48 protein-coding genes and 3 pseudogenes (2 of these 51 cut by a window edge) are annotated in these 57671 nt (G+C 50.6%); 26 read left to right on the top strand and 25 right to left on the bottom strand.

Features of this window, described 5'->3' with window-relative positions:
* Positions 1-861 (bottom strand): annotated as a pseudogene (gene purL, locus IPK30_10175) (phosphoribosylformylglycinamidine synthase); it reaches 3043 nt to the left of the window's first position.
* Positions 812-1498, bottom strand: a complete 687-nt coding sequence (locus tag IPK30_10170) for a hypothetical protein (protein ID MBK8103614.1) — start codon at positions 1496-1498, stop codon at positions 812-814. Before IPK30_10170 ends, purL begins: the two are co-directional and overlap by 50 nt.
* 130 nt (positions 1499-1628) lie before the next feature.
* Between IPK30_10170 and IPK30_10165 the strand changes: the two genes are divergently transcribed.
* The gene (locus IPK30_10165) at positions 1629-3155 is read left to right on the top strand and encodes a HAMP domain-containing protein (protein ID MBK8103613.1); all 1527 of its coding nucleotides are present in this window, start codon (positions 1629-1631) and stop codon (positions 3153-3155) included.
* A gap of 31 nt (positions 3156-3186) precedes the next feature.
* Here IPK30_10165 and IPK30_10160 read toward each other — a convergent pair whose 3' ends face one another.
* The 3 genes from IPK30_10160 to IPK30_10150 form a co-directional block, all read right to left on the bottom strand.
* The gene (locus tag IPK30_10160; GenBank protein MBK8103612.1) at positions 3187-3636 is read right to left on the bottom strand and encodes a regulatory protein RecX; all 450 of its coding nucleotides are present in this window, start codon (positions 3634-3636) and stop codon (positions 3187-3189) included.
* Positions 3637-3723: 87 nt separating this feature from the next.
* On the bottom strand, positions 3724-4770 hold the full coding sequence (recA, locus tag IPK30_10155; GenBank protein ID MBK8103611.1) for a recombinase RecA: 1047 nt from the start codon (positions 4768-4770) through the stop codon (positions 3724-3726).
* Between the two features lie 158 nt (positions 4771-4928).
* Entirely contained in the window at positions 4929-6086 is a 1158-nt protein-coding gene (locus IPK30_10150) for a CoA transferase (protein MBK8103610.1), read from the bottom strand.
* A gap of 96 nt (positions 6087-6182) precedes the next feature.
* On the opposite strand from IPK30_10150, the gene IPK30_10145 reads away from it, so the two are divergent.
* Genes IPK30_10145 through IPK30_10125 form a run of 5 tightly spaced genes read left to right on the top strand, consistent with a single transcriptional unit; the run spans position 6183 to position 8066 of the window.
* Entirely contained in the window at positions 6183-6905 is a 723-nt protein-coding gene (locus IPK30_10145) for a WYL domain-containing protein (GenBank protein MBK8103609.1), read from the top strand.
* Between the two features lie 27 nt (positions 6906-6932).
* Positions 6933-7190 (top strand): WYL domain-containing protein, encoded by a 258-nt coding sequence (locus tag IPK30_10140; GenBank protein ID MBK8103608.1) that lies wholly within the window; start codon positions 6933-6935, stop codon positions 7188-7190.
* 59 nt (positions 7191-7249) lie between these two features.
* A complete protein-coding gene (locus IPK30_10135; protein ID MBK8103607.1) occupies positions 7250-7408 on the top strand; it encodes a hypothetical protein in 159 nt (52 codons plus the stop codon).
* Positions 7405-7875, top strand: coding sequence for a hypothetical protein (locus IPK30_10130; protein ID MBK8103606.1), 471 nt, complete (start codon positions 7405-7407; stop codon positions 7873-7875). Before IPK30_10135 ends, IPK30_10130 begins: the two co-directional genes overlap by 4 nt.
* Positions 7875-8066, top strand: a complete 192-nt coding sequence (locus tag IPK30_10125) for a hypothetical protein (GenBank protein ID MBK8103605.1) — start codon at positions 7875-7877, stop codon at positions 8064-8066. The genes IPK30_10130 and IPK30_10125 overlap by 1 nt, the downstream gene beginning before the upstream one ends.
* Positions 8067-8070: 4 nt before the next feature.
* Here IPK30_10125 and IPK30_10120 read toward each other — a convergent pair whose 3' ends face one another.
* The 5 genes from IPK30_10120 to IPK30_10100 are packed head-to-tail and all read right to left on the bottom strand — an operon-like array spanning position 8071 to position 16996.
* Positions 8071-8892 carry a hypothetical protein gene (locus IPK30_10120; protein MBK8103604.1) on the bottom strand — a complete coding sequence of 274 codons (822 nt, stop codon included), beginning with the start codon at positions 8890-8892 and terminating at the stop codon, positions 8071-8073.
* Between the two features lie 11 nt (positions 8893-8903).
* A complete protein-coding gene (locus IPK30_10115; protein MBK8103603.1) occupies positions 8904-11540 on the bottom strand; it encodes a type III restriction endonuclease subunit R in 2637 nt (878 codons plus the stop codon).
* Positions 11537-13537, bottom strand: a complete 2001-nt coding sequence (locus IPK30_10110; GenBank protein MBK8103602.1) for a hypothetical protein — start codon at positions 13535-13537, stop codon at positions 11537-11539. Before IPK30_10110 ends, IPK30_10115 begins: the two co-directional genes overlap by 4 nt.
* Positions 13534-14829 (bottom strand): hypothetical protein, encoded by a 1296-nt coding sequence (locus IPK30_10105; protein MBK8103601.1) that lies wholly within the window; start codon positions 14827-14829, stop codon positions 13534-13536. Before IPK30_10105 ends, IPK30_10110 begins: the two co-directional genes overlap by 4 nt.
* Positions 14830-14878: 49 nt before the next feature.
* The gene (locus IPK30_10100; GenBank protein ID MBK8103600.1) at positions 14879-16996 is read right to left on the bottom strand and encodes an ATP-binding protein; all 2118 of its coding nucleotides are present in this window, start codon (positions 16994-16996) and stop codon (positions 14879-14881) included.
* A 187-nt stretch (positions 16997-17183) separates the two neighbouring features.
* Between IPK30_10100 and IPK30_10095 the strand changes: the two genes are divergently transcribed.
* Genes IPK30_10095 through IPK30_10070 form a run of 6 tightly spaced genes read left to right on the top strand, consistent with a single transcriptional unit; the run spans position 17184 to position 21782 of the window.
* Positions 17184-18308, top strand: coding sequence for a peptide ABC transporter substrate-binding protein (locus IPK30_10095; protein ID MBK8103599.1), 1125 nt, complete (start codon positions 17184-17186; stop codon positions 18306-18308).
* Positions 18281-18787, top strand: coding sequence for a hypothetical protein (locus tag IPK30_10090; GenBank protein ID MBK8103598.1), 507 nt, complete (start codon positions 18281-18283; stop codon positions 18785-18787). The genes IPK30_10095 and IPK30_10090 overlap by 28 nt, the downstream gene beginning before the upstream one ends.
* Positions 18787-19728: an ABC transporter permease gene (locus IPK30_10085; protein ID MBK8103597.1), complete on the top strand. Its 942-nt coding sequence runs from the start codon at positions 18787-18789 to the stop codon at positions 19726-19728. Before IPK30_10090 ends, IPK30_10085 begins: the two co-directional genes overlap by 1 nt.
* Positions 19725-20888, top strand: a complete 1164-nt coding sequence (locus tag IPK30_10080) for an ABC transporter permease (GenBank protein MBK8103596.1) — start codon at positions 19725-19727, stop codon at positions 20886-20888. Before IPK30_10085 ends, IPK30_10080 begins: the two co-directional genes overlap by 4 nt.
* On the top strand, positions 20878-21030 hold the full coding sequence (locus tag IPK30_10075; protein MBK8103595.1) for a hypothetical protein: 153 nt from the start codon (positions 20878-20880) through the stop codon (positions 21028-21030). The genes IPK30_10080 and IPK30_10075 overlap by 11 nt, the downstream gene beginning before the upstream one ends.
* On the top strand, positions 21027-21782 hold the full coding sequence (locus IPK30_10070) for an ABC transporter ATP-binding protein (protein ID MBK8103594.1): 756 nt from the start codon (positions 21027-21029) through the stop codon (positions 21780-21782). The genes IPK30_10075 and IPK30_10070 overlap by 4 nt, the downstream gene beginning before the upstream one ends.
* Before the next feature lie 9 nt (positions 21783-21791).
* Here the strand turns inward: IPK30_10070 and IPK30_10065 are convergent, their stop codons facing one another.
* Both IPK30_10065 and IPK30_10060 read right to left on the bottom strand, forming a co-directional pair.
* Entirely contained in the window at positions 21792-22187 is a 396-nt protein-coding gene (locus IPK30_10065; GenBank protein ID MBK8103593.1) for a type II toxin-antitoxin system VapC family toxin, read from the bottom strand.
* Positions 22184-22414: a CopG family transcriptional regulator gene (locus IPK30_10060; GenBank protein MBK8103592.1), complete on the bottom strand. Its 231-nt coding sequence runs from the start codon at positions 22412-22414 to the stop codon at positions 22184-22186. Before IPK30_10060 ends, IPK30_10065 begins: the two co-directional genes overlap by 4 nt.
* A 70-nt stretch (positions 22415-22484) precedes the next feature.
* On the opposite strand from IPK30_10060, the gene IPK30_10055 reads away from it, so the two are divergent.
* On the top strand, positions 22485-23264 hold the full coding sequence (locus IPK30_10055; GenBank protein MBK8103591.1) for an ABC transporter ATP-binding protein: 780 nt from the start codon (positions 22485-22487) through the stop codon (positions 23262-23264).
* A 192-nt stretch (positions 23265-23456) separates the two neighbouring features.
* Here the strand turns inward: IPK30_10055 and IPK30_10050 are convergent, their stop codons facing one another.
* Positions 23457-24440 (bottom strand): malate dehydrogenase, encoded by a 984-nt coding sequence (locus IPK30_10050; GenBank protein ID MBK8103590.1) that lies wholly within the window; start codon positions 24438-24440, stop codon positions 23457-23459.
* A gap of 125 nt (positions 24441-24565) precedes the next feature.
* Here IPK30_10050 and IPK30_10045 point away from each other — a divergent pair, with 125 nt between their 5' ends.
* Positions 24566-26113: a hypothetical protein gene (locus tag IPK30_10045; GenBank protein ID MBK8103589.1), complete on the top strand. Its 1548-nt coding sequence runs from the start codon at positions 24566-24568 to the stop codon at positions 26111-26113.
* A gap of 120 nt (positions 26114-26233) precedes the next feature.
* On the opposite strand, the gene IPK30_10040 is transcribed toward IPK30_10045, so the two are convergent.
* The 4 genes from IPK30_10040 to IPK30_10025 are packed head-to-tail and all read right to left on the bottom strand — an operon-like array spanning position 26234 to position 32904.
* Entirely contained in the window at positions 26234-26854 is a 621-nt protein-coding gene (locus tag IPK30_10040; GenBank protein ID MBK8103588.1) for a response regulator transcription factor, read from the bottom strand.
* A 21-nt stretch (positions 26855-26875) separates the two neighbouring features.
* On the bottom strand, positions 26876-28591 hold the full coding sequence (locus IPK30_10035; GenBank protein MBK8103587.1) for a PAS domain S-box protein: 1716 nt from the start codon (positions 28589-28591) through the stop codon (positions 26876-26878).
* A gap of 44 nt (positions 28592-28635) precedes the next feature.
* Positions 28636-31755, bottom strand: coding sequence for an efflux RND transporter permease subunit (locus IPK30_10030; protein MBK8103586.1), 3120 nt, complete (start codon positions 31753-31755; stop codon positions 28636-28638).
* Between the two features lie 27 nt (positions 31756-31782).
* Positions 31783-32904, bottom strand: coding sequence for an efflux RND transporter periplasmic adaptor subunit (locus IPK30_10025; protein MBK8103585.1), 1122 nt, complete (start codon positions 32902-32904; stop codon positions 31783-31785).
* 218 nt (positions 32905-33122) lie between these two features.
* Between IPK30_10025 and IPK30_10020 the strand changes: the two genes are divergently transcribed.
* Entirely contained in the window at positions 33123-33794 is a 672-nt protein-coding gene (locus tag IPK30_10020) for a cyclic nucleotide-binding domain-containing protein (GenBank protein ID MBK8103584.1), read from the top strand.
* Positions 33795-33864: 70 nt separating this feature from the next.
* Here the strand turns inward: IPK30_10020 and IPK30_10015 are convergent, their stop codons facing one another.
* Positions 33865-34794 (bottom strand): electron transfer flavoprotein subunit alpha/FixB family protein, encoded by a 930-nt coding sequence (locus IPK30_10015; protein MBK8103583.1) that lies wholly within the window; start codon positions 34792-34794, stop codon positions 33865-33867.
* A gap of 1 nt (position 34795) precedes the next feature.
* Positions 34796-35538, bottom strand: a pseudogene (locus IPK30_10010) (electron transfer flavoprotein subunit beta/FixA family protein).
* 292 nt (positions 35539-35830) lie between these two features.
* Here IPK30_10010 and cspD point away from each other — a divergent pair.
* Positions 35831-36064: a cold shock domain-containing protein CspD gene (gene cspD, locus IPK30_10005; GenBank protein ID MBK8103582.1), complete on the top strand. Its 234-nt coding sequence runs from the start codon at positions 35831-35833 to the stop codon at positions 36062-36064.
* Positions 36065-36119: 55 nt separating this feature from the next.
* Here the strand turns inward: cspD and icd are convergent, their stop codons facing one another.
* Positions 36120-37373: an NADP-dependent isocitrate dehydrogenase gene (gene icd, locus IPK30_10000; protein ID MBK8103581.1), complete on the bottom strand. Its 1254-nt coding sequence runs from the start codon at positions 37371-37373 to the stop codon at positions 36120-36122.
* Positions 37374-37535: 162 nt separating this feature from the next.
* Here icd and IPK30_09995 point away from each other — a divergent pair, with 162 nt between their 5' ends.
* Positions 37536-38084, top strand: a complete 549-nt coding sequence (locus tag IPK30_09995) for a pseudouridine synthase (GenBank protein ID MBK8103580.1) — start codon at positions 37536-37538, stop codon at positions 38082-38084.
* A gap of 65 nt (positions 38085-38149) precedes the next feature.
* Here the strand turns inward: IPK30_09995 and IPK30_09990 are convergent, their stop codons facing one another.
* Genes IPK30_09990 through IPK30_09970 form a run of 5 tightly spaced genes read right to left on the bottom strand, consistent with a single transcriptional unit; the run spans position 38150 to position 47690 of the window.
* Positions 38150-43237 carry a thrombospondin type 3 repeat-containing protein gene (locus tag IPK30_09990; GenBank protein MBK8103579.1) on the bottom strand — a complete coding sequence of 1696 codons (5088 nt, stop codon included), beginning with the start codon at positions 43235-43237 and terminating at the stop codon, positions 38150-38152.
* Positions 43238-43245: 8 nt separating this feature from the next.
* Positions 43246-44271, bottom strand: coding sequence for a hypothetical protein (locus IPK30_09985; GenBank protein ID MBK8103578.1), 1026 nt, complete (start codon positions 44269-44271; stop codon positions 43246-43248).
* Complete coding sequence (locus IPK30_09980; protein MBK8103577.1) at positions 44249-44953, bottom strand: hypothetical protein; 705 nt, start codon at positions 44951-44953, stop codon at positions 44249-44251. The genes IPK30_09985 and IPK30_09980 overlap by 23 nt, the downstream gene beginning before the upstream one ends.
* Positions 44896-45720: a hypothetical protein gene (locus IPK30_09975; protein MBK8103576.1), complete on the bottom strand. Its 825-nt coding sequence runs from the start codon at positions 45718-45720 to the stop codon at positions 44896-44898. The genes IPK30_09980 and IPK30_09975 overlap by 58 nt, the downstream gene beginning before the upstream one ends.
* Positions 45717-47690, bottom strand: a complete 1974-nt coding sequence (locus IPK30_09970) for a thrombospondin type 3 repeat-containing protein (GenBank protein ID MBK8103575.1) — start codon at positions 47688-47690, stop codon at positions 45717-45719. The genes IPK30_09975 and IPK30_09970 overlap by 4 nt, the downstream gene beginning before the upstream one ends.
* 182 nt (positions 47691-47872) lie before the next feature.
* Between IPK30_09970 and IPK30_09965 the strand changes: the two are divergent.
* From IPK30_09965 to IPK30_09925, 9 genes and pseudogenes are all read left to right on the top strand, one after another.
* Positions 47873-48846: pseudogene (locus IPK30_09965) on the top strand (MoxR family ATPase).
* A 5-nt stretch (positions 48847-48851) separates the two neighbouring features.
* Complete coding sequence (locus IPK30_09960) at positions 48852-49850, top strand: DUF58 domain-containing protein (GenBank protein ID MBK8103574.1); 999 nt, start codon at positions 48852-48854, stop codon at positions 49848-49850.
* Positions 49840-50346, top strand: a complete 507-nt coding sequence (locus IPK30_09955; GenBank protein MBK8103573.1) for a DUF4381 domain-containing protein — start codon at positions 49840-49842, stop codon at positions 50344-50346. The genes IPK30_09960 and IPK30_09955 overlap by 11 nt, the downstream gene beginning before the upstream one ends.
* A 1-nt stretch (position 50347) precedes the next feature.
* Complete coding sequence (locus tag IPK30_09950) at positions 50348-51400, top strand: VWA domain-containing protein (GenBank protein MBK8103572.1); 1053 nt, start codon at positions 50348-50350, stop codon at positions 51398-51400.
* Positions 51384-52193 (top strand): VWA domain-containing protein, encoded by an 810-nt coding sequence (locus IPK30_09945; GenBank protein ID MBK8103571.1) that lies wholly within the window; start codon positions 51384-51386, stop codon positions 52191-52193. Before IPK30_09950 ends, IPK30_09945 begins: the two co-directional genes overlap by 17 nt.
* A 29-nt stretch (positions 52194-52222) precedes the next feature.
* On the top strand, positions 52223-53431 hold the full coding sequence (locus tag IPK30_09940) for a tetratricopeptide repeat protein (protein MBK8103570.1): 1209 nt from the start codon (positions 52223-52225) through the stop codon (positions 53429-53431).
* Positions 53428-55113: a BatD family protein gene (locus tag IPK30_09935; protein ID MBK8103569.1), complete on the top strand. Its 1686-nt coding sequence runs from the start codon at positions 53428-53430 to the stop codon at positions 55111-55113. The genes IPK30_09940 and IPK30_09935 overlap by 4 nt, the downstream gene beginning before the upstream one ends.
* 31 nt (positions 55114-55144) lie before the next feature.
* Complete coding sequence (locus tag IPK30_09930; GenBank protein MBK8103568.1) at positions 55145-57148, top strand: hypothetical protein; 2004 nt, start codon at positions 55145-55147, stop codon at positions 57146-57148.
* Positions 57145-57671: the 5' portion of a hypothetical protein gene (locus IPK30_09925; protein ID MBK8103567.1), read on the top strand. The gene runs 472 nt beyond the window's last position; 527 of the gene's 999 nt are visible here — the first part of the coding sequence; its start codon is at positions 57145-57147; the stop codon falls past the right edge of the window. Before IPK30_09930 ends, IPK30_09925 begins: the two co-directional genes overlap by 4 nt.

Genomic DNA, 57671 nt, shown 5'->3' with positions numbered 1-57671 from the left:
AAATGCACAGCTTCTTGCTGCGCAATGTATTCGCCGGTTTGCGGGTCGGGAAAAAAACCGCCCTGCTATTTGCCCGCGCACCACAGCAGCGTTATCGGAATACGCCGACAACACATTGTCGCCCGCACACTCATTGGTGTTGCGAATCATTTTGAACAGTGATTTTTCTTGCGCTACACCGTCGATCAACCAATCGGCATTAAAAATTTTGTGGCGACAATGTTCGGAGTTGGCTTGCGCAAACATCATCAATTCCACATCGACGGGATTGCGATTCAGCGCGGTAAAACTTTCCAGCAAATAATCAATTTCATCATCAGCCAATGCCAAGCCCAGCTCGCTGTTGGCACGCACTAAAGCAGCGCGACCACCGCCGAGAATATCTACCGTTGTTGATGGTGCGGGCTGTTCTTGCACAAACAAAATCGAAGCGGCGTCGAGAGTATCCAACACTGTTTCAGTCATGCGATCGTGCAGTGCCGCAGAAATAGCAGAGGTTTGTTCCGGTGTGAAATCGCCATCCACGCGAAAGGCGATGCCGCGCTCCAAACGGCGCACTGCCGTTAAACCACAGTTGCGCGCAATGTCTGTCGCCTTACTCGACCACGGTGAAATCGTGCCTGCACGCGGCACAACCAAAAACAATTGCCCGTGCGGTTCAAACAGCGTTTCCTGACGCGGACCGTATTGCAGCAGTTGTTCCAATACCGCTGTTTCTTGTGCGGTCAGCGGCTGCGACACATCGGCAAAATGCACAAACTCGGCGTGCAACTCGCGCACAGCGGCAATCTCGCGTAAACGCGTGAGCCATTTATTGAGACGAAACGAAGAAAAAGCAGGCGCACCGCGCAAAACCAGCATCACAACCTCGACAGAGAGCCGCAACGCCGGCTCGAAACATAGGATTACTGTGGGTGCGTATTGTAGCGATGACTGCGCGTATATTCCTGCCAAAACAGGTTATTCGGCGCTGGTATAATGCGCTGATAGGAGGGACTCCGGCGCGAAAAAATAACATCATTGCTACTTGTCGCAGGTCTTCCTCTTGGCAAAGCGCGGATCCTTGTCCAAATCCGCCCTGCCGCGGAAAAAGGCGCGCATCATCTACTAGCAACACATCTCCACTCCGCCCTTGCAAACAGGCCAATTCTCCCAATAGAGGACATTGATCATCCTGTCCTGCCGTTTCGCCGCCAAACCAGTGACTATCCAGCCAGAAAATTGCTTTTTCCTCACCTATTTCTTTGAGAATGCTCGGTAAAAGCTGCCGAGAATCACCACAGAGGGCTGACACATTATGCAGATCAGCTAAACCTCCACTGTATTCATCGAACAGGCTTTTAGACCGCTCTATGGTGATAACTTTATCGAAGTGATTTGCCGCCGTATCGCCCTGATATGTTCCCGTTTCTATAAAAACAGTGGCTCCACTGAGATCTCTTAGTTCTAAGGTAATTCTCTCTGGTATGCCAAACCTTACCATCCCCATTGACTGCACAACTCTCACTCATTCCAGCCGGACAACATAACAGGAAACAACCGCGCAGCAAACGCGGCTAGGCAGCGACTAACGCAACGATGCTTGTGGTAGATTGCGACACTATTGACCGTGCAAGGAGAACCGTGCAGTGAAGTTCAAAGACTTTTCCCTGATCCGCAAAATTTTGGCTCTGCAAGTTATTTTCAGCGTTGTCGCCATGACTGCCGTGGGCAGTATCACCGTTGAAGTGGGGATGCGACACATTCAGCAAACCGTGGAAGCCAAAGTCGCGGCGCTGCGAGACATCAAGAAACAGGAGATTAATGAGTGGCAGGAAGCCAACCGTTTTAATAGCGGCATGCTGGCTGGCTTGATCGAAGGCTGGACCGCGCAAGAAGACAAAGGGCGTGCGCTGTCACCTATTTTGAAAGACTTTTACGAAGAGATGGCATGGCACCAGCAGTGGCAAAAAGTGGGATTGGGCGAAAACGGCGAAACCTATTTGGTCAACATCAAGGGCGACAACGCCAGCCCGCTGCGTCTCCAAACTGAACCCGCTCACAACAGCCGCTTCATGGATGTGACCGAGGAAGGTGCTGGGCACTACATCAACTATCGCGGCAAAAAAGTGATCGGCGCTTGGACGCCAGTGGTCATTGACGGCAACACTTGGCTGCTGGTCAGCGAAATTGACAGCCACGAAGCCCTGAGCGCAGCACTCTTAAACTTGCGCCTTTCGGTCAGTGCCGTGGGCATTAGCTTTGGCCTGCTGGTGTGCTGGCTGACCTTTATCATCATGCGCAATGCCATCACTCGTCCCATCAACAATATGCTGGAGGCTCTGAAAGATTTGCAGGATGGTGACGGCGATTTAACGCATCGACTGAAAAAAACCAGCAACGACGAACTGGGCAGCATTGTCGATATGTTCAATGCCTTTTTGGAAAAACTGCACAGCGTCATCAGCCAGCTAGTTGCCACTACCAACGCACTCTCCGTGGCTTCAGCCAGTATTCACGATAGCGCGGTGCGCGTGAGTGTCAGCGCCGAAGAGCAAGCCGCCAGTGCCGAAGAAACCTCGGCCGCTCTGGAAGAAATGAGCGTTACCATCAGCCAGAATGCCGACAATGCGCGCGCCACCGAGCAAATTGCCACTGCCGCTGCCGATAGCGTGCGTCAAGGCAGCGTGGTGATGAAAGACGCCGTTTCTGAAATGCAAAAAATCACGCAGCGCATTGGCGTTATTAATGAAATTGCGCAACGCACCAATTTGCTGGCGCTCAACGCCGAAATTGAAGCAGCACGCGCAGGTGAGCACGGTCGAGGCTTTGCCGTGGTCGCGGGCGAAGTGCGCAAGCTGGCGGAGCAGAGCCGCACAGCCGCCTCTGAAATTGCTGCCTTGGTGGCCAATAGTTCCGGTGTGAGCAACGAAGTCATCACCCTGCTCGATCAAATTGTGTCGCAAGTGGTGCAAACCGCTGATTTGGTGCAAGAAATCAGCCACGCTTCGGATGAGCAACAAGGTGGCGTGGAGCAAATTCATCGCGCGGTAACGCAGATCGAAAGCTCTACTCAATTGAGCGCCCACTCTTCGACCGAACTCTCTGATTCTGCCAGCACGATTCATGAGCAAGTCAAAGATTTGGAAGCTGCCATTCGATTCTTCAAAATCTAAACAACCTACAACACGGAGACTGCACGGCTACTCAGCCGCGCAGCGCTCCGTCAATTTGCAGAGGCAAAAAGCCACGATATTGTAGGAAGCGTGCAACCTTTGCCTTTTCTTGGAAGGCTGTTATCAAGCCGACACCAAACTTCTTGCGCTTAGCTTCACTCGCCAAAGACAACCAGCCTGTATCACTGCGCCGCACGGATTCCACCACCAGCGTGGTTTCCAAACCACGGCGGCGCAACTCCTGTTCAATAAAGATGGGGCCGTAGCCACGCGCTTTTCTGCTGCGCACGAACACCTCAGCAAAACGCTCGTCGCTCTGGTAACCATCTTCCGCCAAGCGCGCCAAGCACTGCTGTAATTCAATGGCATCCACCGGTAGGTTGAACTTGTCAGCCAACTTGCTCAGCAATTCACGGCGTGAGTGCTCGCGCTGCCCCAAAAAGACAAACGCCGCCCCACGGATTTGGGTAGTCAAATCCATACATCACCTAAATAGTGTTTAAAAACAAATAACTACAGAGAGTTTCTAATGTGAATTAGAGATGTAACTCTCTGTAGTTCATGTTGTTTAGAGGTCTACTTCTTCAGCGGCGACTACAACAGCCGTCTGCTTGCGACTCTCCACCGGTCCCTGCAAATATGCGCCGCGTATCTTCGCTTCCAGCTCGCTAGCTACTTGAGGATTATCCTGCAAGTATTTGATTGCATTGGCTTTTCCTTGACCAATTTTGTCGCCTTGATAGCTGTACCACGCGCCGGACTTCTCGACATAGCCATCGTTGACACTGATGTCGATAATTTCGCCCATACGGTTGATACCTTGGCCGTACATGATCTGGAACTCGACCTGTTTGAACGGCGGCGCCACCTTGTTTTTCACCACTTTCACGCGCGTCTCGCTGCCCACTACTTCGTCGCCCTCTTTTACTGAGCCGATACGACGGATATCCAAGCGCACTGAGGAGTAGAACTTCAGGGCGTTGCCGCCGGTGGTAGTTTCTGGGCTGCCGAACATCACGCCGATCTTCATGCGAATTTGGTTGATGAAGATAACGAGGCAATTGGCGTTTTTGATGTTGCCGGTCAGCTTGCGCAGCGCTTGTGACATCAAGCGCGCCTGCAGACCGACATGGGTATCACCCATCTCACCTTCAATCTCTGCTTTTGGTACCAAGGCGGCCACCGAGTCGATTACCAGCACATCCACCGCGTTAGAACGCACCAACATATCGGCCACTTCCAAACCCTGCTCGCCAGTATCTGGCTGGGAGACAATCAAATCTTCAACATTGACGCCCAATTTGCCCGCATAAATAGGGTCGAGTGCGTGTTCGGCGTCGATAAAAGCGGCTGTACCGCCCGCTTTTTGGCACTCCGCAATCACTTGCAGGGTCAGCGTGGTTTTACCAGAAGACTCAGGGCCGTAGATCTCAACAATGCGACCGCGCGGCAAGCCACCGATACCCAAGGCAATATCCAAACCTAACGAGCCGGTGGAGATAGCGGGAATATCCTCATGCGCCTTTTCACCCATGCGCATAACCGTGCCTTTACCAAATTGGCGCTCGATCTGCCCCAGTGCGGCGGCCAGCGCCTTTTCCTTGTTTGCATCCATTGTCTTGCCCTCTTATCTATATAGCCGCTTGCGGCCTGACTGTTAATTGGGAGAGCCTCAACGCCCACCCCTCTCGACTTGCAGGGCAAGCATACACCGCTTTTTTGATACTGTATAGATCAACAGTGATTTTTTATACAGTATTCCTACAGGGCTGGTTAGCCCGCCACCACCCCCGCCTCGCGCAGTGCCGCCACCGCTTCTGCGTTGTAGCCAAAATCACTCAGCACGGCATTGGTATCTTCACCCGCTACGCGCGGCGCAATAGGCGTTGCTGGCTCACTGCGCGAGAAGCGCGGCGCAGGCGCGTGTTGCAGCAGGCCATCCACTTCAATAAAGGCTTTGCGTTCGACGTTGTGCGGATACTGCGCCGCTTCCTGAATATCCAACACCGGCGCAAAACAGGCGTTGCTGCCTTCAAAAACTTTCACCCATTCGTCGCGCGTTTTGGTTTTGAACACTGCAATAACTTTCGCTTCCAGCGCGGGAACTTTGCTGATGTCTTGCTCAGGCGAACCCAACCACTGCTGTTCAAACTCGGCTTTGTCTACGCCGAGGCGCTCAATAAAGTCGAGATAAAAATGCGCTTCCAACGCGCCGACAGACACAAACTTGCCATCGGCACATTCAAAAGTGTTGTAAAAATGATTGCTGCCGCCAAACAAATGCGAACCGCGATTTTTGTACGGCATGAAAAACGGATTTTTTTCGTAGGCGTACAAATACGCCATTAATGTTGCCGCGCCATCCACAATCGCCGCGTCCACCACCTGCCCTTTGCCAGATTTTTGCGCTTCCAGCAGCGCGCACACCACACCGTACGCCATGAACAAACCACCGCCGCCAAAATCACCCACCAAATTCAACGGTGGCACCGGCCGGCCGGCGTCGCGCCCCATTTTTTCCAGCGCGCCGGTGATAGCGATGTAATTGATGTCATGCCCCACGGTTTGCGCCAGCGGCCCCGTTTGCCCCCAACCCGTCATGCGCGCGTACACCAATTTAGGATTGCGCGCCTGCACGGCTTCCGGCCCCAGTCCCAAGCGTTCGGCTACGCCAGGGCGATAACCTTCGATCAACGCATCGGCGCTCTCACACAATTTCAGCACCAGCTCGACACCTTCCGGCTTCTTCAAATTCACCACGATGGAGCGACGATTGCGCAGCGTGGCATCTTGCGGGCGCAAGCCAGGGATGCCTGCCGCGCGTTCAATGGTGATGACCTCCGCCCCCATGTCCGCGAGCATCATCGCGCCAAACGGCGTTGGGCCAATGCCAGCCAATTCAATTACGCGCAAACCGTTTAATGGCCCCATGTATCACCTCAACAAAAAGAGAAAGTTAAAAAATTGTGGCATGAATGATACCGTAGCACCGTTATGCTGACTGACAAAAATAAGGAAAGCCGCGTGATGGCCATTGATAAAGAAGCACAAGCCCGCGACACCGCCATGCGTTACATCGCCATGTTGTCGCACATTCCGCTAGCACCAAGACATATCAGTGCCGCCGAACTGCAACACAAATTGGATGACGAAGGTTACGCCGTTGATGTGCGCACCATTCAGCGCGATTTAAGCCGCTTGAGCACACATTTTCGCTTAGACAGCACGCAAGGGCGCGGCCGCGAATTGCGCTGGTATTTTGATAAAGGCACCGCTAATCAATGGCCGGCAATGAATACCGACACTGCGCTTACTTTATTGATGGCCGAACAAAACTTGCGTCCGCTGATTCCCAAACAAGCATCCGACAGCCTTGCTGCACTCGTCAACCAAGCGCGCGAAACACTCAAAACGCAAGACAAAAGTGGACGCAAAAAAACCTGGGCAGATTCTGTACGCTTAGTACCGCGCGGCTTTGCTCTGCAACCGGCAGAGATTGCCCCCGAAGTGATGAGCAATATTTTTGATGCACTCGGCTGTAATCGCCAACTGTGCATCACCAATCGCAGCGGCAAAGAATCCACTGTTAACCCGCTCGGCTTGGTGATGCGCGGCACCATGCTGTATCTGGTTTCTACTTATTACAGCTACAGTGATATTCGCATCACCGCCCTGCACCGTTTGCGCAGCGCTACCGTGGCCATGACAGATCGCATCGTCCCGAAAACTTTAATTTGGATGACGCATTAAATAGTGGATTGATGAGTTGGCAACTGGATCCGGGCAACCCAAAAATTCGAAATCGAAGTAACCCAAGAGATTGCCGATTATCTCGACGAAAACCGCATCAGTCATACACAAAAAATTACAGCACTGGATGACGGCAACAGAATGATTAACTTCAGCGCCGAAGACACACTGGAGCTGCGCCAGTGGCTGCTAGGCTTCGGCGCAGAAGTTGTTGTGCATAAACCTGCTTCCGTTAAGAAATGGATACAGAAAATGGCGCAGGGGTTGGTGGATGTGTACGCATAACTGTATTTAAATAGCATTCATAGATCTAGCTATCCACCGTGTAACGCACAGGAATGAAAATGCCCCGCAAGAAAAAACCTGAAGCCCCCGCCAAACGCAACCCTGTGGCGCGCACCGCTGGGCAATTCAACAAAGCAGCCGTGCATACCGACAAGAAAAAAGAGCAGAAGAAAACCGGCAAGACAGAAGAAAAACAGAAAGGCAGTGACTCACCATGACAACCACAACACTCCAAGAAAAACTGCGCAACCGGCGCGAAAACATGCCGGAAGCACACGCTGTGCGCTTACACCGTGCGATCAGTTGGCTGAACTGCGCAGAAACACAAAAAAACAATCCAGACTTGCAATTTATTTCCCTGTGGATTGCCTTCAATGCCTGCTACAGCATTGATGAAGAAAAACACCAATCCATTGGTGAGCGCGATACTTTCCAGCGTTTTATGCACAAACTGGTGAAACACGATACAGCAGGAACCCTTCATCAAACTTTGATGCAAACCTACAGCGGCTCCATTCGCACACTCATCAGCAACCAATATGTATTTGCGCCATTTTGGGAAGCTCAGCGGATGCTGGCTAATAATCAAAAAGACACTACTGACTGGAAAAGCCGTTTTGATAAAGCCTCCAAAACCGCCATGATGTTTTTGATGGAGAAAAAGTCCCTGAGCTACTCGGCGTAGTGCTGGATAGACTTTATGTACTACGCAACCAATTAATGCACGGCGGCGCAACATGGAACAGCAAAATCAATCGCCAGCAAGTGAAAGACGCTTGTAGCATTATGCTAACGCTGATGCCCCTGATTATTGCGACCATGATGGAAGCCAACGATGAAAATTGGGGAGAGATTTTTTATCCCGTAGTCAAGTAAAACACTATGGCGACTGCAACTGCTCCACCACCCAGTCATATTCGCCTAGTGGAGAGTCGTATTTCCCCTTTTCTATCAGCAAACTTACTATCGCCCTACGATCAATAACAGATAAACCCAAGCGCTCGTGCAAATACCACAACAACAATGGCCGCGTATGGCGATGAATTAATTCCTCTATTGCCTCTATACCAAACCTGCGCCACAACGCGCAAATAGCCAAGCGTTGCAGCCACAAATCCACACTGAAAAACTCCGGCACACCACAACACAAACAGCCAGATGCCAGCCTGAACAGTAACGATTGCTCGTCAGCAGAACCATACCCTGCTTCCAGCAACAAAACAGCCTCAACCAAAGCTGGCAAATGCGCCAACACATCAAACTGAGATACCGATTTATCTGAAGCAACATCATCTACTGGCAACGCAGTAATACAGCACTCAATATATTCACGCAGTAACAAGAAACGTTGCACTAAATAATCCGCCGATGGCGCTTGCGCCCATCTCAAAGAAATGCCCGTGAGTTGTTCGGCTTTATTTAGCCAAAATGTAGCGCGCGGCGTGTAACCCATTAACTTTTCACGCTGGCTAATTATATTTCTTGCCAATAATAAATAAGCCGTATAAACGTACACTTTTTCATCAATACCGACAAGCTGTTCATCAAGGAAACTCTCACAGCTTGTATCTACCAACAGCCGATCAAACTCCTGAAAAACAGCAAAACTGCCATCACGCCTGCCATCATCAGACAAACCATGGTGCTGACGTTGATGCGCTGCAATATGCAGCGCAATGTGTTCTGTACAGTAGCCACACATACAAAACTCTTTTATTTTTGAGGAGAAAAATTTGGGGCCGCACCATTTATCTCTGCGATCATTTCTTCGGCATCCGAATATTTTTCGGCAACGCGCGGAGAGATGACTATGCCGTGAAGTTGTGCGCGTAGGTCATCCCATCGATCATGTAGTACCTGCCAGTTTTTCTCATCATACGTTCCCCGGAAAACAACTGGTCGAATTTCGATTCTAGGAAGGTCGCCATTCACTTGCTTGTCAGCGATCACCTGATTCAGTTTTTCTTCCCACAAACTGCCGATCCTATCGACTCGACCAATCTGCTGCTCAACCACGCCAGGATTCCACTCTGGGTGCAGTAGCAAAACTGTGCGACATGCCTTGTGAAGATTAAGCCCTTCACGACCCACTAACGATTGCGCTACCAATACCTTTGGGTGACCTTGCTTTCGATTAAAGGCCAATTGCAAGAAGCGCCGAGTCGCTGGTTTTGTTTCCCCAAACATTAGCCGTGCATATCCACCTTCAGGGCGGTTGTATTCCTCGTGTAGCCTGATTTTGAGTTCAGCCCAGAGACCAGATGCTTCCACTTCATCCAACTGCCCATCACCATCTGCATCGCCTTCGTCACGATCACTTGCCGCCGCCACTAAATCAATAAAGGCCTGCGCGAAATCGGACGACGTGGCATTCTCGGTATTAGCCTGTACCAATTCTTGCATTGCTCGAGCAACTATTGCCAAGACATGATCGTCGTTGCCTTGAACCTGTTCCGAATCCTCATTAGCTGCTTTCTTAAAGACATCAAACAGCGCTCGCACACGTTTGTCTGGTCGCTTGCAGCTGAAACCTTCCTCGATGTGACTAATTAGTTTTTCCCGAATATCGCGGCGCTGATTCTCGATTTTGTGGTATTGCTTCGCGAGAGCATCATCCAAAACTTGGCGATCCAAATTTTCTTGCCTTTCCAACTGCCGATGAGCAGCAAGGATGGCATTCCAGTTATCGTTCTCATGCACTTTCGATTGTGGCCAAGGCAGATTTTTATCCACGCACCGTAGCATCTCCCGAGCATTGAGCAGCTGCACCAATGCTCGTAATGGGCGCGTGAACCGACCGAACACCAGAACTTTTTCCCCTTGCCGACAAGTAGCCTCAATTTCTTCAACAGCGGCCAGAATTGCCGGGTGGTCAAATAACTCCGAGCCATCGTTCTTCATGAACGGCTGGGCCATAACGTTCTGCCACCACTCAGCGCGTAGCCGACGCTTGCGAGTCGTCAGATCTGCTTCTTCGTCACACTGTGCAGTGATCCCAAGAACTCCATCAGCGTCAGTTTGTTCATGGTCATCTTTGTCATCGGGATGCAGCTGATCAATCAGCGCGGCAATGCCATGACCATTGCCTAAGGTTAGGCGCAGCCGCTTGGCAACCGTACAGTCGGATTGACGTGCAACAAACGACAACGCCTCAGCTGCGCATACAGCTCGTTTCCATTCGGAAGATAGTTGGGCTGTATCGACCAGGATTTCCTGTTCGTGCCGGTAGGCGTGATAGCTCTCGCCAGATGAATTCTGAAACTTGATGACCGCAGGATCTTTCCGTTTATCACGTCGCAGCAGATAGTCATTTAGTGCCAGCTTGAATGCAGTGGCCGATTCTTTGAATTCCTTGCGCACCTCCTTGTCACTCGGGCATTGCCTTACCCTAGCTACAGCTTGCGCATAATTCGAAATGGCTGTAGTTGCTGCTGCTTTCGGTACATTATCAACTCTGATGCGTCCCAGCATTTGCGTCCATTGTGTCGCATCGAGCTCAACTGGCGTTGCGGTCATTGCTAGGCAGCGGGTATCGACAGATTTCAGTACGACCTCAGTTAACAATCGATTTAGCCCACTGTCTTGCCCCCTGCTTTTGTGTGCCTCATCAACAATGACCAGATCAAAAACACCCAGCCCAAGTCCGACCGCACGTTCCAGCCAAGGACGCAATTGTGCGTTATGCCCATATTCGCCAGCAGTCAGAGCGCCAGGCCAAGGTGTCGTTTCAGCTAATTCCTCAATGAGTTTTCGTGTAGGGTGATTGTCTGGGCTGGCGCATATTACATTGACGATGCTCTCCGCAGCTTGTCGAACCCACACGTCGTCGAGCATCTTGTTACTGCAATAATCGCGTGGCCAACGCCCGTTCGCTTGCTTTCGCCATCTAGCATATATTTCTGGGAGCAGAGCCCAGCGCCAAGGGACGGTGTTCTCTCCAAGCCGCCAGTTCGTGAAAGCATGAGACACAACTAGGGCCGACTCCATAAACCACGGAGCATTCTTATCCTTGGTTTCCCATGCCTGCAAATACTGCCAGAGACTGCGTAAGATCGGCGGCGCATTGACCCCGGCGGTTTGCAATTCATCGCTCCACTGATAGCCCAACCCAGGTGGCACCAGTATCGCAACCCGACCACCCACGGCAATCACAGCCCGGGCGACCGCCGCAGCTATCCGCGTCTTACCCATGCCCACTTCGTCCGCGATTATCACGCCGTTATTCGGTAGTCGCTTGGCAAGCTCCCGGAGGCTCGATGCCTGCCCATCGTTAAGTTCAATTGCACGACTATCTACAAGCGAAAGAAGATGATCTGCGACTCTGTTCCAGCCTCCAAACCTTTGACTCATTTAGCATCCCCAATCGGGCTCAATTCATTGACCTTCCAACTCTCCTCAATCCTGAGCAACATCTCGTCATACAGCTTTCCGGGCTCTGAGTCGCTGGTATCTGCAAACGATGGGCGAAAAGACTGGTAGCGCAATGAGCTTAGCGGGTTCAGTTTCAATTCGTCGCGAAAATACTTAACAGGTGTGCTGTCGCAGGCCTGTCCCAAAGTTTGCTCAAGACGATTGCACCAGAGCGCCCAATCTATTTCATCGACTTCGATTTGCTTAGCGGCAATGCTTTCGATCAGGTCCATCATCTGCCGTATCGGATAGCTGGCGATCGGTACAGAGTGCCCCTTCTTGTTGTTCTTGCCTTCGTTTTCATCGCCCCCATCGCTTCCGTCGTCATCATCATCATCCGGTGGCATTGGAAAATCCGCGAGTTGCCACCATGCCTCGTCAATATCGATGGCCGGCAATTCGGTCGCAGCAATACGCCCGAATTGATCGACGACAGGTATCCGCGCTTCAAGCTGCTGATCGTCCGCTTTCCAGCGCATCCAAACTTCACGGGGTCGCGCTTCGCACCACTCAAATCCATTTTTTGTTCTTGAGCAGGCAACTCCGGCTGAATCAAGCACCTCGACATCTGCGACGCGTCTGTCGTTGCTACGTAATTCGCGAACACTATCCGACTCGTGCCATACGAGCCAGGTAACGGGTGGCGCAACATAAATTGCATCCCGTTGCTCCATGCCGGAGCCGGCATTCAGCTTAGAAACGTCACGAATCTCATCGCCCCCCCTCTGAATGGGTAATAAGTTCGTCACTACCTGATGCTCAGGGGTAGCCTTGTTTTTCTGCCAGCATAGCGTGTTCGGGGCAAACACAACGCCTGCTTCGAGGTTGCCCGCAGCAGAGCTCATCTTGTTGGCGAAGCCTGGATGAGTCAGGTTCCCTGAACCTAGGTAAACCCAGGAGCTTGTGCATGCATTGGAGTCGTCTCGACTATTAGCACTGAACAGGAATTTTGCATGCAAACTACGTCGTGCTCCTTCACCGAACACAATGGTTGGGATAGCTGCAGGACGTACCGTGATGCCACTGTCGCGCAATGGTTGCAGCGATGTGGCTATGGATTGGCAGGCATTTGGATTGACATAGAGATCCACCTCCGATTTCGCAGTCAGCAAGCCCTCGCCACGAAGAGTCTTGAGAATGGCAAGTGGCACTTCGGGTGGCTTCTGCTGATCATCTGATGTTTCATAAAATCCGGACCCAATGGCCAGATAATTGCGTTTTACCTCGCAGTCTGCCTGGATTTTTTCAGGTAGTTGAGACAGAAGGGACTTGTTCCGATTGTCGAAAACCCTCGGCTGTCCATTTGCCTTTTTCGAGCACACATTGATCCATTGCCTGACTTGCTGCTGCGCGAGCATCGTTTCGCTGACATGACCATGAGCGGAAGCATTGAGCAACCGGGTGTCGAAAAGTTTCTGAATCCACGCCAATAGATCCCAGGCTGCCTTGATATCCGCGCAGTCTCGTTTGATATCCGCATCCAGGTTACTGAGTGATTCGCTGGAGATGTCGATCCGCCACATCAAATCCAAACTCTCCTCCAGTGTCTGCCGCGTCCAGTTGCCGGTGGACACCAGCAAGCGCAATTGCCACTGACTGTGATTTTCCTGATGTCGGAAGCCCAGCAACGCGACCTTGGCATGCAGGAGCCGGAACGGCTTATTCGCATGATCGATGATCGGCAAATGTGCCACCCCAGGGGCATCTTGCAAAGAAACGGGTGAGTTGCCTGGGTCAAGCAGCACGGCGAACGCAACACGGCCTTGGTGGGCGCGTTGGGAATGAGTAAGTCGAGTAAAGCGTTCTGTGGCGTCATCCAGAAATAACGCATCCGCAGAATAGCCGCACAACCAACCAAAATGTCCGGTGTAGTCCTCTGGCGCATCAAAATGCTGTGCTAGCGACGGCGGCCTCAAGATTTCGCCGTTGCGGCTCATACTTTGCCCTCACCGGCTCCCTGATTTAGCCATCCGTTCAGTTCACCGTGCATGTCGAGATTCAAAAAATAGAGATTTCGCACACGGTAAGAGATGCCTTCGGGCAATGGAATGCCACCCGTTTGTGGCATTTCTTGACCTTCATCGTCAGCATCAACCTGCATTATCGAACCACGAAATGCCGGCCCTGGTTTGATTTCATCGCCTACTAAGCGCAAAACATGACCGTCTCGATCGACCAAGGTTCGCAAAACGCTGGACGAATCGGTATTTACGCACTCGCGACAGAATTTGTTGGCTTCCTCATCCATGTGCTTAAACGCCAAATATTGTTTTGCTGCGGATTTAAGCTTTTCAAGTGACTGCGCCAGCGAATCAGGAACTTGATGTTTCAAGGATAGGAATTGCCCGGCACCCTGGTTTCCGATATGGACCTCTGCTGCATCGAGAGTGGCAATTGCGGCTTCACGAGCTTCAAAAAACAAGGCTCCTGCCTGAAGGTCGTGCCAATGATCTTCTGAAATTTCTTGCGGACGCTGCGCCCACGTTAGCCTGTCTGGCCTATTTTTTCGGAGTGACTCGACCCACGCCAGTGCGTTACCTCGCCGTTTCTTATCCTCACGGGATTCGCTCCCTCCTTGAATTAGTCTTTCGCGAAGTAATCGAATTGCGTCTTCTGAGAGAGAGTCGAGTGGAGACAGTGCCTGAATGAGTGGGAGCGAATTCTCCAGCTTGTCACTCTCGCCCAGTACCCACTTGGTCAGATGGCCAATGACTGATCTTTTATATGGGCTGTAGTTTCTTGTGGCTTGCTCAATGAAATTGCTTCCTCCTTCCGCGCAACAAAATGTATTGAATCGTGCGCTGTCGGACTCGACAAAGCCAAGTGTGGGCAAGGCCTGGACGGTCGCCATTCGCATGGGCTGTGTGACGTAGAAATTTTGCTGACGTACCCGCCGAAAACTGAAATCATCTTTACCGCGCAATTTGGTATTTCCACGCAAGCGACTATCAGCGCTCCAGTCATTGCTTTTGAAGGCTAGCCAACAGGCCAGCGCTTCAATCGCATTCGCCACTTCAATATTTTGCACTTTCACACCTTGGCTGCGCGCAGCTTCCGCTACAGCCACACCAAGCGTCGCAAGTAACAGCTGCTTGCCGTACCAGACGCCACCTAACCCGGGAACAGCAAGATCGTTAAAACGTCGCACTGACGCGCCAAGTCCAAGGGTTCGAGTTCGTCGCGTATTCTGCAAAAATTCAGGACCAAGAAGCCCCCAAAAATTTTCCATACCAAACCGTAAAGTTATTTACTAGGATCAACTAAGACGAAAAAATATATCACACAAACCCAATTCTGCGCGTTTGGCTGCCCTCTTTCACCGCGCACTCCTCACGCAAACCCTCCAGCAAAGCATTGGCATCAGCAACAGGATGAAAGCGGTGCCGACGATGCACAGCGGCAAAGTCACCCGGCGTGAGCAAATGCAAGGCATACAGGCTTTCTTGTAAATCCAGCGATGGCTGCGCAAACCCCATGGCTGCACACTGTTTATCAAACAACTGCCACGCCTGTGCAGGGCGCAAATAATCCAGATGAATTTTCATATCAAAACGACGCAAGGCAGCTTGATCCAAGTTACTCATCAAATTGGTTGACGCAATAAACAAACCGTTAAATGCTTCCATCTGTGTGAGCATTTCATTCACTTGCGTCATCTCCCAACTGCGCTGCGCATGGCGGCGATCTTGCAAAAAACTATCTACCTCATCCAACAACAACACGGCATTGTCTTGCTCTGCTTCCGTAAACGCCTTGCGCAAGTTTGCTTCCGTGCCGCCCACCCACATACTCAAAATATCTGACAGTTTTTTACTGTGAAATGGTCGCTGCAACTGTTCTGCCAGCCATTGTGCGAACGCACTTTTTCCTGTGCCTGGTGGGCCGTACAGACAAATTCTTGCGGAAGGATTGCTGCGTATACCCTCTGCCAGCGCCTTAAGATCTACACCCGCATTAACTAGAGCTGGGTCATAGAAATCTGGCAGAGCATTAGCCGCTTGCTTCTTGATAGACGCATAACCTTGTGCCTGCAAGGTTTGATTAAACATGGATTCCAACAACTGCGGCACCTCGCCCTCATCCATATTGCTGCACACCGCACGCACGACAGAAGCAGCTCGCTGCATCACCGCCGGTGACAAATATTCGTGCTTGGCAATGCGTTTAATGTGCGCATCAGGTACTGGCAAATCAGCTACCACTTGACTCAAAATCTCTTGCCTTCTAGACATAGGTGGAACATCCAGTTCCAACACAACATCAAAGCGCCTGATAAACGCCGCATCCATGCAACTGGCATCATTACTCAGCCAGAATGCTGGTAATGGGTTCTCTTCCAGCAGTGTATTGATTTCTGCCTTGCGCAATTGCGCGGTACTTTTCCCAAAAATACTTTCTCCATCATCAAAAAAATGCTGTATTTCATCAAAAAGAATAATTACCTTCTTTGATGAGAAAAACTGTTGTGCCGCTTTGAAAGCACGCAAGCGTGACCCACCAATCATAGATCGACAATCTTCATCTTCTGAAGAGACTTCCAATAAATTGAACTGTAGTATTTTTGCCAATAAACGCACCAACTCGCTCTTTCCTGTTCCAGGTGAGCCATAGATAAGTACATTAACGCCACACTTTGTATTCGCCATAGCTGCTGGTAGATAACGCACCAATAAATCCATATCTTTCTGTATATGGCGATAATCATCCACATCCAACGTAGGAATCTTACCCTTCTTAACAATATTAGATAAGAAATCCTCTGCCGTAGAAACAGGCGATAGTAGACGGTTAGAAAACCCGTCTAATACATCAATACGGCGACGCACACTGCAATTAGCACTGCTATCCATTGACAGCAACCCACAACGAATTAACTTTCCACGCTTGGATAAAGCAGCTATTACCAAATCGTGCTCAATATTCAGTATCTGCGACAACATGCCAAAACAAATATGCGCACTAACATCATCTAGCCAGCTTGAACAAGCATGCGATAGCGAGCGATCTGTCTCCATCAACACAGAAAACACCAGCAAGCTGCATTCATCGGCATTCAAGCCTGCCACTTCCTGCAGCAATGCCATATTGCCTGCTAATACCTCGCTGTATTGCAGATCACCATTGGCAAAGCGATGCTCCAGTTCAGCATGGTTATTCTTTAATTTTTCCAGTATTTTTTTGCGATCAAAACTTCCTTCTTCAACAAACTCCTTCAAGCCTAAAAAATATGCCACGGAACTGTTGTCAAAATCATCTTTCTGAACAAACTGCCCCAAGCATCCAAACTGAAACAACATGCGCAACAACCACAAGCGCACTAAATCGGGCTCGTGTGTGCGATGCTGCAACACTGGCGACTCCTGCAACCAAGACCTTCTACCGCGGCGACTGACCATAAGCCTCTCCTAATGCACTGTGGATGAAACTTATTATCGCCCTCATGTACGACAGATCATGTCGTATAAAAACAAGGGGGTTCCATTCCCCCCAGATCATCTCAAGTGATTGATTACAGACAGGAAACTGTGCCAAGTGCCGCCTAAAATGCTACTGTGATACCACCTGCGCACAGACCACTAGATAATGTTTCCTCCCGCACTCAAAGCCTTGCTCTGCGCTTTATTGCTGCTATGCGCCCTCCCTGCCCTTGCAGGGCGCGGCGTAGACCCCGCCAGCAATAGCATCCAATTGGCACTCACTACCGAGCCGCCCAATTTGAACAGCCTCACCGCCACCGACAGCGTGAGTTTTTTTGTGCTGTCACACACGCAAGAAGGTTTACTCACATATAACGAACAAGGTGCATTAACCGGCGGCGTAGCAAAAGACTGGCACATGGACGGCACCACGGTGCGTTTTACCCTGCGCGACAACGCGCGCTGGTGTGATGGCAAACTGATCACTGCGCAAGATTTTGTGTTTGCTTGGCGCACTGCATTAAAAGCCAGCACCGCTTCGCGCTACGCGTTTATTTTGTATCCCATTCTCAATGCAAAAAAAGTGCATGAAGGAAAGTTACCACTGGATGCTTTAGGTGTTTACGCAGAAGACGCAAAACATTTGCGCGTAGAACTGGAACAAGCCACTGCATATTTTCCCAGCCTGACCACTTTTGCTACTTACTATCCTCTGCGTGAAGATTTTTACAATGCACACAGCAAAAACTACGCAGCAGATGCCGACAAACTATTGTGCAACGGCGCTTTTCGTTTAACGCACTGGATACACGGTGCCAGCTTGGTGTTGGAAAAAAATCCTAATTATTGGGATGCAGAACGCGTCAAACTGCAACGCATAACCATTCCGCATATCACCAATGATGCTGGCACTTTGTTGAATCTTTTTCAGGCGGGCGATATTGCTTTTACCGAGTTGAGCCGAGACACCCTGCCGCTCGCTTTGGAGCAGCGTCTGTATCTGCAATCTTTTAACAAAGGCATGCTGCATTACATGGAGTTTAATTTTCGACCACAGCGCCTGCTGCACAATGCCAATTTACGCAAAGCTATCAGTTTGGTGATGGATAGAAATACACTGGTCAACAAAGTGATCGCCTCTCCTGGCACCAAAGCCACCGCGCATTTTTTTCCTGATTGGCTGCCGGGTATTGCGCCGTATCACGCTGTACCAGAACCCAACATCGCAGCAGCGCAGCAAGCCTTAGCGCAAGCCAAAAAGAATTGGGGAGAGTCGAGTTACCACTGCTGACTCTGCTGATTTATGACTCGCCCGCCGTGGTGCGCCAAGCAGAATATTTGCAGCGCATGTTGCAAGAAACGCTCGGTATTACTTTGGTGATCGACAAACAAATCTTCAAACAGAAATTGGCTAAATTAAACAGTGGTGATTTTGATCTCGCTCTCTCTGCTTGGGGGCCCGATTACAACGACCCGATGACCTTTGCCGATTTACTGCATTCCGCCAATGCCAATAATCATGGACGCTATCAAAACCCGCACTATGATGCCTTGGTAGAACGCGCCGCCGCGCTGCCTGCATCCGCCGAGCGCAATCAGCTTTTTCAACAAATGGATACGATTATTCAACAAGATATTGCCGTGCTGCCCCTGAGCGAACTGGGCATTCTCTATGTGTTGGATACGCGTTTGCACAATGTGCGCCGCAGCCGTTTTGGTGATGATCCTGATTTTCGTCACGCATGGATTGCACAGGAAGGAAAGCACTGATGCTGCACTACACGCTAAAACGCATCGCCACCGGTTTACTCACAATATGGTTTATCGCCACTGCCACTTTTTTTGCCATGCACATGGTGCCGGGCGATCCTCTAGCGGATGAAAAAGCGATCCCCACCGAAATTCGCGCTGCACTGTTGGAAAAATACGGACTCAACAAACCACTGGCGCAGCAATACCTTTTATTTTTTAACAATATGCTGCACGGCGATTTTGGCATTTCTTTTACGCAACAAAATCGCTCCGTGAATGACATCATCCGTGAGCATTTTCCTATCTCTGCTGCACTCGGTTGTTTGGCCTTGTTATTTGCTCTGGCTGGTGCAGTGCTGTGGGGCGCACTCGCTGCGCGCTTTCACCGACGCTGGCCCGATTATGTGTTGATGGGCGCGGTAGTGGCCGGTATTTCCGTACCGAGTTTTGTGTTTGCCGCACTCGCGCAAGTGGCTGTGTTGCGGCTCAATCAATCACTAGGCACACAGTTGCCGCTCGCCGGTTGGGGATCCATCGCACAAATGTTGTTGCCCGCTTGGGTATTGGGGCTGGGCACGATGGCTTACATGGCGCGTTTGATGCGTTCATCCTTGCTGGATGTGAAAAACGCCGCTTACATTCGCACCGCGCGCGCTAAACAATTATCAGCCACGCGAATTTTTTGGATACACAGTTTGCGCAACGCCATGCTGCCCGTTTTGGCTTTGTTAGGGCCAGCGATTGCTGCGATTACCACCGGCGGTTTTGTGGTGGAAACCGTATTCGCCATCCCCGGCCTCGGTCGCTATTTTGTGCAAGCCGTGCAACAACTCGATTACACCGTGATTATGGGCACCACCGTTTTTTACGGCAGTTTTTTAGTGCTGATGGTTTTGGTGGTGGATTTATTCACCGCGCTACTCGACCCACGCATTCGCCTACAGGATGCGCGCGCATGAGTGATACAGCGAACACACACAGCAGTTTGTGGCGCGATGTGCAGCGCGATGTTATGCACAACCCTGCGGCGATGATTGGTTTTTCGTTTTTACTGCTGATTTTTTTATTTTGCACACTGGGAAAATTGGTATGGCGAGTAGATGCCAATGCGATTGATTTAACGCAAATCTCGCAAGCACCTAATCGTGGCGTACTCACTACCGTGATCGACACACAAAACGCATTACATCCACCATCCAACAGCCCCGTCACGCAATTTCAAAGTTTATCCGGTGCGAGTACAGAAAAAGTTTCACTGGCTTGGCCTGTGCATGACATAAAAAACTATCGGTTATACCGCCATATTTTGCCGCCGTCTGGCATGAAAGATCTCGGCTTGCCGTTAGCGGATATCACCGCAACTGCTGCTGATACTGTTTTGCACTATGACGATACGCTTCTGCTAGAAAATCGTCGTTACTACTATTCACTGCAAACCTTGAGCGATAAAAGTCATTATCAAACGATTGCAGTGGATGTCGCGCACGCCACGCCGCTCGCGCAATTACAGCAATCGGGTTTGTTATCAAAAAATGAACCCACACCAGAAAGATTATTACTGCCCGCGCATCCTTTCGGTACCGATAAATTAGGTCGCGATATGTTGGCGCGTTTGATGGAAGGCGGTCGCACCTCACTATTTATCGGCTTCACCGCGCCACTGCTCTATGTGTTGTTCGGCGCGCTGTACGGCGCTATAGCCGGTTATCGCGGCGGGCGCACCGATACGCTGATGATGGCCTTTGCTGATTTTATGATCGCGCTGCCATTTTTATTGTTTGTGATTTTGTTGCGCATTGCCTTTGGTATCGGCCCTGGCGACAGCGGCATCACGGCCTTAATTGTCGCACTGCTGTTATTGAGTTGGCCAAATACCGCGCGCTTGGTGCGCACCCAGGTGTTGCAACTGCGAAAAATGGCCTATGTGGATGCCGCGCGCTTACAAGGCGCGTCCGGTTTTTATATTGTGTGCAAACACATGCTGCCCAATGTGCTGCCTAGCATTTTGGTCACGCTCAGCTTTGCTATTCCCTCTGCTATTTTTACCGAAGCGTTTTTTATCGTTTATCGGTTTAGGTGTTACACCACCCGCTACTTCGTGGGGGGCAATGTGCAATGACGGTTTATCCACCCTGCTCACTCATCCGCACGAATTATTATTTCCGGCTTTTTTTATCAGCGTCACAGTTTTAGCGTTTAACTTGGTGGGCGATGCACTGCGCGATGCACTGGATGTGCAAGTACGGGAGTCGCGCACATGAGCTTGCTGCACATTGAAAACTTGCAGGTGAGCATTCCCACTGCGAAAGGCATGGTGCATCCGGTGCGCAAAGTGAGCCTGCAGTTGCAACAAGGCGAAATGCTGGCGCTGGTGGGAGAATCTGGCAGCGGCAAAAGCATCACCGCGCAAGTCATTATGGGGCTGTTACCGAACAATGCATCGGTATCTGGGAAAACCCTGCACTTTGAGCGAAAAAAAATTGCCATGATTTTTCAAAATCCGATGGCGACTTTTAATCCCGTTTTAACCATTGGTTACCAAATTGCCGAGCCACTGCGCGTACTGCACGGTTACAGTAAAAAAGCTGCCGAAGCCGAAGCCATACAACTTTTAGAAAGAATGCAGATACGCGATGCCGCACAAAAAATGCAGCGTTATGCACACGAGTTTTCTGGCGGCATGTTGCAGCGCGCCGCCATTGCCATGGCACTGGCTTGCAAACCGCAACTCTTGATTGCCGATGAACCTACTACCGCGCTGGATGTTTCCACCCAAGCCGAAGTGATGCAACTGCTTGCTGAACTGCGCCGCGAAAAAAATCTCGGTATTTTATTTATCACGCATGATTTGGCATTAGTGGCGCAACAAGCTGAGCGCGTGGCGGTGATGTATCGCGGTGAGATTGTCGAAACCGGCATCACACGCACAGTTTTAACGCAGCCGCAGCATGTTTATACAAAAACTTTGTTGGCTGCATTGCCAGTCGCACTAACAAAATACAGCATTAGCTAATCGGCTCCACTAAAACCAATCCTCAAGTACTAAACCTTTGATCCGCTCAAACTCGCGCGTATTGTGCGTGACCAATGTTGCCTTTTTCGCCATTGCAGTGGCAGCAATCAAAACATCGTAAGCACCGATGGGCTGGCCGTTTTTTTCGAGACGCGTACGAATAACTGCCGCCGCCTCTGCTTCAGACAACCCAAAGGGCAACACTTGCGCGGCTGCTGTGAGCGCGTTGAGCTGCTGGCGGCGTTTGTGCGGCGCGCTGGATTTGGCAATGCCCACTTCCAACTCGTACAGCACGATAGCGGGAATAGCGATATCGCTCGGTGCAGTGCCGAGCAGTTTCTCTGGCACGCGCCCCATGCCTTTGAAGAAGTAAATCAGGGTGTTTGTGTCCAGCACCCACATCACAAGCCTTCCCTTTGGCTATCTTGTGCCGCGTTATCGCGTATTTCCTCCTGCGAGGGAAAATCTTTCCAGCTTCCCGCTGTTTCGCGCACTTCATGCGGCCATTCGTTGCTCAATTTTTCACGGATGATGGCCGCCACCCACTTACTTTTGGACAGGTTGCGCGCTTTGGCATCCGCCGCCATCTTGGTTTCCAACGCATCTTCGAGGTAGATTGTCACTTGTCCCATATTGCCACCCTCAAAAAATATATGTGGGATTATATGTGCAATCTCCCATCTCACACCATAATAACTTCCCATGACTGACCTGCTGCGCATCACCCAACTCCACAAACACTTCGGCAAGACACCCGTGCTGCAAGACATCAACCTGTCAGTAACCAAGGGGGAAGTGCTGGGTTTGGCGGGAGAATCCGGCTCTGGCAAATCCACGCTCGCACTGTGTATTGCCGGTTTGCACGCTTATGGCAGCGGCGAGATTCTGTGCAATGGCACCCCGTTATCGGTGCAACGCGCAGCGCAGAATTTTCGCCAGCAAGCGCAGCATATACAGATGGTGTTTCAAGACCCACTCTCCTCCATCAATCCACGCATGACCATTGCCGACACACTGCTGGAACCTTTGCGTTTGAACAAGATAGGCACAGCGGATGAACAACGCGCAGAAGCGGAACATTGGATGGAGCGTATCGGTTTGCGTGTGAATGATTTGCAACGCTATCCGCACAGTTTTTCTGGCGGGCAGTTGCAGCGTATTGGCATTGCGCGCGCACTTATCAGCAAACCGCAATTATTGATTTGTGATGAACCAGTGTCTGCGTTGGATGTGACTACGCAAGCGCAAATTCTTGAACTGCTTTCCAACTTGCGCAGAGAATTGGGATTGACGCTGCTATTTATCAGCCACGATCTCGCTACCATGCGGCAGTTTTGTGATCGCATCGCGGTGATGCAAGCAGGGAAAATTGTTGAACAGGGAAAAGTCGTTGAGGTGCTGGAAAATCCACAACATCCTTATACGAAAAAATTGGTGCGCAGCAGTCCATTATTAAACGACGCCCTCGTTCTTCAGGCATAAAAAAACGCAGCCGGAGCTGCGTTTCTTCGTAACGATCATTCGTACGGCTTACACCATATTGTGCAGCCAGTAGACCATCACACTAACGAACAGAGCAATGAGAGAGATGGCAGCAAAAGCATCTGCGCAGCCATCTGCTTCACATCCACCACAGTTTTTATTTTCATGTTGAGCCATGGAAAAACCCTCGGATCAGTTAGGGAGCAAGTGTTTAACGCCATCGCGCTCTTCGCAGAGTTCCTGCTCAGTCGCTTTCATTTTGGCGCGCGAGAAATCAGAAATTTCCAGCCCTTGTACAATTTCCCAATCGCCGTTTTTGCACACGCAAGGGAAAGAGTAGATCAAGCCTTTTTCAATGCCGTAAGAACCGTCAGAGTACACACCCATAGATACCCAATCGCCTTCCGCTGTACCCAGAGCCCAAGTGCGCATGTGATCAGCCGCCGCATTGGCTGCTGATGCCGCAGAAGAAGCACCGCGTGCTTTGATGATGGCCGCGCCGCGCTGTTGCACAGTAGGAATGTAATCGTTTTCGTACCAAGCGCGATCTACCAAACCTTCCGCTGCTTTGCCATCCACCAACGCGTTGGAGATGTCTGGATATTGCGTAGCACTGTGGTTGCCCCAGATAGTGATTTTCTTCACATCGTTGACGGTCTTGCCGGTTTTGCCAGCGAGCTGTGCCATGGCGCGGTTGTGATCCAAGCGCGTCATGGCGGTGAATTGGCGCGGATTGATGGACGGTGCGTTGCGCTGTGCAATCAGCGAGTTAGTGTTGGCAGGGTTGCCTACCACCAATACCTTGATCGATTTTTTGGCAACCGCATCAATCGCTTTGCCTTGCACGGAGAAAATGGCCGCGTTGGCTTCCAACAAATCTTTGCGTTCCATACCAGGGCCACGAGGGCGCGCGCCAACCAGCAGTGCGTAATCTGTGTCTTTGAAGGCCACCATTGGGTCATCGGTGCAGACCATGCCTGCCAGCAGCGGGAATGCGCAGTCATCCAATTCCATCGCCACACCTTTCAGCGCTTCCAGCGCCGGTGTGATTTCCAGCATTTGCAAAATAACGGGCTGATCTGGGCCGAGCATGGAACCAGAAGCGATGCGGAACAACAGGGAATAGCTGATCTGGCCGGCGGCGCCGGTCACGGTGACACGAACAGGCTGTTTCACGATAGGAACTCCAGTGTGGTGAGTGGACGAGGATAGCGAGCCGACAGAACCTTTTGAGTTGAGTTGAGCTGGCGACAGGTATCACCCAAAATGCGGGACACATTATAGGGAAAAAACGACTCGCCGTGCGCCTTGGAATCCACCTCACACACCCACTGACCGCGATTGTTCTCTGCACAATGCCGTTGTGGATTTACGGCATCCTCTGTGGTTCGACAGGGCATGACGACTCTCATATCACCTTCTGGCAAGCGCACACGCTGTTAGCGGAGGGACAACTGCTCAATTACAACGGCGAACGACTGGAGCAATCGAGCAGCTTGTTGGCGATTGTTTTAACGGCACTACTCTCGCTACTCACACCGCTTTCCATCGTAAACAGTGGCTATCTCATCAATCTATTGAGTGCACTGAGCGTTATTGCACTGGTTTATTTTTTGTCACGACGCGCTGGTGCCGCACAGCCATGGCTACCCGCCCTGCTCACCGCACTCACGCCCTACTTTGCTTACTGGGCGTGGTCCGGTATGGAAAGCACGCTCGCTGCTGGTGCTGCCTTGCTATTTATTTTTTCTGCATACACATTCCTTCTTACTCCCACGCTCAAAACGAGTGCTGTGTTCTGGCTTATAACCCTCATGCTAGCCAGCGTGCGCCCAGAGATGATAGTTATTGGCAGCGCTTTTTTTATGATGGCCGCGTTATTTCTGCAACGCCCATCACTGTTATTTTTTCTCACTGCATTTCTTGCATTGGCGCTGTGGCGTTACATTTATTTTGGTCTGTGGTTTCCCAACCCCGTCTACGCTAAAAGTGGCGCGCCGGATACCGCGCAGCTACAACGCGGCGTGGAATATTTTTTGCGTTTATATCGCCATCCCTTATCAATAATTGGTGTTTCGATGACTTTGCTCTTGCTAGGCATGAGCTACATCACGCATTTTCAACAACGCAAAAAAAATGCACTGCCTTTTTTATGCAGCTTATGGGTATTGCTCTACGGAAGTTTTGTTATTACTAGCGGCGGCGACTGGATGAAAGAAGGCCGCTTTTGGGTGCCACTCATTCCTCCACTATGGCTAGCCATTTACACAGCATTTCCAATAGGAAAAACCGCACAGTTAATCCGTTATGGCTTACCGGTATTACTAATTGCCTACACGCCATTTTTTATTGATCGCTATAGTTTAGGCACACCCACCTGGCAACACGCCGCCCCAAAAAAGATTGCCAGTGATCATGCTTCTTTTTTTGAAATAGCCAACCGCGAGCATTTGCGCGACTGGCTGGCGCTACGCGCCTTGCAACAACAGATACGCGAAATCAATCCCTCACCAGAACAACCGCTCACACTGATGAGCAAACAGATGGGCATGGTGAACTATCATTTATTTACTGAATTTGGCAACCGCTTGCGTGTTTGGGACATGGCGGGCTTGGTGGATAACACGCTGCGCGACTGCACCGTGATGGCGCAAGACGGCTTTGACAAACAGGGATTGCGCATCAACTACCGCAAGTTTTTTGAACGCTTACCGCAGGCTGAGCGCGAATGCGGCTTGCGCGCGCCAGACATTATTTATGACATCTACGGCTGGGGAGAAACTACTCCCCTGCCCGATTTTCTGCGCATGCGGGCTATACCATTGTTTTCAATCAAACGGGGCGCGTGAACATGGCTCTCGGCATTGATATCACTGCGCAGGAAACTGTCGCCGTAAAAACCGCACTACTAAAAAATAAAAACACACCAACGCTCAGCATTAATTTCAATCAAGCACTGGCGCAAGGTCTTACAGCTCGCCCCTAGCTTTCATCACCAAGCGCACCAATTGTGCGAGCGAGCGAGCTTTCATTTTATCCATCACATTCGCTCGATGAATTTCTACCGTGCGCTGTGAAACATTGAGATCAATAGCGACCACTTTATTGGCCTTGCCATCCACCACTTGCTCCATCACTTCACGCTCACGCTCCGTCAGTGAATCAATGCACTTCAAAATTTCAGCTTTCTGTAATTTTTCAACGCGAGCACTGGCATCCTCTTCCAACACTTCACGAATGCGGTCGATCAACTCCTGATCGCGAAACGGCTTTTGTACAAAATCCGCTGCGCCAGCCTTTATTGCTTTCACTGCCATCGGCACATCGCCATGACCAGTGATAAAGATAATAGGCAGCATGGATTCCATTTGTTTGAGCTTTTCTTGCAATTCCAAGCCGCTCATACCCGGCATACGAATATCCAATACCAAACAACCCGCTCGTGCAGGGTTATAACTTTTCAAAAAATCCTGTGCCGATGGAAAACTTTCTACTTTTAGCCCGACGGATTTCAGCAGAAACGCCAGCGATTCACGCACAGCATCATCATCATCAACAACAAAAACCGTAGCTTCAGGTAAGACTGACATTGTTGCCATCTTGCATTTCTCCTATGCGTTTTGCGCAGTCAATAATAAGGTAAAGGTTGCGCCCATACCGTTTGCATTATTACTCACAGACAGATGACCTCCATGCGCAGTCACAATCGTTTCACTGATTGACAACCCCATCCCCATTCCCGCTGCTTTCGTGGTGAAGAAAGGTGCAAACACCTGCTTCAGCGCATCTTCACTTAAACCAGAGCCGGTATCAACCACACGAACGCTCACCTTGCCGTCACTTTCCCGCTGCGTATAAACATCTACTCGCGCTCGCTCGCGCGGCGTTTCATCCATTGCTTCCAACGCATTGCGAATTAAATTCAGGATCACTTGTTGAATTTGCACGGTATCAACGCGCACAGCAGGAACCTGTTCTGCCAAATGCAGATAAACAGGAATGCCATGCCGGTGTGCATCCACTTCAGCTAGCTGCACCACTTCCGACACCAGCTCATTGGCATTGATCAACTCCAATTCCGATGCGCTTTTATTAATAAAACTGCGCAAACGACGAATTACTTCACCGGCGCGCACTGCTTGCGTCGCAATTTTTTCCAATGGCTCACGCAAGGTTTGTACATCAGCCTGCCCATTCTCCAACAGGCGCACCGAACCCTGCGCATAGGCAGAAATAGCCGTCAGCGGCTGATTAATTTCATGTGCAATGCCGGCCGCCATTTCCCCCATCGTAGACAGTCGCGCCATGTGCGCTAAATGCTCTCTGGCATCGGCCACTTCTTTTTCTTTTCTGCGCAGTTCAATTTCCGCCAAACGGCGATCGGTAATATCCAACAGCGTTGTTAGTATCACCTTGCGGCTGCCAATGCGCACCATTTTCAACATGACATCCAGATCAATTTCCGTATCATCTTTGCGCAGGCTGCGCCAAATAAAATATTGCGGCTTCCCTTGTGCTGCCAACTCAAAACGATTGCGCGTTACATCAACTAACTCTCCTTCATCTTCACGATGTCTCGGTGCAAAATCTGCAATACGCCGACCAATAATTTCACTCTTATCGTAACCCAGTAAGCGAACCACTTGATCGTTGCACTCTTCAATGCGATCACTAATAACCATTAAGCCTTCATTGGCATTATCAAATAGCGATCGATACTTAGATTCATTTTCTTCTAAAGTATCCAGCAAAGGCTTTGTAATTTTGTTCAGCAGCAAACTGCCAACAACAATAATGCACAGCGTTGCCAACGAGGCATACAGTGCAATATAGATAAAAGGCTGACGCACTTCTGCGGCATCTATTTTTACCACCACACCAAGATTCATGTTTTCAACGGGAACAAATGCCGCCAGCACATCAACACTCCGATAATCTTTTGTAAAAATTACACCCGCATGACCATCCAGTGCTAACCGCATTGCCTGTACGCGCGCATCATCATCTGCCATCACCTGCGCCGCTTGAGTATCAAAACGAAAAGGCGACACAAAATGAATCGCATTGCCCTCACGGTAGGCAAACAACATCTCGCCGCTGTCAGTAATCACCGGATTGCGCGCCAAAGTCTGACGAATATGCTCTAGCACCAAGCTAGGAGGTTCGGCATTTAATCGCGTCTGCTCTGGCACCAACGCCATCACCGACTGCAACATACTGGCTTGATGCTCGGCATAACTGATCATAATGCGTTTATTTTGTTCGGTAACCGACATGAACAAAACAAAAATGGTAACACCCAACACCATGATAGCGACGCTGGACATTACCAAAATCAGTTGGAAAACTCTGTTGCGGTTATGAATACCCATCACATATCAACGGCTGGTTTCTTTTTCCCCAACTTACCCACTACTACCACAAAAAATACCGGCACAAAAAAGATCACCAAAAAAGTTGACGCCAGCAATCCACCGGAAACACCAATACCAATGGCATTACGACTGGCTGCTCCAGCTCCAGTCGACAACGCTAGCGGTAACACACCAAACAAAAAGGCCATGGATGTCATGATGATAGGACGCAAACGCAAATGCGAAGCCTCTAACACAGCATCCAGCAATGACACACCGCGCTCATATTGCTCACGCGCAAACTCTACGATGAGAATTGCGTTCTTAGAAGCCAAGCCCACCGTTGTTAATAATCCAACCTGAAAATACACATCATTGGATAAACCAAACAGTTTGGCTGCAATCAAAGCTCCCAGCACGCCCAACGGCACAACCAAAATAACGGAAAAAGGAATCAGCCAACTTTCATACAGTGCCGCCAAGCATAAAAATACCGCCAAGATAGAAATTGCATACAACAATGGCGCCTGCTTACCCGCTTGTTTTTCTTCACGCGACAATCCTGTCCATTCAAAACCAAACCCGCTAGGCAATTGCGCAACCAACTCTTCCATTGTTTTCATTGCATCACCTGAACTTTTTCCTAATGCCGCAGTGCCTTGTATCTGTACAGATGGTACGCCATTGTGCCGCTCCAGTTTTGGTGAGCCATACGCCCAATGACCGCTGGCAAAAGCAGAAAACGGCACCATTTCTCCTGCACGATTGCGCACATACCATTTATTCAAATCATTCGGCTGCATACGGGATGCTGCCTCTCCCATCACATACACACGCTTCACACGGCCGCGATCAATAAAATCATTCACATATGAAGAACCAAACGCTGCTGTCATTGTGCTGTAAACATCCGACAAATCGAGCCCCAATACGCTGGCGCGCTCTTGATTGATATCCAATTGATATACCGGCGTGTCATCCAAGCCATTAGCTCGCACACGCATAACATCGCTTGTTTTTTTCGACGCCATTTCAATAAGCTGATTGCGAGCATCCATCAACGCCAGATGTCCATGACCGGCGCGATCTTGTAATTGCATATCAAACCCTGTGGAGTTACCCAACTCCTGAACTGGCGAAGGATTAATTGCAAAAACATTGGCTTCACGAATATTTCGAAAATAACTTGTAGCGCGCTGAATCACTGCTTGCACAGATTTCTCTTTATCTTTCCTTTCACTCCATGGCTTTAGCCGCGTAAACATTTGCCCCATATTCTGACCAGAACCGGCCCAACTGAATCCAGCAACATAAAACACAGACTGCACGCTATCCTTTTCTTGATCTAAATAATAATCGCGAACTTTTTCCAAAACAGCCACAGTTTGCTCACGCGAGGATCCAACAGGTAAAGAAATCACATTGACAAAAGACCCTTGATCTTCCTCCGGCACAAACGATGTAGGCAAACTCACAAACAAATACACAACAACTGCAACAATTGCAGCATACGCAAAAAACACTAGGCGAACATGCTTTACCCACCTGGCTACGCTGTTGCGGTATTTTTCTGACGCGCTTTGAAATACTCGATTAAACCAGCCATAAAATCCGCTTGTACTCTCTGTATTATGCGAAACAGGCTTTAAGAAAGTGGCACACAGAGACGGCGTAAGAATCAACGCTGTTAATACAGACAACACCATTGCAGCAACCATCGTCAAAGTAAATTGACGATAAATGGCACCACTAGACCCACTTAAGAATGCCATAGGAATAAGTACCGCAACCAAAACCAAACCTATCCCTATTAATGCTCCAGAAATTTGAGACATCGCTTTATAGGTTGCCTCTTTCGGTGACAACTTTTCTTCACTCATGATGCGCTCAACACTTTCAACAACTACGATCGCATCATCCACCAACAACCCCATTGCCAACACAAGACCAAACATGGTCAGCAAATTGACCGAAAAACCGGCCACCTCCATAACAGCAAAAGTACCCAGCACCACAACAGGAATCGCTATAGTCGGCACTAAAGTGGCACGCCAATTTTGCAAGAATACAAAAATAACAAGGAACACCAGCACAATTGCTTCTAGCAGTGTTTTGACCACTTCTTCAATAGAAATCCTTATAAAAGGAATCATGTCATAGGGATAATTCACTTCTATGCCTTGTGGAAAATAAGGCGCAAGTTCAGCTATTTTTTTTCTCACTCCCTCAGCTGTTTCCAGGGCGTTAGCGCCTGGTGTAGGAGTAATAGCTAAAGCGGAAGCTGGCGAACGATTATATGAACCGATAACACTGTAGCTATCCGCACCGCGCTCAATGCGCGCCACATCTTTTAAGCGTACCTGCGATCCATCTGTATTGACTCGCAAAATAATGCCACTAAATTGCTCGACAGTTTGCAAACGACTTTGCGCCATGATGGTAACATTCAGTCTCTGGCCTTCCACTGTCGGCCCCCCACCCAACTGACCAGCTGCAACTTGTACGTTTTGTGCTTTTATCGCTTGCATCAAATCAACTGGCGTCAAATTAAATGCCTGTAATTTTTCAGGCTGCATCCAAATACGCATGGCATATTGCGTACCGAGCAAATTAACCAAACCTACGCCATTCACACGAGATATAGGATCTTGCAAATTCGATGCAATAAAATCACCGAGATCTACGCTGTTCATGCTGCCATCCGCAGACGAAACAGTCATCACCATCAAAAAGCTTCTGCTGGCTTTTGCCACCTGCAATCCTTGCTGTTGCACTTCAGGAGGCAACATACGCATCGCCAACTGCAATTTATTTTGCACTTGCACTTGAGCTATATCCGGATCGGTTCCTTGAGAAAAAGTTAGCGTGATACTCGCTCGACCAGAATCGCTGCTATTCGATGAAATATATTCCAAATGATCAATGCCATTCATCTGCTGCTCAATCACCTGCGTCACACTGTCTTCCAATGTTTTGGCTGATGCCCCAGGATAGCTAGCAGAAATAGAAACCGATGGCGGCGCCAAACGCGGGTAGATAGCAACAGGCAATTGCGTCAACGCCAAAATACCCGCCAGCATCACAACAATCGCCAATACCCAAGCAAAAACGGGTCTACTAATAAAAAAATGGCTCATACGAAGTACTCTACCTTGTGCTTCTTGCTATGGATTTGTCATAGCAGAGGAAAGCGCCGCTGCTGAAGATGCAATTTTTACAGCAACGCCTGGTTTTATTTTTTGCAAGCCTTCGGTAATAACGCGATCTCCCGCTTGAACACCTCCAGTCACCAGCCATTGATTGCCAACTGAACGATTAATTTGCAGTACCCGCCGCTCAACGGTGTTGTTCGCATCCACGATTAAGGTCGTCGCCTGACCCGTCACACTGTATGTCACCGCTTGCTGCGGAACCAACAAGCCCTGCTGATCCACGCCCACTTCTAACTGCGCGCGCACAAACATACCCGGCAACAACACATGCTTGGGATTTTGAAAAATAGCGCGCAGCGTTACAGAGCCCGTGCTTTCATCAACACTAATATCAGAAAACTGCAACCGCCCTACTTCAGAATAGACGGAACCATCTTCCAATTTTAATGAAACTGCCGGGCCGCTTTTATCCGCTTGTTGTAATACACCTTTTTCCAAATCCTGTCGTAAACGCAATACTTCAGCGCTGGATTGCGACACATCTACATAAACAGAATCCAGTTGTTGCACAGTAGCCAACAGCGTTGCATCACTCTGCCGCACATAGGCGCCTTCAGTAACTTGCGACTTTCCAATTCTTCCATCAATCGGCGCGCGAACTTCGGTATAACTCAAGCGTATACGCGCAGCATCCAATACAGCCATTGCCGCTTCCACATCGGCTTTTGCCTGTTTCTGCGCAGCGCTAATGTCATCAAAATCTTGTTGGCTGATCGCGCGCCGTTTGATTAACTCATTTGAGCGTCTCGATTGCAGACTGCGCGTGGTTAAATTCGCATTTGCGCGCGCCAAAGCAGCGTTGGCACTGTTTACTTCCGCTTGATATGGCGCAGCATCAATCCGATACAACAACTGTCCTGCTTTGACATCACTACCTTCCGTGAATTCTTGTTTTAGCACCACGCCATCCACGCGCGCACGCACCTGCGCCACGCGCAAAGGCGCAACACGCCCAGGCAATTCGTTCACAATATGCACTGCCTGTGGTTGCACCACGACAACAGCTACTTCCGGCACCGCTGGCTGCGGCGCAACAGGCGCCTTACCACACGCTGCTAGAAACGATACTGACAATAGGCCTCCTGCCAATTTTACGAATAGATGACGCTTTACAGCTGTCATGGCACAACCTCTGATTTTGGAGACACCACATCATTGTCTTACTAAATACCTGTCTCGTAACTAATGAAATCCCACTAATTAAATACACTTTACAACCCGCCACAGTTCTGCACAAAGAACTGTGATAACCTCGTGCGGAACATCATCTACTTAGGGAAGTGAAGCCCGGTATGAAAGCCATCCCCATCGCTAATTACCCTCAAGATACGGCCAATGCTTTTATCAATGGCATCGCCTTCGTCAACGAAGTACGCACTGTTGATAAAAGCCAATTAGATGTCCTGATGAAAAATGCCTGTTTCATGGAATTTAACAGTGGTGAAATCTTATTAACTGCAGGCAAAGCCGGTCGGCGCTACTCTTTTTTGCTGAAAGGACAACTCTCGGTATATCCCGACGATGACACCAATGCTCCCGCTATCAATCAACTCACGCCCGGACAAAACTTTGGCGGGCTATCCATCATTTGTAAAACACGCCGCACCGCTACCATTGCTGTCAGCCCTGACTGTAAAACTGCATTAATTTTGTCACTGGATTTGACGGGGCTAGGTGAGCTGCATGACTTCAGCGTTTACACCCTGCAGACAAAACTGGCGCTCTACCGCGCCATCGTCAACAACACGCGCTGGCAACTGGAGTTGTACAAAATGGATTACCCCACGCATCCGCTGACACTACGCGGAAAATCTATTGAAGTTTACATTGGGTCACGCAATACGGAGCAAGAATTGGTCAGTCTTGATCGACAAGCACATCAATTGGTCGAGATGATTATGGAGTGGAATCAAGCACTGCTGACTCAGGAAACAATCAATGAGGCCAGCGGCACTTGGCTCTAATTTTCTACAGCCAGCAGATACAAAAAACCCGACTCGCGTCGGGTTTTTTATTTCAACAAAGTACAAAAACTTACAGTGCTTTTTCCAACTCTGGCAGCGCAGTAAACAAATCCGCCACCAAACCGTAATCAGCCACTTGAAAGATAGGTGCTTCTTCATCTTTGTTGATGGCGACGATCACTTTAGAGTCTTTCATACCCGCCAAGTGCTGAATGGCACCAGAAATACCTACGGCGATGTACAACTCAGGCGCAACGATTTTACCGGTTTGACCAACCTGCATATCGTTCGGCACAAAGCCAGCATCAACGGCAGCACGCGAAGCGCCTACTGCTGCGCTCAGTTTGTCGGCAATACCATCCAGCAAGTGGAAGTTTTCGCCAGAGCCCATACCGCGACCGCCAGAAATAACGATTTTGGCGGCGGTCAATTCTGGGCGATCACTTTTTGCAATTTCTTCACCAACAAAAGCAGAAGTGCCTGCATCTTTAGCAACGGCAACCGCTTCTACAGCAGCAGAGCCACCTTCGGCAGCCACTGCATCAAAACCCGTGGCGCGCACAGTCAGCACTTTGATGGCATCTGAAGATTGCACGGTGGCAATAACATTGCCCGCATAAATTGGACGCTGAAATGTATCCGCGCTCACTACTGAAGTAATTTCAGAAATTTGCGCAACATCCAACAATGCAGCAACGCGCGGCAGAATATTTTTACCGTTAGAAGTAGCGGGCGCCAAAATATGGCTATATGCCTTGCCCAATTCCGCCACCAACAAGCTGACATTTTCCGCCAACTGATGTGCATAAGCGGTGTTATCTGCCACTAAAACTTTAGCAACACCGGCAACTTTTGCAGCTGCTTCTGCCGCCGCAGCACACTGACTACCTGCAACCAGAATATGAATATCGCCGCCAATAGCTTTTGCAGCCGCAACCGTATTCAGCGTTGCGCCTTTCAAACTGGCGTTGTCGTGTTCAGCAATAACAAGCGTTGTCATATCAGATCACCTTCGCTTCGTTTTTCAATTTATCAACCAGTGTTGCAACATCTGGCACTTTGATACCCGCTTGTCGTTCTGCTGGCGGCTCAACTTTTACCATTTTGAAACGCGGCGCAATATCCACACCCAAAGATTCAGGCGTGACGGTATCTAATGGTTTTTTCTTGGCTTTCATGATGTTTGGCAGCGAGGCATAACGCGGCTCGTTCAAACGCAAATCGGTTGTTACCACAGCAGGCAAGCTCAAGCTCACGGTCTGCAAACCGCCGTCAATTTCACGCGTCACATTCGCTTTACCGTTTTCCACTTTCAACACAGAAGCGAAAGTGCCTTGCGCCATGCCAGACAATGCAGCGAGCATTTGACCCACTTGGTTGTTGTCGCCGTCGATAGATTGCTTGCCGAGAATGACCAAATCTGGCTTCTCTTGATCGACAACTGCTTTCAACGCTTTAGCAACACCCAAAGGCTGCACTTCGACTTCTGTTTTTACCAGAATGCCACGATCTGCACCCAGCGCCAGAGCCGTGCGAATTTGTTCTTCTTTATCGCCGATAGAAACCACAACAATTTCTGTCGCCAAGCCCGCATCTTTCATGCGCACAGCTTCTTCTACCGCGATTTCACAAAAAGGGTTTACGGCCATCTTGACATTGGTCAGATCGACACCAGTACCATCCGCCTTGGGGCGAACCTTTACATTGCGTCTGCGACGCGCTTGACTGCAACCAGAATCTTCATGGATTCCCCGTTCATAGTAGGAGTGGATAAAAAGCAGAAAAGTGGCGATTTACCGCCGATTTACACCGTTTTCAGGGCGCGCGTATGTTGCCCGCTGACACCCGCAAAAGCAAGACCTGAAACCACCCTCCTTGATCCGCAAGGCGGGTAGCTTGACTCAACACCACTTTGTGGTTAAAAAAGTGGCTCGGCGCTCCCATTGGCAGGGGACGCTGCATAACAATTACAACAGCACCCACTGTAGAACTGGATAGCAGTGGTGCAAGGAAGACAGTTTGATGAGGGTTGTATCATGGCAACAGGCACAGTGAAGTGGTTCAACAACGCCAAAGGCTACGGGTTTATTCTGCCTGACAGCGGCGGTGAAGACCTTTTTGCGCACTTCTCCACCATTACAATGGAAGGCTACAAGACGCTCAAAGCTGGGCAATCTGTTAGCTACGACATCATCCAAGGCCCTAAAGGGCTACACGCGACCAATATCACCACCGCTATTGCCAGCCTACAGCAAGCTGTTGCTGGCTGACCCACATAAAAAAGCCCGCTTCAATGAGCGGGCTTTTTTATGGATCACACATAGCTTACATGTGCTTGATCATTTCTTCGCCAAACTGTGAGCAGGACACCAGCTTCGCGCCATCCATCAGTCGCTCAAAGTCATAAGTGACGGTTTTGGCCTGAATAGCGCCGTCCATACCTTTGATGACCAAATCCGCCGCTTCCGGCCAGCCGAGGTGACGCAGCATCATTTCAGCTGACAAAATCAGCGAGCCTGGGTTCACTTTGTCCTGACCGGCATATTTGGGCGCAGTACCGTGCGTGGCCTCAAACATGGCGATGGTGTCTGATAAGTTAGCGCCAGGCGCAATACCGATACCGCCCACTTGCGCCGCCAGCGCATCGGAGATGTAGTCGCCGTTCAAATTGAGCGTTGCGATCACATCGTATTCTTCTGGGCGCAGCAAAATCTGCTGCAAGAACGCATCGGCAATCGCATCTTTCACCACGATTTTCTTACCGGTTTTTGGATTGGCAAACTCACACCACGGACCTTCGCCAATCAGCGTTGCACCAAACTCTTTCTGCGCCAGTGCGTAACCCCAATCGCGGAAACCGCCCTCGGTGAACTTCATGATGTTGCCTTTATGCACCAAGGTCACGGAAGGTTTGTCATTGTCGATGGCGTACTGAATCGCCTTGCGCACCAAGCGCTCAGTGCCTTCTTTGGACACCGGCTTCACACCGATACCGCAATCTTGTGGGAAGCGAATTTTCTTCACGTCCATTTCATTTTGCAAAAATGCGATGACTTTATTGGCTTCGTCTGAACCCGCTTTCCACTCAATACCAGCATAAATATCTTCAGCATTTTCACGGAAGATCACCATGTCTGTTTTATGCGGTTCTTTCACTGGGCTAGGCACACCTTTGAACCAGCGCACAGGGCGCAAGCAAACATACAGATCCAATTCTTGACGCAGTGCCACATTCAAGGAACGAAAACCGCCGCCGACCGGCGTAGTGAGTGGGCCTTTGATGGACACCACAAACTCTTTAATTGCACGCAAAGTTTCCTCAGGAAACCAATTGCCTTCGTACAACTCTGCAGATTTCTCGCCGCAGTAAATTTCCATCCATGCAATTTCTTTTTTGCCGCTGTAGGCTTTTTTAACGGCGGCATCAATCACTTTGCGCATCACAGGTGTGATATCTACACCAGTGCCATCACCTTCGATGAAGGGAATGATTGGGTGATCTGGCACATTCAAAGAAAAGTCGGCGTTAGTGGTGATCTTTTTGCCGTGGGCAGGAACCTGTATTTTTTGATAGGTCATGGTGCTACTCCAAGAAAATGTACCGAGACACTGCGTGCCTTAACAACAGAAACCGCCCTCATGAGGCGGCAACTGTGTGCGATTATATACGAGCCCCTTCCCATCTTGTAGATTTGCTACAAGAACCTAGCCACTTCTCTGTCGCTTTTGGTCAAAATATTTATGAGTCGATTGGTACTATTCAACAAACCCTACGGCGTGCTCTCGCAGTTCACAGATGAACAAGGGCGACCCACACTCAAACACTATTTTGTGGATGACAGAATCTACCCCGCTGGTCGTTTGGATTTTGATTCCGAAGGTTTGCTACTGCTCACGGATGATGGAAAGCTGCAACAACGCATCAGCAATCCGCGCTTCAAACTCCCTAAAACCTATTGGGCGCAAGTCGATGGCAATATCACTGATAACGCAATCCACCAGCTGCAAAAGGGTGTCCAGCTCAAAGATGGGTTAACCAAACCCGCCAAGGCGCGTCGCATTGCAGAGCCAGAAAACTTATGGCCTCGTGATCCGCCTATTCGCTATCGCGCCGCCATTCCCACCAGTTGGTTGGAACTCACCATCAGTGAGGGCAAAAACCGACAAGTACTACGCATGACAGCTGCCGTCGGCTTCCCTACTCTGCGGCTTATTCGCTGCAAGATCGGCAATTGGGCGTTGGGCGATATGCAGCCGGGCGATTTTTTGGATATGCCCGCTAAAATTTGAAGCACCCCATAAAAAAACAGCCACTGCAAGAGTGGCTGTTTAAACGAGCGAAATAAACGACAGGCTTAGTTTCCTGTCGCTATTTTTCCCGACATACCCTCAACAAAACCTACATCACGCAGCAGTTTTCGTTTTGGCGGCTTGCCTGGTTTTTTAGGAGGCAAGAACACCTCTCTATCCGCATTTGGTGCGGCAGTGACGATATCGCTGAAACCATCCAGATCTATGTCACCGATACCAACCACACACATTCCACGGTTGTCTTTCTTACGCAAGCCTAAGAGCGGCGTGTGAATAAACTGACCTGTCGCGCCATTCAGCACATACACAGCACCGACATCCTTCAGCTTTTTCACTTTTACCTTGCCTTTCGGCGTAGTAATGGAGACTGTGGTGTCACGACCCGGCGACCCAGCGAGCACATCATTCTGGCCGTCGTTATTGACATCACCGGCTCCAGCAACACTCCAACCCAGACGATCACCGCTGACTTCGCCTTCTTTCTTGAGGACAGGTGTACACGGTACGGTGGCACAGTTATATGCGTACACAGCCCCTGCTTGCTTCAAGCGCTTGGTTTTAGTCTTGCCTTTAACAATGACGCTGACTGATGCTGTATGGCGATAAGCACCGACTGCGACTTCTGCTTTGCCATCGCCAGTCAAATCACCCGCACCGGCAACGCTATAGCCAAACCAGTCGCCTTTCGCTTCGCCATTCAACCGTGCCCACTCCGTACCTGTAGCACCGGAATAAATGACTGCCGCGCCCGCATCCTTTTTGTCGGATGATGGATCATCTTTTGGCAGACCAATCACTACATCGTCACGGCCATCGCCATCCACATCACCCGCTCCTGCCACCGCAAGACCTAAGCGATCACCCGCTGTATTGCCATCCACTTTGAAGAGCGCCGTTGAGGTATCACAGGCGGTGCCAGCAACAAGGCTCGCGCCTGAACATACCAGCGCCCTACCTGCATCCCTCAACAATTTGCCATCGGTGCTGGACACGATGTCTGCTCGCGGGATACCAACGATTACATCTGCATTCGTATCAGCATTCACCAAACCTGCACGCGCTACAGAGAAGCCCAGGTTATCACCCGCTGCTGTTCCCTTAATAGAAACCGCATCCATTAGGCGACCCGTTTGACCAGAGAATACATAAACTCTGCCGGCATCTCTCACAGCTTTTTGCGTACCTGATTTTGGTACATCCCAACGCGGCGCACCCACGATAATGTCAGAGAAACCATCGTTGTCGATGTCTGCGCCCGCAACACTGTAACCAAACCAATCGCCTTTGTTGCCTCCTGTTATCTGTTCAGAAGGCAGCGAGAAAAGCTCAGTAGCATCTCTGCCGGAATAAACATAAACGCGACCAACATCCTTAAGTTTCTTGGTTTTAACCACGCCTTTTTTGTTGAGAATCGGATTGCCATTCTTATCTAGTTTTGGCACCACTTTATCCCACAAATAAGCGCCAACCACGACATCATTAATGCCGTCGCCGTTGACATCACCTGCATTAGCAACAGAGACACCGAAGCGATCTTTTTTCACTTCACCACCCCATTTGCGGAACAGCACACCTGGATCTGGATCGAAGGCATCAGGGTCGCACACATCACCAATACCATCTGTATCGGTATCGACCTGATCCGCGTTGGGATTTACAGGGCAGTTATCGGCCGTATTGTCGATGCCGTCACCATCCATATCCGCATCACAGACATCACCCATGCTGTCACCATCGATATTTGCCTGATCTGCATTGCTGATCAGTGGGCAGTTATCGGCTGTGTTGAGGATGCCATCGCCATCGCGATCCGTGTCACATGCATCACCCATGCTGTCACCATCAGTATTCAACTGATCACTATTACTAACCAGAGGACAGTTATCAGAAGTGTTGATGATGCCGTCGCCATCAATGTCGGTATCACAAACATCACCAATGTTGTCACCGTCTGTATCAAGCTGATCAGCATTAGCATCCGCAGGACAGTTATCTGTAACATCAGGAATGCCATCAAGATCACCATCAGGTGTGATGGCTGCCACTTCAGTTACCTGAGGCGCTGCATCGTAATCAGCATCTCCAGCTTGATCGTACATTACGGTACATGAACCCGTACCACCTGTCACAGTAATGATCGCAGTGCCTACACCCGAGCCTGAGCAGTTTCCGCTAACCGTGATTGCTACTGGCAAGCCTGAACTGGAGGTCGCCTCGGCGGTGAAGGTATCGCCAAAATCCGCATTCGCTGGCGCTGACGTGGTCACCGTGATGGTTTGAGACGCTGGACTGGTGGTACTGGTGTCGGTCACTTCCGGTGCGGCATCGTAGTTGGTGCTGGCTGGCACGTTGTAATGCACCACGCAAGGCACGCTGCTGCTGGTGATCGTCACATCGTTGCCTACATTGCTACAGCCACCCGTGGTGGTCACCACCACTGGATCGCCCGAGCTAGAGGTCGCCGCGACGGTGAAGGTGTCGCCAAAGTCAGCCGTGGCTGGCGCGGGCGTGGTCACCGTGATGGTTTGTGACGCTTTGCCGGTGGTGCTGGTATCGGTCACTTCCGGTGCCGCATCGTAGTTGGTGCTGGCTGGCACGTTGTAATGCACCACGCAAGGCACGCTGCTGCTGGTGATCGTCACATCGTTGCCGACATTCGTACAGCCACCGGTGGTGGTCACCACTACCGCATCACCTGAACTGGAGGTTGCCGCGACGGTGAAGGTATCGCCAAAATCCGCGGTCGCTGGCGCGGGCGTGGTCACCGTGATGGTTTGTGACGCTTTGCCGGTGGTGCTGGTATCGGTCACTTCCGGTGCCGCATCGTAGTTGGTGCTGGCTGGCACGTTGTAATGCACCACGCAAGGCACGCTGCTGCTGGTGATCGTCACATCGTTGCCTACATTGCTACAGCCACCCGTGGTGGTCACCACCACTGGATCGCCCGAGCTAGAGGTCGCCGCCACGGTGAAGGTATCGCCAAAATCCGCGGTCGCTGGCGCTGGCGTGGTCACCGTGATGGTTTGTGACGCTTTGCCGGTGGTGCTGGTATCGGTCACTTCCGGTGCCGCATCGTAGTTGGTGCTGGCCGGCACGTTGTAATGCACCACGCAAGGCACGCTGCTGCTGGTGATCGTCACATCGTTGCCGACATTCGTACAGCCACCGGTGGTGGTCACCACTACCGCATCACCTGAACTGGAGGTTGCCGCGACGGTGAAGGTATCGCCAAAATCCGCATTCGCTGGCGCTGACGTGGTCACCGTGATGGTTTGTGACGCTTTGCCGGTGGTGCTGGTATCGGTCACTTCCGGTGCGGCATCGTAGTTGGTGCTGGCTGGCACGTTGTAATGCACCACGCAAGGCACGCTGCTGCTGGTGATCGTCACCGTGTTGCCGACATTGCTACAGCCGCCCGTGGTGGTCACCACCACTGGATCGCCTGAGCTAGAGGTCGCCGCCACGGTGAAGGTATCGCCAAAATCCGCGGTCGCTGGCGCTGGCGTGGTCACCGTGATGGTTTGTGACGCTTTGCCGGTGGTGCTGGTATCGGTCACTTCCGGTGCCGCATCGTAGTTGGTGCTGGCCGGCACGTTGTAATGCACCACGCAAGGCACGCTGCTGCTGGTGATCGTCACATCGTTGCCGACATTCGTACAGCCACCGGTGGTGGTCACCACTACCGCATCACCTGAACTGGAGGTTGCCGCGACGGTGAAGGTATCGCCAAAATCCGCATTCGCTGGCGCTGACGTGGTCACCGTGATGGTTTGTGACGCTTTGCCGGTGGTGCTGGTATCGGTCACTTCCGGTGCCGCATCGTAGTTGGTGCTGGCTGGCACGTTGTAATGCACCACGCAAGGCACGCTGCTGCTGGTGATCGTCACATCGTTGCCGACATTCGTACAGCCACCGGTGGTGGTCACCACTACCGCATCACCTGAACTGGAGGTTGCCGCGACGGTGAAGGTATCGCCAAAATCCGCGGTCGCTGGCGCGGGCGTGGTCACCGTGATGGTTTGTGACGCTTTGCCGGTGGTGCTGGTATCGGTCACTTCCGGTGCCGCATCGTAGTTGGTGCTGGCTGGCACGTTGTAATGCACCACGCAAGGCACGCTGCTGCTGGTGATCGTCACATCGTTGCCTACATTGCTACAGCCACCCGTGGTGGTCACCACCACTGGATCGCCCGAGCTAGAGGTCGCCGCCACGGTGAAGGTATCGCCAAAATCCGCGGTCGCTGGCGCTGGCGTGGTCACCGTGATGGTTTGTGACGCTTTGCCGGTGGTGCTGGTATCGGTCACTTCCGGTGCCGCATCGTAGTTGGTGCTGGCCGGCACGTTGTAATGCACCACGCAAGGCACGCTGCTGCTGGTGATCGTCACATCGTTGCCGACATTCGTACAGCCACCGGTGGTGGTCACCACTACCGCATCACCTGAACTGGAGGTTGCCGCGACGGTGAAGGTATCGCCAAAATCCGCATTCGCTGGCGCTGACGTGGTCACCGTGATGGTTTGTGACGCTTTGCCGGTGGTGCTGGTATCGGTCACTTCCGGTGCGGCATCGTAGTTGGTGCTGGCTGGCACGTTGTAATGCACCACGCAAGGCACGCTGCTGCTGGTGATCGTCACATCGTTGCCTACATTGCTACAGCCACCCGTGGTGGTCACCACCACTGGATCGCCCGAGCTAGAGGTCGCCGCCACGGTGAAGGTATCGCCAAAATCCGCGGTCGCTGGCGCTGGCGTGGTCACCGTGATGGTTTGTGACGCTTTGCCGGTGGTGCTGGTATCGGTCACTTCCGGTGCCGCATCGTAGTTGGTGCTGGCCGGCACGTTGTAATGCACCACGCAAGGCACGCTGCTGCTGGTGATCGTCACATCGTTGCCGACATTCGTACAGCCACCGGTGGTGGTCACCACTACCGCATCACCTGAACTGGAGGTTGCCGCGACGGTGAAGGTATCGCCAAAATCCGCATTCGCTGGCGCTGACGTGGTCACCGTGATGGTTTGTGACGCTTTGCCGGTGGTGCTGGTATCGGTCACTTCCGGTGCGGCATCGTAGTTGGTGCTGGCTGGCACGTTGTAATGCACCACGCAAGGCACGCTGCTGCTGGTGATCGTCACATCGTTGCCTACATTGCTACAGCCACCGCGGTGGTCACCACCACTGGATCGCCCGAGCTAGAGGTCGCCGCGACGGTGAAGGTGTCGCCAAAGTCAGCCGTGGCTGGCGCGGGCGTGGTCACCGTGATGGTTTGTGACGCTTTGCCGGTGGTGCTGGTATCGGTCACTTCCGGTGCCGCATCGTAGTTGGTGCTGGCTGGCACGTTGTAATGCACCACGCAAGGCACGCTGCTGCTGGTGATCGTCACATCGTTGCCGACATTCGTACAGCCACCGGTGGTGGTCACCACTACCGCATCACCTGAACTGGAGGTTGCCGCGACGGTGAAGGTATCGCCAAAATCCGCGGTCGCTGGCGCGGGCGTGGTCACCGTGATGGTTTGTGACGCTTTGCCGGTGGTGCTGGTATCGGTCACTTCCGGTGCCGCATCGTAGTTGGTGCTGGCTGGCACGTTGTAATGCACCACGCAAGGCACGCTGCTGCTGGTGATCGTCACATCGTTGCCTACATTGCTACAGCCACCCGTGGTGGTCACCACCACTGGATCGCCCGAACTGGAGTTCGCCGCCACGGTGAAGGTGTCGCCAAAGTCAGCCGTGGCTGGCGCGGGCGTGGTCACCGTGATGGTTTGTGACGCTTTGCCGGTGGTGCTGGTATCGGTCACTTCCGGTGCCGCATCGTAGTTGGTGCTGGCTGGCACGTTGTAATGCACCACGCAAGGCACGCTGCTGCTGGTGATCGTCACATCGTTGCCGACATTCGTACAGCCACCGGTGGTGGTCACCACTACCGCATCACCTGAACTGGAGGTTGCCGCGACGGTGAAGGTATCGCCAAAATCCGCGGTCGCTGGCGCGGGCGTGGTCACCGTGATGGTTTGTGACGCTTTGCCGGTGGTGCTGGTATCGGTCACTTCCGGTGCCGCATCGTAGTTGGTGCTGGCTGGCACGTTGTAATGCACCACGCAAGGCACGCTGCTGCTGGTGATCGTCACATCGTTGCCTACATTGCTACAGCCACCCGTGGTGGTCACCACTACTGCATCGCCCGGAGCTAGAGGTCGCCGCCACGGTGAAGGTATCGCCAAAATCCGCGGTCGCTGGCGCGGGCGTGGTTACCGTGATGGTTTGTGACGCTTTGCCGGTGGTGCTGGTATTGGTCACTTCCGGTGCGGCATCGTAGTTGGTGCTGGCTGGCGCGTTGTAATGCACCACGCAAGGCACGCTGCTGCTGGTGATCGTCACATCGTTGCCGACATTCGTACAGCCACCGGTGGTGGTCACCACTACCGCATCGCCGGAGCTGGAAGTAGCTGCCACAGTGAACACATCGCCAAAATCCGCGGTCGCTGGCGCGGGCGTGGTTACCGTGATGGTTTGTGACGCTTTGCCGGTGGTGCTGGTATTGGTCACTTCTGGCGCGGGATCGTAGTTGGTGCTGCCTGGCAGGTTGTAATGCACCACGCAAGGCACGCTGCTGCTGGTGATCGTCACATCGTTGCCGACATTCGTACAGCCACCGGTGGTGGTCACCACTACCGCATCGCCGGAGCTGGAAGTAGCTGCCACAGTGAACACATCGCCAAAATCCGCGGTCGCTGGCGCTGGCGTGGTTACCGTGATGGTTTGTGACGCTTTGCCGGTGGTGCTGGTATCGGTCACTTCCGGTGCCGCATCGTAGTTGGTGCTGGCTGGCAGTTGTAATGCACCACGCAAGGCACGCTGCTGCTGGTGATCGTCACATCGTTGCCGACATTCGTACAGCCACCGGTGGTGGTCACCACTACCGCATCGCCAGAGCTGGAGGTCGCCGCCACGGTAAAGGTATCGCCAAAGTCAGCTGTGGCTGGCGCTGGCGTGGTCACCGTGATGGTTTGTGATGCTTTGCCGGTAGTGCTGGTGTTGGTCACTTCTGGCGCAGGGTCATAGTTGCCATTGCCCGCTTGGTTGTAATGCACCACGCAAGGCACGCTGCTGCTGGTGATCGTCACATCGTTGCCGACATTCGTACAGCCACCGGTGGTGGTCACCACTACCGCATCACCTGAGCTGGAGGTCGCCGCCACGGTAAAGGTATCGCCAAAGTCAGCCGTGGCTGGCGCTGGCGTGGTCACCGTGATGGTTTGTGATGCTTTGCCGGTAGTGCTGGTGTTGGTCACTTCTGGCGCAGGGTCATAGTTGCCATTGCCCGCTTGGTTGTAATGCACCACGCAAGGCACGCTGCTGCTGGTGATCGTCACATCGTTACCCACATTGCTACAGCCACCTGTGGTGGTCACCACCACTGGATCGCCCGAGCTAGAGGTCGCCGCCACGGTGAAGGTGTCGCCAAAGTCAGCCGTGGCTGGCGCTGGCGTGGTCACGGTGATGGTTTGTGACGCTTTCGTGGCCGTGGTGGATGAAGTCACCTGTGGCGCTGCCGCGTAAGTGCCGTCTCCTGCTTGGTTATAGGTCACGGTACAGGTGCCGGTACTGCTGGTCATAGTGATAGTTGCGCTGCCGGTACCTGAACCAGAGCAGATGCCGCTGGCTGTGATGCTAACAGGCAAGCCAGAGCTCGCTGTGGCGGCCACAGGGAAAGTATCACCATACTCTCTGCACTGCCTGGTGCCGGTGTCGTTACCGTGATGGTTTGCGGCGTAAAATCACACGCGTCACCTACGCCATCAGAATCCGTATCTGTCTGAGCCGGGTTCGGCACAGACGGACAGTTGTCGGTGCCGTTCGGCACGCCATCGCCATCCATATCGCTGTCACAAGCGTCACCCAAACCATCGCCGTCAATATCAGACTGGGTGGGGTTGGCTATTAGCGCGCAGTTATCCAACACAACATTGGTCGTTACACCGTTACCGTCATCTATGCCATCGCCATCCGTATCTTTCAACAGTGGGTTTGTCAGGCTGGTATTGACTTCATAGCCATCGGTCAAACCGTCACCATCCGTATCAGGATCATTAGGGTCTGTGCCATGCGTGTTGATTTCAGAGCCGTCTGTCAGGCCGTCATTATCGGTATCGTTATCGTTAGGATCCGTGCCATGTGTACAGATCTCAGCCAGATCAGTCAGTCCATCGCTATCGGCATCAGCAGTTGAATTGATTACCGAGAGTGTCACCGTGCCGCTGGTCATACCACTGGTAAAGGTATAGGTATCCAAAAAGGCATCATTACCTTTACTCAAGCCGCTGCCGTTGTAATTCCCCCAAGCGCGCGCATTGGTATTGGCTGCAAATGGATCACTGTAGTTGCCGGAATTGATGCCACTTGCACCCGATGTTGCTAGCGACACTTGACCATTCGGCATGGTACCCACACCGCTGCCTGCGTCACCTGCCGGCATGCTGGCTTCATTGGCCTGCACCAAGTTATCGTCCCAATACATGTTCAGCGCGGTGCGGCTGAGATCACTGTTTACTTGGAACAGGCGCAAACCTTGGTAAGTGGTTTCTACATCTCGGAAAGGATAATGCGATTCCCCCACCGCAACCCTGACTTTGCATTGGTAGTTGCCGGTAGACACATCATTGCCACTCTCGTCTTTACCATCCCAAGTAATGGTATTGCTGCCAGCAGTAGCACTGCCTGTTAAATATAGGTCTTGATTACTGGTTTCATCAAAAATGCTGTCTCCGTTCAAGTCACAGATAAGCCCGTAAGTACCCTCAATATCTGTTGTAAAAGTGAAGTCACCGGCATTGCCTCCACCCACGGTAGCTGAACCACTGTTGCAGTTGGGTGTAGTGGGTGTAAAAGTGGGCGTTGATACAGTTGGCGTTAGTGAGCTAAAAGTAGATAACTGAGGAACAGACAGATAGATGGAATATTGCGGAGTAACTGTGTTGCCCGATGTAGGCACGCTTTTGCCAGCATTGGCACCGTTGACACCCGTTTTATTGGCGTAAATGGAGTAATCAAATCCCTGAAAACCGTCTAATTTCAACTCCACAGTGGCGTTAGTGGTAGGGCCCGTTGGCACCAGTGTATAGAACGAACTATCAAGCGCCGTCGCACTACCATAACTTCCGGTATTAAAATTCCACTGAATGGAGTTAAGGCGACCGCCGGGCTGCACTGTGCCACCTGCGTCAACCACAGCAATGTCCCATGTCACGCCATTGGCTGGATTGCTGTCTCTAAGCTCCACTCTGTACTTACCATTACCACCATCCAAAGCGGCTGATGTGGTGTTTTTAGCCAGTGCGTTATTAAAAACCGTACCATCTGGTCGGTAAATTCTTAAGCGCTGTGTATTAGCCTGTGTAGTTTGCCAACGAATGCGCTCGACCGAAGAATTCACAATATCCACATAAGCCACTGTTGATGTTCTAAAGCCGGAGGATGTGCCCAACTGCGCACTGCCTTCTGCCCATAGATGCCCAGAAAATAAAGACAACAGGGTGGCGAATAAAGTGTGCTGTACCCACGATACGCGCTTCAAATGGTTTCTCATAAAAAGAACTCCAACAGTGACACAAACAAAGTGTGATCATTGTCTCACATCTCCCCCCCCCCCCCAACAACCGCACATTCCGCAAAATCAACCGTTTGTTTTCCGTGTCACGCAACAGAAACGGGAACTCGGGAGAGACCTCTATGTCTTTGCCACACACTCAACCTCATTTTGAGAAGCCCATGACTGATCCCACAACCCTGCAACAGCACTTCATCGCACACCGGCAGTGGCTGGAGACGCGCATCCTCGGCCAAACGGCACTGGTTGAGCGCTTGATGATCGCCCTGCTCGCCGACGGCCACCTGTTAGTAGAAGGCGCGCCAGGCTTGGCAAAAACCAAGGCCATCCGTGAATTGACCAGCGTGCTGAGCGGCACATTTCAACGCATTCAATTCACACCTGATTTATTGCCCTCCGACATCACCGGTAGCGACATTTACCGCCCCGAAGAAGCGCGCTTTGAATTTCGCAACGGCCCGATTTTTCACAATTTAGTATTGGCCGATGAAATCAATCGCGCACCAGCCAAAGTGCAAGCAGCGCTGCTGGAAGCGATGGCAGAACGGCAAGTGAGTGTGGGCAACCAAACGTATGCACTGCCGCCAGTTTTTTGGTGATGGCAACACAAAACCCCATCGAGCAAGAAGGTACTTACCCGCTGCCAGAAGCACAGTTGGATCGTTTTTTAATGCAGGTGAATGTGCATTACCCGAATGCAGAAACAGAAAAATCCATTTTGCAATTGGCGCGCAGCGAAGCCAAACAAAGTAGCGACCACGCCGCGCCAACACCGCTCAACGAAGCCGATTTACTGATTGCACGCAAAGCGGCACTCAATATTCACATGGCAGACAGCGTGGAAGAATATCTTGTGCAGCTTGTGCTCGCCACGCGCACGCCAGAAAAATATGACGCTTCACTAGCGCGCTTAATTGAATACGGCGCCAGCCCGCGCGCCACGATTGCACTGGATCGCTGCGCGCGTGCACGCGCTTGGTTAGCGGGGCGCGATTTTGTGACGCCAGAGGATGTAAAAGCACTCGCGCCCGATGTATTACGCCACCGCATCATTCCCAGTTTTGAAGCAGAAGCGGAAGGCCACAGCGTAGACAGTTTGATTCAGCGTCTGCTGGCCTTGGTGCCTGTTGTTTAATCCGCATGAAACCCAATTCCACTACACAAACAAACGCAGTGCAGAACAAAACAGCGTTGAGCGCACTGGAGCCTCGCGGCACACGCATCGTCTTGCATAATTTACTGCGCTGGCAATTGGCCGCCGCGTATATTCCTCTGGAAAGCCGCAGCAATAGTTCGCAACTTTCTGGCACCCAGCGCTCAACGCTGCGTGGGCGCGGCATTGATTTTGATGAGGTGCGACTGTACCAAGCAGGCGACGATGTGCGCTCTGTGGACTGGCGCGTGACAGCGCGCACCGGAAAAATGCACACCAAAATTTTTCACGAAGAAAAAGAACGCCCTGTTTTGTTGGTAATTGATCTGCGCAGCGGCATGTACTTCGGCTCACGCCGCTGCTTCAAATCGGTTTTGGCTGCTAATGCGGCGGCATTGCTCGCGTGGGCAGCCGTGGCATCTGGCGATCGCATCGGCGCGCTACTGATCAGCGACAACGGCGTTATGGATATTAAACCGCAGCGCAGCCGCCATACCTTGTTGCAACTGTTCCGACAAATCATTGCACTGGATGAGCAACACGCAAGCAACACACCAAGCTCCGTATCGACACCGTGGCAACAAGCCATGCAACAACTGCGCGTACTCGTGCGGCCAGGCACTTGCGTCATCATGCTCAGTGATTTTCACGATTGGAACACTCAGTGCCAACAAGCGTTGCACCCTGTCGTGCGCCACAGTCAGTGTTTTGCTATCCACATTCACGATATTTTAGAAAAACAATTGCCCGCGATTGGCTTGGTGAACCTTCGCTCTGGCAATCAAACAATTGCGCTGGATACACAAGACACACAACGGCTCGCTCACTATCAACAGCAGCGCCAACATCATTACCAAACGGTAGCTGCAGCCATGCGCACATTGAAAATACCCCTGCTTGCGCTGCAAACGGATGCTGGTATTTTTTCTTCACTGCGGCAGTTTTTTACCGCTGGAAAACAAGCCGGTGCTACTGATGAACGCTGATGCACTGGCTGATCTAAAACCATTGATAGCCCCAGAGCCAATCACTTGGTGGCCACTCGCACCTGGCTGGTGGATTCTGGCAACTCTGCTCTTGCTAAGCATCGTTGGCTTATTGATTTTTTTCTGGAAACGCCGGATTCACTTTCGCAACACCGCCTATCAACGCGAAGCCGCACAATTGATTGATGCCACACATGCACTATCAGAAACGCAACAACTGCAAGAAATAGCAGAAATTTTGCGCCGAGCCGCCGTGTGCGCTTGGGGGCGTGAGCGTGCAGGCACGCAAAACTGGGAAAGCCTGATGCAGCTTTCTCTCAGTGAACATAAAAAAAATTCACGCAAAAAAAATGTGCTGCCAGCGCTGGATGACACCAGCTGTGAACTGCTCAGCAATAATCTCTACAGCGGCACGCCACCCTCTGCGTCTGCCATGCAAGCACTGATTACACAGTCAAAAGCATGGCTAAAAACTTTGCCGGCCGTGGAGCGATAACATGCTGGCTGAATGGCTGTCTTTTTTCCACAACAACACATTTTCCCTGCACTGGCCGTGGCTGCTGTGCTTGCTGCCGCTGCCTTTTTTAGTGCGACACTTAGTAAAACCGAGCGAATCACAACAACACACTGCACTTTTTTTTCCCGCAATCGACACCCTACTCAATGCGCCAAAAGAAAAAAGCAGCACACTGAAACAAACAGAAGCGGCACCGTGGTGGTTGTGGCTGATATGGCTACTGTTAGTGTTTTCTGTCACACGCCCACAGTGGATAGGCGAACCCGTCAGCATTCCTACTTCGGGCCGTAATCTGTTGTTGGTGGTTGATATTTCTCCCAGCATGCAAGCAGAAGATATGCAACTGGACGGCGAACCCGCGCAGCGCATTGATGCCATAAAAAAAGTGGTGGGCGATTTTGCACAACGCCGCACCGGCGATAGGCTCGGTCTAGTTTTATTCGGTAGTCGCGCCTATCTACAAACACCGCTCACTTTTGATCACACAACCTTGGCACAGCAACTACAGGAGGCTCAGCTGGGTTTTGCTGGCGAACAAACTGCTATTGGCGATGGCATCGCCCTCTCCGCGAAGCGTTTGGAAGATCAAAAACAAAAAAACAGTGTGATGATTTTGCTCACCGATGGCGCTAATACCACAGGCGCCTTATCACCACTGCAAGGCACCGAGATTGCCAAAACGATGGGAATTAAAATTTACACCGTCGGCATAGGCGCGGACGAAATGACACGCCGAACATTCTTTGGCATACAAACTGTCAACCCATCTAGTGACCTAGACGAAAAAACACTCACCGATATTGCGCAAGAAACCGGTGGCCGTTATTTCCGTGCACGCAACACGGAGCAGCTTGATCAAATTTACCGCGAGCTAGATCAACTAGAACCTGTTGCAGGTAAACAAGAGACACTGCGCCCAATCACCGAATGGTTTTACTGGCCTTTAGCGTGCGCACTACTCCTCAGTTTTTTCGCCGCCTTAACAACGCTGCGCCACTCTCTGCGATGGAAAGAAAATGACTACGCTGCTTGATTTTCTTTCGCTGGCAGACTTTCACTGGCTGCGACCGTTGTGGCTCTTGGCAATTATTCCCGCCGTGGCACTTTTTGTTCTCCTGTTGCGTCGCAAAGCCAACAGCAATCAATGGAAAAGCGTTATCGACCCCGCACTGCTCAATGCACTGCTAGAAAATCAATCTGAAAAAAAACGCCAATGGCCATGGTATGCGCTGCTGTGCGCTTGGATTTTTTCTACCATAAGTTTGGCTGGCCCCAGCTTTGAAAAAACCGAACAGCCTGTATTAAAAAATGCAGATGCCTTGGTAGTGATTCTAGATCTCTCGCCATCCATGCTCGCTACCGATGTAAAACCCAGCCGCATACAAGCGGCACATTTCAAACTGCTCGACTTACTGCGTGAACGACAGGAAGGCTATACCGCATTGATTGTTTACTCTGGCAGCGCGCACATTGTTACACCGCTTTCAGACGATACAAATACCATCGCAACACTCGTCAATACACTTGAACCTACGATCATGCCAAAAATAGGCAGCCGCGCAGAAGATGCAGTTAGTGCAGCTATCCAACTGCTGCACAACGCCAATTTTCAACGCGGACGCTTGCTCTTGGTGACTGATGGTGTAGTGCCTGCAGCACTCGACAGCATTCACAAGCAGCTGCGCAATACCAGCATCGAGCTCAATGTTATTGGCATCGGCACCGCAGAAGGCGCGCCCATTCCACTGCGCAATGGCGGTTTTGTCGAAGATGCGCAGGGTAAAATCGTGATGAATCCTTTAGAGGAAGACATTCTAAAAAATTAGCGTCAAACAACGGTGGCTATTACAGTAGTTTGCGCGCCGATGATGCAGACATTGCACCACTCTCCAAACCTTCCAACGCATTGACCAATAGCAACAACAAGCGTAACGACCAGCGCAATATTGAACATTGGCTGGACAGCGGCTACTGGCTGGTTTTTCCCTGCTTGTTAGTTGCACTGCTTTTCTTTCGACGCGGCGCAGTGGTCTGTGTATTACCGCTAGCACTGTTTTTGTATCAAGAAAATGCGCACGCAGAACTGCCTAAACACTGGAATGATTGGTGGCAGACACCGGATCAACAGGCGGCTAAAGCCTTAGAAAAAGGCGACACCAAAACCGCCGCGCAACAGTTCCAAAACCCGCAATGGAAAGCCTATGCGGAATACCAAAACGGACAACACAAAGAAGCTGCCGCACATTTTGCAACAGGCAGCGATACTGCCTCTCTGTATAACAAAGGCAATGCACAGGCAAAATCCAACGACTTGCAGGGCGCTATTAGCAGCTACGAAAAAGCCTTGAAACAAAATCCCAAGCTGGAAGACGCCGTCTTTAATCGCGATCTCGTGAAGAAACTGCTGGAGCAACAGAAGCAGCAAAATAACGATCAACAAAACCAAGACAATCAGCAGAATCAGCAGAATCAGCAGAATCAGCAGAATCAGCAGAATCAGCAGAATCAGCAGAATCAGCAGAATCAGCAGAATCAGCAGAATCAGCAGAATCAGCAGAATCAGCAGAATCAGCAGAATCAGCAGAATCAGCAGAATCAGCAGAATCAGCAGAATCAGCAGAATCAGCAGAATCAGCAGAATCAGCAGAATCAGCAGAATCAGCAGAATCAGCAGAATCAGCAGAATAACAACGAGAATACGGCTAACGATTCCAAAGAAAACACTGAACAGGAAAAACAGCAAGCACAGCAGGATCAACAGCGGCAAGAAAACACTGAGAAACAAAAAGAGCAGCAGAGCAAAGAACAAAACTCCGCACAAGAACAACAACCAGAAAACAACAAAGCCAGCGAATCTGAACAGGAACAAAAAACAGAGCCAAAATCTGCAGAAGCCACTGCAAATAGCCAGATGAATAACGAGCAGCAACAAGCCGTTAAACAGATGCTCAATGTAGTGCCGGATGACCCAGGTGGACTGCTGCGCAACAAATTTGACTATTACTACCAACTGCAACAACAGCAAGGAACAAACTCTGCAGATAACGGGGGGGATCGCTGGTGAGACTCGCACACTTGCTTTTTTTACTGCTCTTCTCGCCCAGCTTATTGGCAGGCGCCCTAACGGCTGAGGTAGACAGCACACAAATCAGCCGCAATGAAACACTGACACTCACCCTGAAATACGACGAAAGAACTAGCGAAAAACCTGACACGAGCGAATTGGCAAAACAGTTCAATATCCGCAGACAAGGCACCAGCTCAGGTATACGCATCATCAACGGCGATGTTTCTGGCAACACGACTTGGGAATACGAACTATCTCCCAAACGCACGGGACAGCTTTCAATTCCTAGTTTTGCCATCAATGGCGACACCAGCGAAGCCATCGGTATTGAAGTGACTGAAAAATCTGCTGGTGCAACACAAACCGACCAACAGGTTTATACAGAAACTGCTTTAGATAAAACGACTATCTTTACGCAACAACAAGCTGTTGTTGCATGGCGTTTTGTTTCGCGCGCAGGAGCACCACAAGTGCGCCTAACACCACCCCACATCAACGGGGTCATTACGCAAGACCTTGGCAACCGCAGCTATCAGCGCACAGGTTCCAATGGTCGTTCTGAATGGGTCATTGAACAAAGCTACGCACTATTTCCACAACAGAGTGGAAAAATCACCATTCCGACACAAACTTTTCAAGCCATTATCAATACACCACAGCGGCACCGTTCTGGATTTTTTGTTTCTGTTCCCACAGAGGTTTCACTGGATACAGAAGAAAAGCAACTGGAAGTCATACCTCCGCCCAACACCAACAACAAAACTTGGCTGCCCGCGGAATCGGTCGAAATTCTGCAACAAATTACTGGGCTCAATACACACTCTCAAGCCACAGCTGGCACTGCATTTACTCGCACGATCCGTATCCGCGCCAAAGGTCTGAGCGCCGAACAGCTGCCAATACCGGACATGCAGGCAAACAACATTAAAATTTATCCAGAAAAACCCGTTTTTGAAAACAAAGCTGGATCACAAGGCAATACGGGAACCCGTGAAGACAGTGCAGCAATCATTGCCATGCAAGCAGGGAAACTAGTATTGCCTGCAATACGCATCGCTTGGTACGACATCAATACTTCGCAATGGCGCGATGCCGTATTGGAAGAATCGACAATTGATGTGCTGCCCAATCCGAATGCACCGGCACAACAGCCACCGTCTGCCGCGATAACGACTCCGCCACAATCCAACATCATTGACACAACGGTTGACGCCAGCACACCCAACACGGAGCAAACGCCATCTAACAACAACAAACCACTTAATACTTACTTTTGGCAAATAGCCGTTGGCATATTGCTGCTCTCGTTACTGGCATTGGCCGTGTACATCTACCACCTACAACGAAAAATGCGTGCAGGAATAACGCAGACGCAAGTACAAACACCTGCAGCAAAAATCTCAACGGCAAATAATATTCAACAGGCAATCGCTGACAACAATCTACACACCCTACACCGCGCTATAACTGAATGGGCAAACACACCCGAGCGACGCGTCGCCCTAAACCAAGCCGACATGCAGCCTAGTTGGCACGCGCTAGAAAGACACCTCTTCGGCAGCGGCCCAGCTCCTACCGCTGAAGCTCTACAAACACTGGCCTCGGCACTGAAGCAACAAACAGCTGCAGCCCCTCCTACAGACAAGGTGAAGAAAGCACATCTAAGCAGCCTGTATTGATAAGATATCCTCCATAAAGGGAGCTTGGGGCATGCGTGCTTACTTAAAACAATTAAAACAAAAAATAGCAACTTGGCTATTACGCCACGGCACAAGTCTCGTCGATTTGGAATGGTATTGCTCACACTCACCAGTGAGCCGGCTAGGAAAACGCGCACCATTATTGCACTACTGGTTGTTTGGCTCAGATAAGTCAGCGCAGGCTCACCCATTATTTGACAACCAATATTTTGCAGAACAGTGCCAAAAAGCAGGGCTACCCGTTCCCAACAAACCGCTGAAAGTCTATCTCGGCAATCGAGAATACTGGAACATCAACCCACACCCATTATTTGATGCGGCTTTTTATTATCAGCAAACTGGAAGTGATTTGAGCACATCGCCACTGATGCATTACATTAATGGCGGCCACACGCAGTACAGCCCACATCCTTTATTCTCAAACCATTGGTATTTCATTAGCTTCCCAGGCCTAAAAACCATGCAACAGCACTGCCCCTTAGTGCACTACATGAAAATTGGCCATACTAACGCTGTATCTACACACCCTTTATTTCATGCTGACTTCTACGCAAAAAGCACTGGAATTCAAATTGACAACGACAAAACGCACATTAATACACTGCTGCACTTTGTAACATCTAAAGAAAATAACATCTCATGTCACCCATTATTTGATCTTGATTTATTTAAACAACAAATAGAAAAAAAATACGAAGACTTAACAGCATCAGAACTGATCATCAAACAATATCTATTGCAACCATCCCACTGGCAGTACAACACACACTTACTCTTTGATTCCTCTTTCTACCAACAGCAATCATCCGGCATAAAAACCGATAAATCGCCACTAGAAGAATATATCGCGCATAATTTTTCCGTACGCAACCCACACCCACTATTCAATACACACTGGTATCAGAGCAGAAAGAAAAATATTCTGAAATTTTCAGGTCAAGGCCGCGTTCCGCTGATTCATTTTGTTCTAAACGGATATCAAATGGGTGAATCACCATCCCCACTGTTTTCCTTACAGTGGTACAGACATACCTACATGGAAGGAAAGCGCAGTGACACAAATCCATTGATTGAATTCATCACACAGGGAGAAGCTGCAGGCAATCGACCAAACCCTATTTACCCTACAAACTGGAGGGAATGGTTATTCAAAAAACACAACTGCTCAACGCTGGCTGACTACGCAGCAATAGCTCCCATTGGAACACCGAACCTTCGCAACAGAATCAGTGATGCATTCTCAACACCCTATATCAACGAGCAAGATAGCACTACAAAAACCTACCTAATTCTATTTACCCCTAGATCTGGAAGCAGCTGGCTAACCGACCTCATCACCCAACAAAAAGCACTTGGCCGCCCAGCAGAATGGTTCAACCCTGATCTCATGCAATCCGCCATGAATGGTCTTCCAAAACACACTCACAACATCTACGAGTTCTGCCAAGAGCTTCAAAACACCCACAAAAGTAGAGAGAATTATTTCGGCGCAGAACTGACAGCAACCCACCTTTCAATGCTGTCAGACCTGATAAACATCCAGCAAGTCTTTAACCAACCGTCCTACATTGTCCTACTGCGCAGAAACATCGTTGCACAAGGCATATCATTATTCCTTGCAACAGAAACAGGTTTTTTTCACTCAACGAACACCATAAATAAAGATAACCAACTCCAGTACAATGAGAAAAAAATAAAGAAATGGATAAATGAAATACTAAATGACGAGAAATACATACATAGATTTATAGAAAAAAATCAACTAAATCCTTTATATATATGGCACGAAGATATCAAAGAAAATACAGAAGAAAGCATACAAACAATTATTAATCATATAACAGGCAACAAATTAAATTTAGAGCCAATAACAGAAAGTGAGCATAAAAAAATAGGATCAAATATCAACCATATTTTTGAAGAAAAATTTCGAAGTGAAAACAAAGACTACATAAGCAAAATTGAACACAAAAGATTATTTACAACATCAAGCACACGAAACATAACACCATGAAAAACATATCATATATTTTTGCACTTGCTTTAACTCTACTAGCACCTGAAATTTCCCTATCTCAGACCGCAAAACAGAGCGCAGATATAGTCGCACCCATAGAATCCTCAGGAACATCCTTACAACAGGGCATCACCTTAACAAAAATCTCAGATCAGGCACTGGCCACGCAAAAGCTCGTTGAAAAACTCAAGCCGATGGCTGCACACCCTATTGAGTTTGAAGAGTTAAATGATCGCTGGATGCAATTCCAAAAACAGCTTGCCGATTTACAGACACAAACAACCAACATCATTAACGACAGAAAGTCCAGCATCGACCAAATTCGTACCAGCCAATCACAGTGGCGTTTTTTTCGCGACCAACTCGTTAAAGACCAACAAAAAATTCGCGAGCGCGGATCAGAGTTGGAAATCGCCATTGAGCAGCTCAGCACTGATGAACAAGCCTGGAAACAAACACAAGCACAGGTAACATACACGCCAGAGCTGATCTACGATGGCAACACCCTAAAAACAGCAAT

The sequence above is a fragment of the Cellvibrionales bacterium genome, from assembly GCA_016713115.1.
Classification (GTDB): domain Bacteria; phylum Pseudomonadota; class Gammaproteobacteria; order Pseudomonadales; family UBA7239; genus UBA7239.
The sequence above is the reverse complement of the archived record's forward strand: the minus strand, read 5'-3'. Positions and strand labels throughout refer to the sequence as shown.

What these genes read in the sequence shown, in the direction of transcription:
- IPK30_10160 (MBK8103612.1), bottom strand. Translation starts at nt 3,636, where the DNA reads ATGGATTTGACTACCCAAATCCGTGGGGCGGCGTTTGTCTTTTTGGGG.
- recA (MBK8103611.1), bottom strand. Translation starts at nt 4,770, where the DNA reads ATGGATGCAAACAAGGAAAAGGCGCTGGCCGCCGCACTGGGGCAGATC.
- IPK30_10150 (MBK8103610.1), bottom strand. Translation starts at nt 6,086, where the DNA reads ATGGGGCCATTAAACGGTTTGCGCGTAATTGAATTGGCTGGCATTGGC.
- IPK30_10145 (MBK8103609.1), top strand. Translation starts at nt 6,183, where the DNA reads ATGGCCATTGATAAAGAAGCACAAGCCCGCGACACCGCCATGCGTTAC.
- IPK30_10135 (MBK8103607.1), top strand. Translation starts at nt 7,250, where the DNA reads ATGCCCCGCAAGAAAAAACCTGAAGCCCCCGCCAAACGCAACCCTGTG.
- IPK30_10130 (MBK8103606.1), top strand. Translation starts at nt 7,405, where the DNA reads ATGACAACCACAACACTCCAAGAAAAACTGCGCAACCGGCGCGAAAAC.
- IPK30_10120 (MBK8103604.1), bottom strand. Translation starts at nt 8,892, where the DNA reads ATGTGTGGCTACTGTACAGAACACATTGCGCTGCATATTGCAGCGCAT.
- IPK30_10115 (MBK8103603.1), bottom strand. Translation starts at nt 11,540, where the DNA reads ATGAGTCAAAGGTTTGGAGGCTGGAACAGAGTCGCAGATCATCTTCTT.
- IPK30_10110 (MBK8103602.1), bottom strand. Translation starts at nt 13,537, where the DNA reads ATGAGCCGCAACGGCGAAATCTTGAGGCCGCCGTCGCTAGCACAGCAT.
- IPK30_10105 (MBK8103601.1), bottom strand. Translation starts at nt 14,829, where the DNA reads ATGGAAAATTTTTGGGGGCTTCTTGGTCCTGAATTTTTGCAGAATACG.
- IPK30_10100 (MBK8103600.1), bottom strand. Translation starts at nt 16,996, where the DNA reads ATGGTCAGTCGCCGCGGTAGAAGGTCTTGGTTGCAGGAGTCGCCAGTG.
- IPK30_10095 (MBK8103599.1), top strand. Translation starts at nt 17,184, where the DNA reads ATGTTTCCTCCCGCACTCAAAGCCTTGCTCTGCGCTTTATTGCTGCTA.
- IPK30_10085 (MBK8103597.1), top strand. Translation starts at nt 18,787, where the DNA reads ATGCTGCACTACACGCTAAAACGCATCGCCACCGGTTTACTCACAATA.
- IPK30_10080 (MBK8103596.1), top strand. Translation starts at nt 19,725, where the DNA reads ATGAGTGATACAGCGAACACACACAGCAGTTTGTGGCGCGATGTGCAG.
- IPK30_10075 (MBK8103595.1), top strand. Translation starts at nt 20,878, where the DNA reads ATGTGCAATGACGGTTTATCCACCCTGCTCACTCATCCGCACGAATTA.
- IPK30_10070 (MBK8103594.1), top strand. Translation starts at nt 21,027, where the DNA reads ATGAGCTTGCTGCACATTGAAAACTTGCAGGTGAGCATTCCCACTGCG.
- IPK30_10060 (MBK8103592.1), bottom strand. Translation starts at nt 22,414, where the DNA reads ATGGGACAAGTGACAATCTACCTCGAAGATGCGTTGGAAACCAAGATG.
- IPK30_10055 (MBK8103591.1), top strand. Translation starts at nt 22,485, where the DNA reads ATGACTGACCTGCTGCGCATCACCCAACTCCACAAACACTTCGGCAAG.
- IPK30_10040 (MBK8103588.1), bottom strand. Translation starts at nt 26,854, where the DNA reads ATGTCAGTCTTACCTGAAGCTACGGTTTTTGTTGTTGATGATGATGAT.
- IPK30_10035 (MBK8103587.1), bottom strand. Translation starts at nt 28,591, where the DNA reads ATGTCCAGCGTCGCTATCATGGTGTTGGGTGTTACCATTTTTGTTTTG.
- IPK30_10030 (MBK8103586.1), bottom strand. Translation starts at nt 31,755, where the DNA reads ATGAGCCATTTTTTTATTAGTAGACCCGTTTTTGCTTGGGTATTGGCG.
- IPK30_10020 (MBK8103584.1), top strand. Translation starts at nt 33,123, where the DNA reads ATGAAAGCCATCCCCATCGCTAATTACCCTCAAGATACGGCCAATGCT.
- IPK30_10015 (MBK8103583.1), bottom strand. Translation starts at nt 34,794, where the DNA reads ATGACAACGCTTGTTATTGCTGAACACGACAACGCCAGTTTGAAAGGC.
- cspD (MBK8103582.1), top strand. Translation starts at nt 35,831, where the DNA reads ATGGCAACAGGCACAGTGAAGTGGTTCAACAACGCCAAAGGCTACGGG.
- icd (MBK8103581.1), bottom strand. Translation starts at nt 37,373, where the DNA reads ATGACCTATCAAAAAATACAGGTTCCTGCCCACGGCAAAAAGATCACC.
- IPK30_09995 (MBK8103580.1), top strand. Translation starts at nt 37,536, where the DNA reads ATGAGTCGATTGGTACTATTCAACAAACCCTACGGCGTGCTCTCGCAG.
- IPK30_09975 (MBK8103576.1), bottom strand. Translation starts at nt 45,720, where the DNA reads ATGACCAGCAGTACCGGCACCTGTACCGTGACCTATAACCAAGCAGGA.
- IPK30_09970 (MBK8103575.1), bottom strand. Translation starts at nt 47,690, where the DNA reads ATGAGAAACCATTTGAAGCGCGTATCGTGGGTACAGCACACTTTATTC.
- IPK30_09960 (MBK8103574.1), top strand. Translation starts at nt 48,852, where the DNA reads ATGAAACCCAATTCCACTACACAAACAAACGCAGTGCAGAACAAAACA.
- IPK30_09955 (MBK8103573.1), top strand. Translation starts at nt 49,840, where the DNA reads ATGAACGCTGATGCACTGGCTGATCTAAAACCATTGATAGCCCCAGAG.
- IPK30_09950 (MBK8103572.1), top strand. Translation starts at nt 50,348, where the DNA reads ATGCTGGCTGAATGGCTGTCTTTTTTCCACAACAACACATTTTCCCTG.
- IPK30_09945 (MBK8103571.1), top strand. Translation starts at nt 51,384, where the DNA reads ATGACTACGCTGCTTGATTTTCTTTCGCTGGCAGACTTTCACTGGCTG.
- IPK30_09930 (MBK8103568.1), top strand. Translation starts at nt 55,145, where the DNA reads ATGCGTGCTTACTTAAAACAATTAAAACAAAAAATAGCAACTTGGCTA.